Below are 57,671 nucleotides of genomic sequence, written 5' to 3'. Positions count from 1 at the left end.
GACGATGCTGTCAAAGCAACTGCACATCGCCGAACGAGAGTGAGTTTCTACCCCGTTTGGCTGCTTCTCAGCAGGCAAACGACGGCTCACCTTGGGAAATCACCAAGAAAACTCGCGACACTGACAGCGGAGTCATTATAGCATAGTCGCTCGAAAACGCCAGCCATACTCGGCTTCAGGGGCTTCGGTACATTGGTTTGACAGGGCCCTCGTGGCAGATGTCGATCCCACGCTCGAACAGCAGGTCCTCCACGTTGCGCAGTGACAGCGGATAGCGAACGTACATCCGCACCACAAGCCGGATCACCTCTGGCGACGAGTTGAAGTAGCGGAACGGCGAGGCGGGCTTGCGCGGGCGGGGCATGCCTCGCCCTACCCCACCATCACGCGATAACCAGCCGGTGCACTAGGTTTAACGGAGCCAGCCGAAAGGATCGCTGCAGGTTGGGCGGCCTGGCACATCAAGACGTCCGGATACGCGCCGCAGGAAACCAAGAGCAGTGGTCGACGAGATTGTAACGTCATACCATCCAAAGCTATCACGCAGCGGCCATAGATGCCGTGAACCGATCAAACGCGCTTGATGGACTGGCCCGGCGATCCGCTCGGTTCGTGCGATTAGGCCGTACGCCTGATGGCCGTTCGGCAATCGCAGGACAAGCTCGTCCGCTTTCAAGGTCCAGGCTAGGCGAGATAGCGTAGCGGCATTGTCCCGATGACCAGCAAAATGGCGGTGGAACCCATTCGGTCCTAGCACCCAGAGATCGTAACGCCCTACATTATCGAATTGCCATTCGTCATCAAGAACGCGACCCGGCTCGACAGTGAAGCGGCGGGGAGGCAGGGCGAGATTAATCCGGTCGTAGACGTGGAACACCGCTGCAGCGCCCTCGCCGGCAAAAAAGCGCAGGCCGACAGTTTTGTCGGAGATCAGCTCACTTACCGTCAACGCATAAGGTATTGGCCGGGAGCGGCGGATACCGGGTTCTTGCCATGGCAGGGTGGAAAGCTCCGGTGCCTGCGGCTGGATCTGTTTCGGTATCGCGGCCGCGCGCGCGGCGTCGCTGCGGGGATCGGGAATATCGACGAAAGGCGCAGGATCGACGGCGCTGAAGTCGAACGCCGACATCAGATCGCCGCAGACTGCTCGACGCCATGGCGAGATGTTAGGCTCATGAAAACCGAACCGCTTCTCGAGGAAACGGATCACAGACGTGTGATCGAAAACCTGTGAATTCACCCAACCGCCGCGGCTCCACGGCGACACGACGTACATGGGCACGCGAGGGCCCAGACCGTAGGCGCGGCCCCGATAGCCGGGAAGGTCAATGGTTCTGTCGCCTTTGCTTGCCTGTAGATGATACGCGCCGGCAAGGTCGACGGTCGATCCGCCCAGCAAACTGCCATCCGCCGCCCGCGACGGGGGGGCCGGCGGCGGTACGTGATCGAAGAAGCCGTCGTTCTCGTCGAACATCAAGAGCAATACAGTCTTCGCCCAGACGCGAGGATCCGCGGTCAAGGCATCAAGTACGTCGGCGGTATACCCTGCCCCCTGCGCGGGACTGGATGGTCCCGGATGCTCGGAGCCCGCTGCTGTGGCGATGATGTAAGACACCTGCGGAAGCGTTCCGGCGCGAACATCGGCGCGCAACCTGTCAAGGCCGTGCGTCGACAGCGCTCGATCCCGCAACGCCGCGCCCGCGTCCTGCACTGCCCCGGATCCGCGGTGCGCGGCGCGGAAGGCCGCGAAGCCGACCAGCGGATTGTCGGTGAAATTGTCTTCCATGTCCTGATAAATGCGCCAGTCGACCCCTGTCGCTTGCAAACGCTCGACCACCGTCGTCCAGCGATACGGGTCCGGATCGCCGCCGTGTTCAGGGAAGCTGTCATGCGAGTTGCCGATCGCCGGGCCGCCATGCGTGCCGGCAGGATCGTTGGTGCCGCTCCACAGGAACAGGCGATTGGTGTTAGTGCCGGTCTGCACCGAACAATGATAGGCGTCGCAGATGGTGAAGGCCTCCGCCAGCGCGAACTGGAACGGGATATCCTCGCGTCGATAATGCCCCATGGCGCGCTGGCTTTTCGCCTCCGGCCAGTGCGCCATCCGGCCGTCGTCCCAGCCGCGTTGCGCGTCGGGCCAGCTGTGCGGGGTGCCCTCCATCCGCATCAGGTCGAAGTTCGCGCGGGTTGAGAGGTGGAACGGCAGCACCGTGCGCGCCCCGCCTGGCGCGGTGCGATCCTGCTGATACCAGACTGGAGCGGTTCCCGTCTCCTCGGGCGCCGTCGCCCGCACCGGTATGGGAAGCCGGTCGGCGAAACCTCGTACGCCGCGTAGCGACCCGAAATAGTGATCGAAGCCGCGATTTTCCTGCATCAGGATAACGACGTGCTCGACATCCATGATCGACCCGGTCCTCACATCGGGTGCGATCGATGCCGCCCGGGCAATCGATGCGGGGAGCGCGGACAATGCCGCGGCAGTCAGGCCGGAAGCGAGCAGCGCGCGACGGGAGACGTCAGTCATCTGGATGATCCCAAGTCCAATCGGGCACGATCCGCGGCCACGCATGGATCGTGCCCCCGTGGCAGCCGGTTTATACCGTCAGAAGTCGAACGATAGCGAGGCAGTGACCGTGCGCGGCGTCCCAAGGAAGGCCGATCCGCCATCCGCCCCGGCAAGATAGCGCTCGTCGGTCAGGTTGGTCGCCTGCACCGTAAGCGATACACCGCGTAGCTGCTCGCTGACTGCGTCGAGATCGACACCGACATAACCGCTGACGAGCGTGAAGCTGCCGGCCTTTGCCGCCCCCTTCGTATCGACGTTGCGATCGCCCACGAACTTGGTGGCCACACCGGCCTTGAAGATCGACTTCTTGTAGTCTGCGGACGCTACCCACATCGTGCGCGGCGAGTTGATCACCTGCTGGCCCGGCGTCACGCCGACATCGTCATCCTGCGCGGCGTTGCCCGTTCCGATGTACGTCGAATGATTGTAGGTGTAGCTGCCCGACAGCGTCAGCGGCGGCAGGATGCGATACGCCAAGGCCGCCTCGATCCCGCGGCTCTTGACGCCGCCGACGTTCAGATAAACGCTGTCTTGTTGCTCCAGATAATCGATTCCGGTGACGAGGTTCGACGAGATGGACACGATCTGGTTCTTGAACTTGATGTCGTAGCCGGTCAGCGATGCCTGGATACGGCCGGTGCTGTAGCGTGCGCCGATCTCGATATTGTTGGCGGTTTCCGGGCGCAGGTTGCGGATCGTCTCGGCGGGCTGGCCGAGCGGGCCGTTACCGATCGCTGCGAAATTCTGCGAATAGCCAGCAAACAGTTCCATGTCCTGGATCGGCGCCTGATAGGTCAAGCCGACATTGATCAACGGATCGGAGTGCGACTGGATCGACGTCGCGCTGCGATCGCCGAGCAATTCGGTGCGGCTCTGGTCAAGGAAGAACTGCTTGATGCCGAACCGCGCGGTTAGTGGTCCGTAGGTCAACGCATCTTCGACGTAATACATGACCTCGTCCAGCCCGTAGTCGGTGCTGAACTGCACGTAATAGGGCGTGCCGTCGAAGGCCGGGCCAACCCGCGCGTTGCTGACCTTGTGCCAGTCGCGCAGCTGATTGGCACGGCTGTGCTCGAACCAGAAGCCGACGCGGAACTGGTTCTGCACGACACCGAAATCGTGCCGCCAATCCAGGTCGCTCGTGAAACCGAACCGATCGTTCTCGTAATGCGTGTGGCGGTAGGACATGACCGGCGTGGCGTTCGACGCGTAGCAGGCGGGCGACGATCCCGGGGGCACGCCGCCCGCCCCGGCACAGCCAGCGACCAGCGCCGCCGCCGCACCATTAGGCGTGACAAAATAGATCTTGCCGAGGGCATCGCTCCCCCGCACCGTCGCGCCGCCGAGATACTCGCTCTCGGGGCTGCCGGCACCGTCGTTGCGCACGTCGACCAGATACGGCGGCGCGAAGTCGCCGCGGCCGCGCATCCGGTGATAATATCCCGCCGCTTGAAGCTTGATCTCGCCAAGCTCAGTCCGCGCCTTTAGATAGCCAAACAGGTTCTTGCGCAGCGCACGCGAGGTCGACCGATAGGCCTGATCCACATAGGGCAGGCCGGTCCATGTGTCGGTATAGGCGTCATGGTTCGGATCATTGGCAAACTGCGCGGGGGAGACCGAGCCAAATTCGGCTTCGTCGGCGTCGTCGTAGGAGGCGAAGGCGGTCAAATCGACGGTCCCGGCACGGCCGAGCAGTTTGGCATCGACGTGATCGCGCCGCGTCTCGCCCGATCCTCCGATCCAGTCGCGTACGCGCGACGTGGAGGCGCTGACATAGGCGCGCGTGTCCGGTGCGAAATCGCCGGTATCGCCCCGCACGTAGAATTTGCGTGCACTGAAGTCGCCGGCCGCCCCTGTGAAGCGCAGCCGACTTTCGGCGGCTGGATCGGAAGTCACATAGTCCAGCGTGGCGCCGAGCGCTTCGTTGGACCGTGACGAGATGTCGGCGGTTCCCTGAGACACGTTCACCGTTTTAAGATCGAGCACGTCCAGGTAGCGATTGGCGCGCGATCCCCCGCCGTAACCCGACCCGCCGTTCGGCAGGCCATCGATCGTGGAGCCGATCTGCTGCCCGCCGCCTCCGCCGCTGTTGAACCCGCGGATACTGATCGATGTCGCCCAGTCGGACGAGCCGAAGGCGTCGCCTTCCGCGACGAAGACGCCCGGTAGTTCGTTGATGACGTCATTGACGCTCGCGAGAGCGGACTGGCGTTCGATCATCGGCGCGGTGACGCGCGTGTTCGCGAACGCGGTTGACTGGCCCGTCACGACGATATCATCGGCGCGATTGTCGTCCGCCTCCGAAGTTGACGCTCCCTTTGCCACCGGCGAGGCCGCGCTCGTCGTTCCGGTTTGCGCGTGCGCGTGCGTTGCTGCCACGATCGCCAGGATCGCAGCCCCCATCATTCCCGTCTTCATGTCTTCTCCCGGTGCCGCAATCCCTTCCGGGCAGGCCTCTTCGTTGAAGCGCCTTTGGAGATACCGTATGACATGGATGTGACGGTTGCTTTCAAAGAAACTCCACACGTCCGATCGAAGGCAAGTGTCTACCCCGTTTGCCTGCTGTTCGGCGGGGAAGCTCCTTAAGGCGCGATTTGCTAGCCGTGGTGCGTAGTTCCGGCGAGAAGATCTTCTGATCCACCCCTTCGCTACCGCTCTCACCGTAATGATCTTGACGCCGTAAAGTCACCAACCTGACATGCCGTGCCCCTAACGCGCACCCAGCGCGGGCCTCCTGGAGCCGCGACGGGAGAAATCATGAAATTCGCGACGAGCTGCGCGGTGATCGCGCTGCACTGCCTTGGTGCGTCCAACGCGTTGGCACAGACGGCCGATAACCGGTCTTTTGCCGGCGCGAGCACAACTAGTCCGCCGCAGGACGAGGTGGTGGTGACCGGCACACGGGAGCGCGGCCGCACGCGCTACGACGCGCTCGCTCCGGTCGACGTACTGTCCGAGGCGCTGGTGCGCTCCAGCGTGTCGAGCGACGTGAACGACAATCTTGCGCAACTGCTGCCCTCCTTCAACGTTCAGCGCTTGCCCGCTGCGGACGGCCAGGCGTTCGTTCGTCCCGCGTCGCTGCGGGGGCTGTCGGCGGACCAGACGCTCGTGCTGGTGAACGGCAAACGTTACCATCGCTCGGCGCTGCTAGGGACGCGCGGCGCGCAATCACCCGACCTTGCCAGCATACCGTCGCTCGCGATCAACCGCATCGAGGTACTGCGCGATGGCGCCTCAGCGCAATATGGTTCCGATGCGATCGCGGGCGTGATCAACATCATCCTCGACGACGCGCCGGGGATGGAAGCGTTCGGGCAGTTCTCGCAATATTACGAGGGCGACGGCAACGAATATCAGACCGGCGCGCGCGGGGGCATTGCGCTCGGCGAGAACGGCGCGATCGTCCTCACCGGCCAGTTCGACCGATCGGACCCGACCTCACGCACGCGCCAGCGCCCGGACGCGCTCGCCTTTCAGGCGGCACACCCTTCGATCGCGCTGACCAACCCGGTGCAGCGCTGGGGCCAGCCGGACGAGGAGCGCGTCCGCGGCGCGGTCGATCTCCACTATGAGCTGGCACCCGCCGCGACGCTTTACGCCTTCGGCACGGTGCAGCAGGGCGAGGGAGTGACCGATTTTAATTGGCGCAACCCCGATGGCACCGCCAGCGTCTACGGCGCGAGCCGCGCCTTCCCCGGCTTCAGCTTTACCACCCTCTACCCCGCCGGCTTCACGCCGCGTTTTGGCACCGAGTTCGCCGACCTCCAGCTCGCCAGCGGACTACGCGGCGAGCTTAGCGATCGCTTCAGCTACGATCTCAGTGCCTCAGCCGGTCGCAGCCGAATCGATTACAGGCTTGGCGAGAGCATCAACGCTTCGCTCGGGCCGCTGAGCCCCACGAGCTTCTACCTCGGTCGCTTGACGCAGCGCGAATTCAACCTGAACGCCGATCTAGTATACCGGCTGCCGGTCGGCACGGCCGAGCCGGTCAACATCGCGTTTGGCGGCGAGCGTCGGATCGAGCGCTATATCGTCGGCACGGGCGACCCCGCGTCCTACGCGATCGGCCCAGGCGCGACGACGGGCCTGGCGCCGAACTCGAACGGGTTCCCGGGCTTCGGCCCCGCCCAAGAGGGCGCTTTCCGCCAGCGTAGCTACGCCGGCTATGTGGATCTCGCCTGGCGGCCGGTCGAGCAGCTCTCCCTTGGCGCGGCAGGGCGCTATGAGGACTTTTCAAGCTTCGGCGACAAATTCACCTACAAGCTCTCTGCACGCGTCGATCCCGCGCACTGGGTCGGCGTACGTGGAACTTATTCCACCGGTTTCCGCGCGCCGACGCCGGCGCAGCTTAACACGCGAGTGGTGAGCCAAGGGCTCGATACGCGCACGCTGCAGGTCTTCAATCAGGGGCGGCTCGCTCCGACTGATCCGCTGGCGGTCGCGCTCGGCGCCGCGCCGCTGCGGCCCGAAACGTCGAAGAATGTCAGCGCCGGGCTCGTGTTCCAGACCAAGGTCGGACTCGGTGCGACGGTCGACCTCTATCAGATCGACGTCGACGACCGGTTCAGCCAGTCCGCCACGATCGCAATCCCGGCGGCGCTGCCCAACCCGGATCGTTTCACCTCGATCAGTTACTTCACCAACGACTTCGACACACGCACGCGTGGCATCGATGCGGTCCTGACCTACGCACGCGAGGTCGGCTCCGGCCGCGCCAACCTGAATCTTGCTTACAATTACAACCAGACGCGGGTGCGCAGCGGGACCAGCGCCGCGATCGCCAGCACGACGCAGCGGCGCGTGTTCGAGGAGCGGCTGCCGCAGCACAATGCCACCGGCACATTGGGCTACGATCTGGGTCCGATCGGCCTGCTGATCCGCGGGCGCTACTACGGCGCCTGGACCGACGTGACCGGCAACGCGACGGGCGAGCTGTTCCAGCGTTTCGGCGGCATCGCGTTGTTCGATGCGTCGATGACGTATCGCCTCTCGCCCAATCTGTCGCTGCGCGCTGGTGCGGAGAACGTGTTCGACACCTACCCGGCCGAGGCGACCAACCAGGCCAATCGCGGCCTGATCTACTCGCGCAACGCGCCCTATGACACCGATGGGGGTCAATATTATATCCGCGTCGGCGTGAGCTTCTGATGATCGACCGGCGCGCCTTGCTCGCTGGCGGCATGGCGGCCGCGGCGCTGCCGACGGCAGGCACAAGCGCCGCGGCGACCGGTGAGGAGGCTTTTTGGCGCAGCGTCGCCGCCACCTATGACCGCCCCGCCGACGTGATCCAGCTGGAGAACGGCAATTGGGGTGCCATGCCGCGCCCGGTGCTGCACGCCTATCAGGAGACGGTCGCACGGGTGAACCGTGACACGAGCTTCTACGCGCGCCGCGGGATGACAAGCGACATTGTCGCCTCGCGCGCGGACGTCGCCGTCGAACTCGGCGTGCCGCCCGAAGAGATCGCGTTCACGCGCAACGCCACCGAGGCGCTGAAGGCGCTTATCCTCGGCTATAATCGGCTCGAGCGCGGCGATGCCGTACTGTACGCCGACCTCGATTACGACAGCATGCAGGCCTGCATGGAAAGCCTGGGGCCACGAAGGGGCGTGCGCGTGCTGAAAATCGCGCTTCCGGAGCCGGCCACTCGCGAGGGTCTGCTCGACGCTTATGAGCGTGCGATCCGAGCCGAGCCGCGACTCCGGCTGATCTTGCTGACGCATCTCAGCCATCGTACCGGTCTGGTCCTCCCGGTGCGCGAGATCGCCGCCATGGCGCGGGAGCGCGGTATCGACGTGATCGTCGATGCGGCGCACAGCTGGCAGCAGCTCGACTTTACACTGCCCGACCTAGATTGCGATTTCGTCGGCCTGAATGGTCACAAATGGCTGGGTGCTCCGCTGGGCGTCGGGATGATCCACATACGCCGCGCCGCGCTCGCCAGGATTGATGGCGATCCCGCCGAGGAGAGCGCCGGAGCGAATTCGATCCGGTCGCGCGTCCACACCGGCACGCTCGACTATGCCGCGCAGCTGACGGTGCCGGCGGCGCTGGCGTTCCAGCGCTCAATCGGTCGCGCGCGCCGCGCTGCGCGACTCCGCTGGCTGCGTGACCGTTGGGTAGCCAAGGCACGGCAGATTGACGGCGTTGAGATCCTCACGCCCGACAATCCCTCTCTTCACGGTGGCATTACGTCGTTTCGCCTGCGCGGCGTGACGGACATAGCCGGCAATAAGGCGATCGCAGCACGCTTGCTTGATCGCCACCGCATTTTCGCCGTTCATCGCGATGGCCCCGCTAAAGGTGCTTGCATAAGGGTCACGCCAGCCCTGTTCACGCAAATTAGCGACATCGATGCTCTCGTTTATGCGCTCGCCGAGCTCGCCTCCAAGGCGTAAACATTGAGGTCGTGACGCAGAAGCAGGCGCTCACTTCGCTTTCGCGGGACTCTCCCACCAGACGTTCGATCAGCTGCGGCTTTTTGGCTCGTGTACTTCACCCGGGTAGCCTAAAGCGCGAGTGCACATCGCTCCCTTGCAAGTAGAAGCCAAGAAATGCAGATCATCGTCCGTGACAACAACGTCGACCAAGCGCTGCGTGCGTTGAAAAAGAAGCTTCAGCGCGAAGGCGTTTACCGCGAGATGAAGCTCCGTCGGCATTACGAAAAGCCCTCCGAGAAGCGTGCGCGCGAGCACGCAGCGGCTGTAAGCCGGGCCCGGAAGGCTGATCGCAAGCGAGCTGAGCGGGATCGCTAACGCTTGGCAGTTAGACCCAAAGTCGGTCGTTCACAGCGCGGGAGATGCGTTCCGGAAGAGGATATCTGTTCAGGACCGAGTGTGAGTAGGAAGCGTCAGCCTCCGGGCGGAAGCATTATTCTCGTCAATGAGTACAGGTTGCTCCACCCGCCTCGCCGCCGTCCAAATCATTCTACCGTTCGGTCACACGGGGCTAGATAGATGGGATTGCCAATCAATAATGGTTCGCCGCCTCGCTCGACAACTGCCGCCAGCCACTTCGTCGCCGCGCCCTTGCCCAGCTTGGTCGTGACCGTTGCGTCCGCATCGCTGATTTGCATCGCGCTCATCTCGCCACGGTCGCCGAGCAGTCTGACAATGGCTCCGACACCACCGATCACGTGCGTACTGACTTGGACAGAGCCGCACAGCGGCAGGCTACCTCCCATCGACGCACTCACCCCGCCCGCGGTAGCTGAAAGGTCGAGCAGGCGCTGCCTTGTCCCGGCGACGTCGACGAACACGCGGCCGGCGCGAATGCCGTCGAGGAGAGCCGCCATCGACAGCTCGCTCGCCTCGATCACCGTGGTCGGACGCCCAACACGCGACTGACCGGTCACACCGTCAGGATCGTGATTGTCGCTCCCCGCGACCGCCGTGACACGATCCCCGGCATTGAGCCGCTCACGCCACCGGGTCAGCCCCGTCATGGGGCCGGTGGTCACCGCGCCGTTGATCACTTCGATCGCGTCGACTTGGCGCCAGTCGGTGTCGGGCCATGTCCAGCCGCACCCCATGCAGCGCTCGCCCGAGGGCAGACCGGGGTGGTTGAGCGAGAACAGCGCACCGGCGGCATGCGCGTCGCGCTGCAATGCCGCCACGCCCTCGCGTCCCGCGAGCCGGAAGTCGACGAAGCGCGACGGCGCGAAGATGTTGGCGTGGCCGTGGAAGGTGGTGAGCTCAACGCCGGGGATCAGCAGCAGCGGTGCGACCCAGGGCTGGAGTTCGCGCAGCGCGGAGAAATGCGCGACGGTGTTGTGGTCGGTCACCGCGATGAAATCGAGTCCCGCCGCCGCGGCTGCGAGAACGGTGCGGAACAGCGGGCACGGGACGCGCGCACGGATCGCTGCGGCAGCGGTGGCGCGGGTGGCGCAGGAGCCGTCACTGTTCGCGTCGTGGAGGTGGAGGTCGCCGCGGTACCAGGCGCGGCCGGTACGCAGCGGCGCGCCCTCGGCCTGGGCCGCGGCGGCGCGCCCGCCAGCGCGGTCGAACCAGACAAGCACTCGGTAGCGGCTGCGCGTGCCGGCACGAATGTTGGGCACGCCGAGCATTACCTGCCACGTGCCGGCGGGGAGCGGCCCGGCGAGATAGCCCGGCGTCGCGTCGGTGGTGGCCACCGTCACGCGGTCTCGCGCGCCACCGCTCCAGCCGCGGAAGCGCGCCGGATCCCACAGGCCGAGGTCGACCACCGTGTGCTCCGCCTTGTCGTAGCTGAGCCCGAGCGTGATCCGCTCGACCCCCTCGGGGACGGCGACCGGGATGGCGCGATAGGTCTCGTTGTCGGAGCGGGTAAGCTCGCCTGTAAGGATGATGTCCTGAGCCCGCGTGACCTGCGGGGTGAGAAGAAAGAGAGCGAGGAAGGTCAGGAGCAGACGGCGCGCGCCTTGCCCCTCACTGCGACGCCGCGCGCCGCCCGTACCCTTCCAGAGCGAGTGCCATGACACCAGGCGATGCGAGCGACGAAAACGCATTACGCCTCCGCTCAGAACCGCACGTCCACCGCGACGCGCACGTTGCGCCCGAGGATCGGACGGCCGATGAACAGCGAGTCGGTCGCCTGGCCGCTGGTAAGCTCGCCCGCGCGCGGGTTGCCCTCGGTCAGCCCGAGCGCGTTGGTGAGATTGTCGCCATAGGCCCACAGCGAGACGCGATCGGTCAGCGCGAGGCGCGCGCTCGCGTTGAGCACGGTATAGGCCGGCAGATCGGAGGTGTTGGCCGCGTCGGCGTAGCGCTTGGTGTAATGCTCGACATCGCCCTGCACGCGCAGCCGATCGCCAAGCAGCGTCACCGCCGGGGTGGCGCGCAGCGCCAGCTTGGGCACGCGGAGCAGCTGGTTGCCCGAGTAATCGCGCGGCGTCAGCGTCGTACCCGACAGCTCGTTGTAGCGCAGGTCGCGAAAGGTCGGGTCCTGCGCAGTGGCGTTAAGCGTGAAGTCGAACCAGCTCACCGGCCGCACCGTCGCCTCGAACTCCAGGCCATAGGCACGCGTGTTGGTGTAGATTGTCTGCTGCGCGTAGCCGCCGGTCGCGGCGTCGAACTGGAAGTTGCCGATCGAGTAAGCGTCAAAGTCGGTCAGGAAGGCGGTGGCGTAGGCGCTCAGCAGGGGGTCAGAATATTTCAGCCCGGCCTCGTACATGCGGATGCCCTGGGTACGCGGCTGCGCGGTGGCGCTGGTGATGAAGCTGCCGACGCTCGGCAAGCGGAAGGCCGAGGTGTAGCGCGCGAAGACACCCGCCACGTCGGCGAACTGCCAATCGACGCCGATGGTCGCGCCGACGCGGTCGAAGGTGCGATCGAAACCGACGAACTGGCCGTTGCCGGTGAGAACGTTATTGTCCGCCAGCGTCGCGGGGTCCCCGAGGTTGACACTGGTCGATCCCTCCTGCGCGCCGTCGGTCTGGACATGCTCGTAGCGCAGCCCGCCATCTACCCGCACGCTCGGTAGCAGCTGCCACTCGTCTGAGGCATAGACCGCCAAGGTCGTCTGCTGCCCGCTGCCGTTGGCAAACTCGGAGCCGTAGCGCGACACGCCGTTCTGCGTCCCTGCGCCGACCACCTGACCGGCTGCGTTCACCGCGACGAAGTCGAGCAGGCGCGAGTTGTCCGACACGTCCTGCAGCGTGGTCGCCGAATAGCGTCGGAAGGTCTCTTTCACGCGCGCGAGATAGCCGCCAATCGCGACGTCGTGGCTCTGGCCGAACAGTTCGAACCGGCGGCTCAGCCGCAGGTCGTCGAGGAACTCGCTCTCGATCACCGTCACCGGACGCGCGCTGTTCTCAAAGACCAGCCCGTTGCCGTTCTGCGCCGCCAGGTCGAACGCCTCGCCTGTATCAGTGTAACGAAGCCGCACGTCGCTCGCGCCTGGATAAGCGGCGAGCAGCGCGGCGCGGCGCGACCCGACATAGCTCGCCGCAGTCGCTATCGAGGCGGGATAAACGCCGTTGCGGACCGTGTTCGACGAACGGTAGCGCGCGTTGTTGGTCAGCTTGACGCCATCGCCCATGTCCCACGCGGCGAGTACGGAAAATTGGTCGAGCCGGATGCTGGTGCCGTCGGTGTTGTTGAAGTTCACCAGGCCGTTCGCGCTCCGCAGCGTGAGAAAGGCCGAGGCGCGGCTGGCAGTGGTGCCATAATGCGGGTCGAACCCCGGTATGCCGGCGACCTTGCCATCGCGGCCCTTGGTCAACGGGATGCCGGTGTAGAAGATCGCGTTGTCGTCGAGGTGCTTGTAGCTGAGCGTCAGCTGCGCGTCGCCGAAATCCTTGGCGAGATCGGCGCGCACCTGCCCGCCCTTGTTGCCGGTGTAGCCAGGATCGCGTACGCCCTGTTCGTTGCGGTAGAAGCCGCCCACGCCGAGCGTCCAGCCGTCCGCCAGCGGCGTGCCGACCCAGCCGTCGAAGCGGAACAGCTCCGCGGTGGGGCCATAGAGCACGCGCGCGTTGGCGCTGAGCGCGTCGGCGGGCTTGCGCGTGATGTAATTGACCACGCCGCCGGGCGCGTTGGAGTAGAAGATCGAGGACGGTCCGCCGCGCACCACCTCAATACGCTGCACCGACTCGTCGATGCGAAAGGCCTGGTCGGCGTTGAGGTAACCGAGCGCGGGATCGTGCTGCACTGGCAGGCCGTCCTCGAGCAGGTTGATCGAGCCGAAGCCGTCTACCGGGATGCCGCGGGCGCGCACGTTGCCGCTGCCCTCGCCGCCCGACGCCTCGACCCAGAAGCCGGGGACCGACTTGAGCGTCTCGGTCACGCTCGACGGCGCGCGCGAGCGGATCGCAGCGTCGTCAAGCGTGGTGACCGAGTAGCTGGTCCCCAGCTTGGTACGCTCGCCGCTGCCGGCGCGGCCCGTGACCACGATCTCGTCGCCCTCGGAAGAGGCCGGCTCGCCGCCCACGGGCGCCGGTGCGGTTTGTGCCCACCCTGAGGTTGCCGCGAGACAAGCAGCACCGGCACACAGCGACGCGAAGACTCTAGCTCTCATCATTCTCACCCGTGGCGTATTTCAATCGCTTGCAGTCGGTTAGGGCACAGGCATGTCACTTCCGAGACAAGCACATCGAACAGCACGAACGGTTCGAGCGCTTCGGAGCGGTCGTAGACCGCACCCGAAGCGCCTACTCAGCGATGTCTCTTGGGCAGCAGGACCCATTAGCCGCCATTCAGCTCGTCTGGTCGACTTCCCGATTTCTGCCGTCCGTTCAGCTAGCTTTCCCGCATCAAGGGCACGCGCGCCAGCGCACCCACCGGGTCGCCGGCGCGTTCTCCTGAGCAGGGGATCTCAGATCATTTAATGTAAACCTTCGGTCCGTCGCCAACACGCGGGGATGATCTTACGCAGACGGGCGATTTCCGACGCGAGCACCCGGTCGACAAGGTCATGCCCCGTTTGCAAGCGCTCAATCGCTGCGCCGATCGTCACCTTTCGGCTTCGAGCAGCGTCTTCAACGCTCCCAGAGCCCCCTTCACCATACGCGCGTCGCGCTTGAAGTCGGCGTCGGTCATGCCCGGCTGGCGAAACAGGACGAGCTGCACCTCGGTGCCGTCGCCGTTCGGAACCATGCGCATCGGCACCACCACGTCGGGTTTGCCGTTCAGCACGATGCCGTGATCCAGCACCCCGAATACGTTGGACTCACTAAAGTGGATCAGCGCCTCGCCCTCAAGTGTGTCGGCAACCCAGCCGCGCTCCGTAGGGCGAAGGCTGTCAGCCAGTCCGGCCGCCCAACGCGGAAAGTTCTCCGATGCACAAAAGCATCGGCCCTCTTTATCGGCACGCGAATGGTGACGTGTAGAATGCGCACTTCGCTGGTCGTAATGATCGCTTCATCCGCAGCATCGCTTGCTTTTCTCGCCCGAACCGCAGGGACACGGGTCGTTGCGACCGACCTTGGCAGCGCGTCCGCCAGTCGGCGGGCTTACCGAAGAGCCGGTGTTCTGCATACGCGCAGCGTGAAGCTGCAGAACTCCATCGATGATCTTCGATGGCGCCTGATCCTCCAGCGCGTTGATTTGCATGCTGTCGAGATCGCTCTCGTTCCGAGCGATCGCGATCAGGGTCGACATGCTTGAGATGGCCGTCTTAACATCGGCATCTTTGCTCGCATTTAGCGCCGCCCACGCCTCTGGCCGCAGCTCCATCGCTTCGGCGAAGCCGTCGATCCACATTTCCCAGAGCACGTCGCCGTTGCGCTCGTCGACGTCGAAGATTGGCTGGAACTTGCCGCGACCGAGATCGCGAACGATCTCGTTGTATCGGGCCAGGACGGCATCGGCGAACCACTGCACGTCGACGGGGTCGTCGAAGGGTGCGGTTCCGCTCTCGTCCGAGCCCCAGACGCTCTGGAGCCATTCGGCAGGCATAATGAGCTCGGGAGAGACGAGGACGCCGGTGAGGAAGCCATCCAGCTCAGTCAGCAGCATCGGTTCGTCAAGCGGGAGATCGGCCAGCGCATCGTCCAGGCGGCGGAGTCGGGAGGGGAGCTGTCTCATGTCGATCGGCAATGGCTACCTGCGATGGCTACTGGAGCGGCGTCCTATCTTATCAGGCCGGAGAAGCTACCTCGACAGTCGGTCCCACAGGAGCGACCAGCGCCGAGACTGAGCGAATTGGCTGCGGACCGGTCGCTTGGCTACCGGAAAGACCCACAAACGGCCATTCGCGCCGGCTACTCTGTATCCCAGGTTCAGACATTCATTCATGTCGAAGACGGACGTGCTGGGAATCGCATCAAAATCAGCTTGGCGACGCGTCAACGGCACAAAAACTCATGGTTCAGAGGGCTTGGATGTATCTCGCGTCCCGGTTCGTTCAACATTTGTCTCAGACGCGGTAACGCAGCGCTTCCAGCATCAAGCTGAATGCGGGCGATGGCTGTCGCCGACTAGGGTAATAAAGATAGTAGCCATCGAACGGTTCGCACCAATCCTCCAGCACCCTCACAAGGGCGCCCGAGGCAAAGTGCCGGGCGACATGGCCCTCGACCGTGAAAGCGATACCCCGTCCAGCCAGCGCTGCGGCGACGATCATGTCGGCGTCGTTGAATACCAGCTGGCCCTCCGTTTTGACCTTCAACTCCTTGGCGTCGCGTTCGAACTCCCATGCGTACAAACCACCTGAAGTCGCCATCCGAAGGCTGATGCAATTGTGCTTCGCAAGATCATAGGGGGTTTGGGGTGTCCCATGCCGTTCCAGGTAGCTTGGTGCGGCAAACGCAGCCATGCGCAGCCTCGGGCCGATCGGCACCGCGATCATATCCTGTTCCAGTCGCTCACCGAGCCGAACACCGGCGTCGAAACGGCCGCTGACGATATCGACTAGGCCACTTTCGATACTGACCTCGACGTTGATGTCTGGATTGCCAGCCGTCAGTCGGTCGATGACCGGCCATAGCACCGCACGTGCCGCGTGTGCGCTCGAGGTAATACGAACCGTTCCAGCAGGGCGTTCACGCAGCTCGGTCAGCGAGGCGAGCCTATCATCGATGTCGTTAAGAGCGGGGCGCAGTGTTTCGATCAAACGCTCACCGGCTTCGGTGGGAGCAACGCTTCGGGTCGTTCGGGTCAGCAGTCGCAAGCCGAGTTTGGCTTCCAGTCGTCGCATCGTATGGCTTAGCGCCGACTGCGAGATGCCGAGTTTCGCCGCTGCTTTCGTAAAGCTGCGCTCCTCGGCGACGGCCAGAAACATGGCCAGGTTACCCAGATCCTCACGCTGCATTTCAAGTCGCCACCGAGCGTTTCATGACGTCATGTCATAGGCCCAAGCGATTTGCCCTGTCTAATCCCCAAGATAGCTGGGCGTAAATAGGGATTGCCGTGGTTCTGGCGCTTGATCGTCATTCCAGGCCGCTGCTTCGGCAACGGTCTGCACCCTTTTGAACCTCATGCGGGAGCAGTTGTGATGGACACTCGATCAACCCAGGGAATGAAGCGGCTTGGCCTGCTAGGTGCCGTCGCCTTGTCATTGCTGCCGATGCAGCCCTTGCTCGCGCAGCAAACGCCGCCCCCCCCGACGGAGACGATCAAGACGGCTGCCACGCATACCCCGACCGAGCAGCAGCTCATCGACCTGTCCAGGACCAAATGGGATTGGATGGCAGACAAGAAGGTCGACTCCCTCGCGACGCTCTTCGACGATCGGGCCATGTTCACCCACATGGGCGGAACGTGGGGCAAGACCCAAGAACTCGCTACCATCAAAAGCGGCGGAATCTGGTACAAGAAGGCGTCGATCTACGCGGTTGATGTGCGGGTATTCGGCAACACCGCGATCGTTCTGGAAGACATGGACCTGGAGGCCGTCGTTGGCCCTCGCACCGTCACGAACGCCTTCATGGTCACGGAAGTCTACACGAAGCAGGCCGGCAATTGGCGCTTGGCCCAGCTCACCTTCTCGCACCTTGTCCGTCCGGTGAAGGCAAGCGCCAGCAGCAATTGACCCAACCGGAGGCTAGGATGGGAGACGAAACGATGAAGGTTGCATCTGCAACTGCTGCCGCGCTGGCGATGGCCGTGCCGGTCGAGGCGCAGGAGCGTCCGTCGCTTGCGCCCAAAAACATGCAGGCAATCGCGCCGGCATTGGCTGGCTATACGGACCGGGTGCTGTTCGGCGACGTGTGGGTGCGGCCGGAGCTGACTCCGCGTGACCGCAGTATCGTCACCCTGTCCGTGCTGATCGCGACCGGCAAAACCGCGCAGATGCCGAGCCATCTTGGTCGTGGCCTCGATAACGGCATCAAGCCGTCCGAGGTTGCCGGCATGGTGACGCAGCTCGCCTTCTACACCGGATGGCCGAACGCCGTGTCGGCCCTGAATGAGGTCGAGAAGGTATTTGCCGCGCGCCATGTCGATCTAACGCCGCTTGCAGCGGTGCCTCCGGCCACCGCACCGCTCCCTGCCTCCGATCCCGCGCGTGCCGCGACCGTCAACAGCACGCTTGCCCCAATCGCACCCAAGCTCGCGCAGCTTACCAACGACGTCGTGTTCGCCGACTTGTGGCGGCGCACCGACCTGTCGCCCCGCGACCGCAGCCTCGTCACCATCGCCGCGCTTTCCGCAGGCGGTAACGCCGACCAGCTCGCCTTCCATGTTCAGCGTGGCCTCGAAAACGGGCTGACGCAGCCGCAGATCGTCGAGGCGCTGACCCATCTCGCTTTCTACGCCGGGTGGCCGAAGGCGAACGCCGCCATCGGCGTCGCGGGCAAGGTGTTTGCCAAGAGGGAGGTTTCCGCCATGTCACAGGTTCAGGTTATCCGTCCCGGTCAGGAACCAAAGGCTGGTTCCGCCGACTATTTCACCGGCAGCGTGTCGGTCGCATCGCCCTTCAAAGGCACCGGCGATGCGCGCCTTGGCGGTGCGACGGTCACGTTCCAACCGGGCGCGCATACGAACTGGCACACGCATCCGCTGGGGCAGTTGCTGATCGTCACCGCTGGACATGGATGGGTCCAGGTCGATGGTGAGGCCGCGAAGCCGATCACGACGGGTGACACGGTGTTTATCTCGCCCGGCGTCAAGCACTGGCATGGTGCGGCTCGCGATTGTGCGTTGACCCACGTCGCGGTGTCGGAAGCGCAGGACGGTACGTCCGTGACGTGGCTCGAACCAGTCGCCGACGATTTATACAACAAGCTGTAACGGGAGAGACGGCTATGATGTCGGAAATCGAAATGTCGAGGCGCGGTGTTCTCGCCGGCAGCGCCGCAGCGGCTGCACTGGCAGCGGCCCCGCAAGTGGAAGCACAGCCCACAAAAGCGCCTGCGCCTGCGACCATGCCGGTATCACTCACCGTCAACGGTAAGCGTCGTGACCTCAATCTCGACACGCGCACGACGCTGCTCGATGCACTGCGCGAGCATCTGAAGCTCACCGGCACGAAGAAGGGCTGCGATCACGGGCAATGCGGGGCCTGCACCGTCATCGTCAACGGCGAACGGATCAACTCCTGCCTCAGCCTTGCCGTCCAGCATCAGGGCGACGAGGTGAAGACGATCGAGGGGCTGGGGACACCCGACAAGCTCCATCCCATGCAGGCCGCGTTCGTACGTCATGATGGCTACCAGTGCGGCTATTGCACGCCAGGCCAGATTTGTTCGGCCGTCGCGGTGCTGGACGAGATCAAGCGCGGCGTGCCGAGCCATGTCCAGGCCGATCTTTCTGCGCGACCGCAGCCGACCAACATCGAAATGCGCGAGCGGATGAGCGGCAATATCTGCCGTTGCGGTGCCTATTCCAACATCGCCGAGGCGATGGCGGAAGTCGCGGGAACCGCTAGCAAGGAGATGGGGGCATGAAGCCCTTCACCTATGAGCGCGCGAAGACGCCGGCGGAAGCCGCTGCCGCTGTTGGCCGTCAGCCCGGAGCCAAGTTCCTTGCCGGGGGCACGAACCTGCTCGACCTGATGAAGCTGGAGATCGAGACGCCCCGGCATCTGGTCGACGTCCAGGACCTGAAGCTCGACCGGATCGAGCCGACGACGGATGGCGGCTTGCGGATCGGCGCGCTGGTCACGAACACCGCGCTTGCTGCCGACACCCGCATCCGCCGCGATTATGGCGTATTGACCCGCGCGATCGTGGCAGGAGCCTCCGGCCAACTTCGCAACAAGGCGACCACGGCGGGCAACCTGCTTCAGCGGACCCGCTGTCCCTATTTCTATGACCCCAACATGCCCTGCAACAAGCGCAAGCCGGGATCGGGCTGCGCTGCGATCGGCGGCTATTCGCGTCAGCTCGCGGTGATCGGTTCGAGCGACCAATGCATCGCTACCTATCCCGGCGATATGGCGGTCGCGATGCGCGTGCTGGATGCGACCGTGGAGACGGTCAAGGCGGATGGTACGACCCGCGCCATCCCGGTCGCCGACTTCCACCGTCTGCCCGGCGACAAGCCCCACCTCGACAACAATTTGGAGGCTGGTGAACTGATTACGGCGGTGACGCTGCCCCGGCCGCTTGGCGGCACGCACCATTATGAGAAGGTTCGCGACCGGGCATCCTATGCCTTCGCGCTCGTCTCGGTAGCGGCAGTCATTCAGAAGGACGGGAGCGGACGTGCGGCATTCGGCGGGGTCGCGCACAAGCCGTGGCGCGTCGAAGCGGCCGACGCCGAGATGACCCGGGGGGCCGCAGCCGTGACGGCCAGGGCGTTCGCGAACGCCCGACCGACAGAGGACAATGTGTTCAAGATACCGCTCGCGACGCGGGCGCTTGCAGCCACCATCGCGGAGGGCAAGACAGCATGAAGTTCGACACGCCAGCAGGCACCAACCCGATCGATCAGGAAAAGGTCGTCGGCAAGCCGCACCCGCGCATTGAGGGGCCGCTGAAGACGACCGGACGCGCCGTTTATTCCTACGAGAACCATGAAGCCGCGCCGAACGCCGCCTATGGCTATGTCGTCGGTTCGGGCATCGCCAAGGGCCGCATCTCGTCGATGGACGCGCGCGAGGCTAAGGCAGCGCCAGGGGTCCTCGCGATCGTGACGGCCGATAATGCCGGGTCGATCAAGAAGCAGGGGTTCTACGTCGCCAAGCCGCTCGCGGGGCCGGAGATCGAGCATTACCATCAGGCGATCGCACTGGTCGTCGCCGAGACGTTCGAGCAGGCGCGCCATGCCGCCTCGCTGATACGCGTCGATTATGCGCGTGGGCAGGGCGCGTTCGACCTCGCCGCTGCCCGAGGGGGTGCCAAACCGCATCAGCGCCAACCGGATGTCCGCATCGGTGACTTCGACAAGGCGTTCGCGTCGGCACCCGTGAAGGTCGATGCGACCTACACCACCCCCGACCACAGCCATATGATGCTGGAACCGCACGCCACGATCGCCCGCTGGGACGGCGATCACCTGACGATATGGTCGGCTCAGCAGATCGTCGGTTGGGCGCGACGCGACCTTGGCAACAAGCTCAGTATTCCGCAGGACAAGATCCGTGTCGTCGCGACCTACGTTGGTGGCGGGTTCGGCGGAAAGGGCAGTGTCTGTTCGGACGCGATCCTCGCAGCGCTCGGCGCTCGCGCGATCGGCCGCGCGGTGAAGGTGACGTTGCCGCGCCCGCTGATGCCGAACAACACGACCCATCGCCCGGCCACCATCCAGCGCGTCCGTCTGGCGGCGGGTCGCGATGGTAAGCTGGTCGCGGTCGGTCACGAAACGCTGTCGGGTAATCTGCCAGGAGGGGGGCCGGAGATTGCGGCGGCGCAGACGCAGTTGCTCTATGCCGGTGCCAACCGTCTCAACCTGACTCGGCTCGCGACCCTCGACTTGCCCGAAGGCAATGCGATGCGCGCACCGGGCGAGGCATCGGGCCTGATGGCGCTCGAAGTAGCCATGGATGAACTGGCCGAGAAACTGGGGATGGACCCGGTGGAGCTGCGCGTCATCAACGATACCCAGGTCGTACCCGGCGACCCGGGGCGGGGCTCACCCACCGATCCGCAAGCGGCAAGCGGCAATCAGGGCAAGTCGAAGGAAGGTCCGCGACCGTTCTCCATTCGGCAATTCGTGCCATGCCTGCGCACCGGTGCCGAGCGCTTCGGGTGGAAGGAGCGCAGTCCCAAGCCCGGCAGTCGCCGGGAAGGCCGCTGGCTGATCGGCATGGGAATGGCCTCCGCGATCCGCGGCGCACCAATCATTCCGGCCGGTGGACGTGTCACGCTCGATGGCAAGGGGATCGTCACCGTCGAGAGCAACATGACCGACATGGGGACGGGCAGCTATACCATCATCGGCCAGACGGTTGCGGAGATGATGGGCCTGCCGCTCGATCGCGTCGTGGTGAAGCTCGCGGACTCGAATTATCCCGAAGCGTTCGGGGGTGGAGGACAAGGCGGTGCCGCATCTGCCACGGCCGGTGCCTATGCCGCGTGCGTCAAGCTACGCGAGGCCGTGGCGACGAAGCTCGGGTTCAACTCCGCCGATGCCGAGTTCATCGACGGCGAGGTTCGCGCAGGCAATCGGCGGACGCCGCTCGCCCAGGCCGCGAGGGACGGTGCGATCACCGCCGAAGACAAAATGGAATATGGCGACTTGTCGCAGCGGTTCTCGCAGCAGACGTTCGGGGCACATTTCTGCGAAGTCGCGGTCGATGCCTATACCGGCGAAATCCGCATCCGGCGGATGCTCGCCGTTTGCGCGGCGGGACGCATCCTCAACCCGATGACCGCGCGCAGCCAGGTGATCGGCGGCATGGTCGGCGGTGCGGGCGCGGCGCTGATGGAAGAGCTGGCGGTCGACAAGCGGTTCGGCTTCTTCATCAATCACGACCTCGCCGGATACGAAGTGCCGGTCCATGCCGACATTCCGCATCAGGAAGTGATTTTCCTGGAGGAAACCGATCCGACTATGTCGCCGGTGAAGGCGAAAGGTGTGGGTGAGCTTGGCATTTCCGGCGTTGCACCGGCGATTGCCAATGCGGTCTATAACGCGACCGGGGTCCGGGTCCGGGAATATCCGATCACGCTCGACAAGCATCTGGCGAAGCTGCCGGAGATTTGATGAAAGGGGATGCTGGATCGCCAACTCGCGAAATACTTGAGCAAACGACCCAGACCCGGACATTCAATCGGGCCAGCGCGCATCTCATTTTCGGCCATCCATTCAGCTGACACGCGCAGCATTGCGCATCATCAACCGCCCTCAATCTTGTCAGAGCTCGCTTGCGATCACACCCGCATTGTCGTCACGAAGGCCTGGAAGGCAGCAGTCGGTTGGCGTCGGCTAGGATAGTAGAGATGGTTCGGGGGCAGTGTGGGCGCCCAGCCGGCCAGTACTTCGACCAGCGTACCGTCGGCCAGTTGCAGCGCGGCATGTGGTAGCGGCAGGCAAGTCACCCCCAACCCTGCCACTGCGGCGTCGCGCATCACGTCGATATCGTTGGTTATGAAGTCGCCGCGGACCGACCGTTCGAGCGTCCGGCCATCCCGCTCGAATTCCCAGCGGTGTACGACACCAGAAGACGTGTATCGGTAACACAGACAACGATGCGCGACGAGATCGTCGGGCCCAATGGGAGCGGGATGATCGGCGAGGTAGGCGGGGGCGGCGACGAAGACGAGCGGCACCGGCGCGCTGATACGGACCGAGATCATGTCGGCCTGCAGCGTCTGGGCATGCCGAATCCCGCAATCAAAGCGGTCGGCGACAATGTCGACAAACCCGTCGTCGACCACCAGTTCGACAGCGATGTCGGGATAGGCGCGGGCAAAGTCGGCCAGCCGAGGCAGAATCGCATAGATGGCTGCAACCCGGTGCGCACTGACCCGGATACGCCCCGCCGGCCGTTCGCGAGCGTTGTCCAAGTCGGTCAGCGCGCTTGCGACTGATGCGATTGCTGGCCTTAACCGCGCTAGCAGTTCCTCGCCGGCGGGCGTCGGCGCCAGCGAGCGGGTAGTACGATCGAGCAACCGAACACCCAGTTTCGTCTCCAACGACCGCATGGCATGGCTCAAGGCAGAGGCGGACAACCCAAGCCGCGTCGCCGCCCGCGCGAAGCTGCCAGCCTCGACGATCGTTGCGAACACCGCGAGACCGGACCAGAGATCACGATCCATTCCTGAACATCCTTCAGCAACCCATGCGCCGCAAATGATCTAATCCTCGCGTCGTCCGGCGTCCATCTGGAGGCGACACAACGCAGGATGCCATCATGAACCTCGACACCTATCGCCCGCTCGGCCGCTCTGGCCTTCTCGTCAGCCCGCTGGCGCTGGGCACGATGACCTTCTGCACACCGCGATGGGGGCTGGACGAGAGCGGCAGCCGCGCGGTGTTCGATCGATACACTGATCTCGGCGGCAATTTCATCGACACCGCTGACGTCTATGCCGGTGGACGTTCGGAAGAGATGGTCGGCATGTTCGTAGCTGCGCAGTCATCGCGTGACCGGATCGTCATCGCGACGAAATCAGGATTTGCGACCGGCCGTGGATATCACGCAGGCGGCAACGGCGCGCGCCACATATTGGCGTCCGTCGAAGGATCGCTCCGCCGACTCCAGACGGATTTCATAGACCTGTACTGGGTGCATGTTTGGGATGGCGTTACCCCGGCCGAGGAACTGTTGCGGACGATGACCGCTCTCGTCGCAGCGGGCAAGATACGCTATTGGGGCATGTCAAACACCCCTGCATGGTACGTCGCCGAACTCACGACGCTGGCACGGGTACAGGGCGATCCGGCACCGATCGGCTTGCAGTATTTCTACTCACTGGTCGAACGCGGCGTCGAAGCCGAGCACCTGCCGCTCGCCCGATCGGCCGGCATGGGTCTCGTGCCCTGGAGCCCCCTCGCCTATGGCTTGCTCACCGGCAAATACGACCGCGCGGCCGTCGAGGCGGGTCCGGAGCGGGCGGGCGGCGTCCCCAATCAGGCCGCGCAGGACGACACGGCGCGGCCAGCGGACGACAAGCGGCTCGATGGCGACAATCCGTTCGGAGACACGCTGTTCACAGAGCGCAACTGGCGGATCCTCGACGTACTGAAGCGCGTCGCCGCAGCGATCGACGAAACGCCGGCGCGTGTCGCTTTGTCCTGGGTGGTCGATCAGCACGGCGTCGCATCGACCCTGATGGGCGTGAGCCGGGCAGAGCAGGTGACCGACAATGTCTCCGCGCTCAGCCTTAATCTGCCCCCGGAGCACCATGCCGCACTCGATGCGGTAAGCGGTGACAATCTGCCGTTTCTCTATGGCCTGTTCGCCCCTGCCGTGCGCAACCAGGTCGTCTTTGGCGGCGGAGATGTTCAAAGCTAAGACAGCATTCTGGAGCCGGCGGTTCGGAACGAAATCGGCACCTGATCGGCTTCAATCGACAGGCGTCGCGTTTGAAGCTGTTCGGTCGGCTCCAAGTTCGTTTGCCGCAAGTCGGCACAGGGGGATGCATGCGGATTGGAATCATCGGGGTGGGCATGGCGGGTCTTTCCTGTGCGCAGACGCTCCGCCACCAAGGTCACAACGTCATCGTGTTTGATAAGGGTCGCGGTCCCGGTGGTCGTATGTCTACCCGCCGCGTTGGCACCCCACTGGGCGAGGCTGCGTTCGATCACGGCGCGCAATATCTGACGGTGCGCGACCCTGCTTTCCTGGCGCAGGTCGACCGTTGGGTGCGAGACGGCCGCGTCGCGCGCTGGTCACGAGCTGGCGCCGATGACTGGGTTGGGACGCCGGCGATGAACGAGCCCATTCGCGCGATAGCCCTCGACTGCGACGTCCATTGGAATTCGGCCATCGACAACCTGTAGTACGACAGCGAATAGCGGTTTGGTGACCAACGGTTCGACACGGCGATCGTCACTGTACCGGCGGAATAGGTCGCACCGTTATACGACGGCGGTTGCGACCTTTCCCGCAACTCGATCTTTAGGCACCAGCGTGTCGAACACGCCTAGCGGCGAACAGCCAGCGGCGAAGAGGCTAGCCAAGACCGTGAGGCGAGCGCGAAGGGTCGTGGTCATGCTGTGCAACGTCCTTTTTCCGTCTCTGCAATGATGCGATCGATCATCAACGTGGGTGGACGCATGTTCGACCTTGTGGATCGCTCTCGTCTTCACTCCGTGGCGCCGACGCGGACGGTACATCGCCATGGTCCACGGCATGACCAGCGAACCCGCAGACTTTGCATCGAAACCGCTGCACCCGCCGTATCTCGATCATGAACCCTGAGCCCGACCTCTCCTCAGATACTGCAGCTTCGGTCGAAGCGGGCTCGGAAGGTCGCTACCGGCGCATCCTTGATATGACGGCTGCACTCAGGGCAATGTTCGGTGATGCAGCTTTAGCTATTGCCGATGGTCAACCCGGCGCCTTCGACGTCGGCGGGAGGAGTGGTATCCGGTGGCAGGACCTGGCGAACGAATTACGCGCCGCCAAGCTGCCTCAGACAATAGCCATCCCGCCGACGCCGTGACGCGTCACCGGGCGAGCGGTTACATGGGCGGCGTGATCCCGTCCTTGCCAATCGCGACGAACTTGGCTCCCGGCGCGCTCGCGTCAGTGACGACGAAAACCTTCTGACCTTTCGCCAGCACTGACCGCTGCGTCGGCTCGAATCGGACCACCGGCGTGCCGGCCGGCACGAGAACCTTGGTCTTTCCGCCCTTGTAGGAGACGGTCAGCGTCGTCTCGCCGGACTTGCCGGCACCCTCTGTCACCGTGCCGTTAGTCATGGCACTCTGTTGCTCCACGGTGCCGTTGGTCATGGCGCTTTGCTGCTCAACCGTGCCATTGGTCATGGCGCTTGATCCGCTCGCATCGCCACCAGCCGCGGCGACGACGCCGGGAACGTCCCAGGCATAATGACCCTCGCCTGTCCCGCGCATCGATTCCGGGAAGATGACCAGTTCGACTGCGCGCACTGTGTCTCCGGCCCCTGTCGTTGCCGTGCCGATGAAATCGCCGTCCTTCAGCGTGGCCAGACTGGAACCGACCACCCATGCGAAGCCGGTCTTGGTGTCGAGCGGCACGGACACAGCACGACCATCATAGGTCTGCACCGCAAGCGCATTTGCACCAACGGATTGCACGACGCCGCGGACGCGGGTCGCGGTCGTTGCCGGACCCGACGCCGCTGTCCCATTTGCCTCGTTCGAGCTTGGGCCACTGCATCCGCCCAAGGCGACGATTGCGCTACCGAGCAGCGCGAAACTCTTCATGGTCATTGTGTCGCATCCCTGGATTGCGCGAAGCAGGATATCCGCGCCAAGATGTCCTGCACCGTCGTGCGTCATTTGTCTCCAGGCAACGCCGAAGCTTGGTTGCTATTGCTTCGCCCGCAAGATCGCATACCTTTGCCGCCTCCGGCGATGTCGATGACGAACGAGGCGTGACTGCACGTCTGTCTCGGCTATGGGACACCTACAGGCGCCTTGCATCAGAGCCCTATGTCAGGAGAGAGACCATGCTGTTTCATACGATGGTAGGTTCAAACAATATCGAGCGCTCCAAGCGCTTCTACGACAAAGTGCTGAGCGTCCTCGGCGTGAGTGAGGCCACGCTCAATATCGCAGGCAGCGGTCATACCCGCCTGTTCTACCGCAACGAGAACGGCACCAACTTCATCGTCACCGAGCCTATCAACGATGAGCCCGCGACCGTGGCGAACGGCAGCACCGTCGCATTTACGTGCAATTCGCCCGAGCAGGTGAAGGAGTTCCACGACGTCGCGATTGCAAACGGCGGCACGTCCGTTGAGGCGCCACCGGGACCGCGAATGAGCCCCTCCATGGGCCCAATTGAACTAGCCTATTTCCGCGATCCCGATGGCAACAAGCTCTGTGGGATTCATTTCCCCACATGACCGACAATGGGTCGAGCTCGCTATTGAGGTTGCCGGCAAGCTCGGCCCAGACATCCGGGGTCCGTTCCAACTTCTCAGCTTAGGCCAGACTTTGCTCTCGCTTGGCAAGTGCTCGGAGCCGCCGCGGAGCGATGTTACGCTCCGAAGTATCGTTCGATCTCATTCAACCGGAGCGTGATTGCTTTGCTGGGCAAATGAATACTGAGTCTCTGACGTTCCTCGTTCGTAAAACGAGCGGCTTTGATCAACAGGTCACGGACGGCTGCCCGACCGACGACCCTGTCGCCTCCCAGCCAGCCACTGCCAAGCGCGACCTCAGGTGCCAGGATGAGGAGGCCATAAGCGTCGGATGCCAAATGCTCGCTAATGACGAATCTGCCCTTCTGCCGTGATTGCGGCTTGGCTTTAAACCGAGGATCTCGGCTTGGCGATTGGCAGGCGTTCGGACCCACAAGCGGAAATTCAGAGCTCCTCAGCCGCTGCCCGAAACAGGACATTCGTTCATCCTCGCACAGCTGCCGTGGGAGGGTACGCGCGGCCGGGTCGAGGAGCAAATCGACGAGGGCAAGGTCACCGCGCGTCAGCGCCGCAGGGCGAGCTGAGCTCGCGCGGCGAGACGTGATGATCGGCATGATCTTCGCCAATATCATCCTCTACTTCATCATCCTGTCCACAGCGACCACGCTCAATCCGCAGGGCACGACACAGATCGACAGCGCCGCTCAAGCGGCACAGGCACTGGAGCCGCTGGCAGGCGCTGGTGCAGGGCTTGGGGAAGAAGGGAAGCCTGCACCACAGGGTCAGCGAGGCGAAGCTATTCTACGGCGTCAGCCTGATCGTCACCATCGTTGCCGCCGGCGCGAACTTCCTGGGGTTCAACCCCATGCGTGCGCTGATCGTTTCGGGGCTCTTCCAAGGCTTCTCCGTGCCGCCTCTCCTCCTCATGATGATGCTCATGACCAACGACCGCCAGATGATGGGCGAGCGGCGCAACGGCATGATCATCAACATACTCGGCTGGATCACGACGGCCGCGACGTTCGCGGCAACCACGTGCCTGATTGTAAGCTGGTCCTGGTGAATGATCCGCCTGCCCCTCCGCTCTTGCCAAATCGAAAACTCTGCATGCAAGGAAGGGCTGATAGTTCGACCAAAAGCTGCCACATTTTTGTTTCGACGTGCATCTGGCATGGGAGAAGTAGCTTTGCATACCGATCGCCGTTCGTTCCTGGCAGGCGCACTTGCGGTGCCGCTGAGCGTTGCGCCAGCAAGGCAGCGTAGCGTCCCGTGGATCGACGGTTTGAGCTTTCTGCCTGACGACATGGCGCGAATTCCCGCTGCCGGGCTGGACGCGATGATCGTGGATATCTCGAAGATCCAGACCGTCGCGGGTCCTTCAGGTGAGCCTACCTACCTTCGCGGTTTCGAGGCGAATGATCCCGCGATCGACGCCGCTGTCGCGCGACTGGCCTCAAGCAAGGTCGCCTATTTGGCGCTACGTGGAAGCGACATCGGGCGACGGCCAGGCTGCGCAACCTTCCTACAGTTTCAATCCACCGAGATGGTCGGTGACGATTTGACCAGGCTGGCACGCTTTCATGCCAAGGGCCTGCGGGTGATCCAATTCACTCACCATAACAACACGCCGTTTGCGGGCGGCGCCATTGAACCGACTCAGCGTGGCCTTAGCCGGCTTGGCATCGAAGGTTTGGGCGAGATGAACCGCCTCAAGCTCCTGCCTGATGTATCGCACGGCTCTGTCGCCACGATGCTCGACGCGGCCCGGCTCAGCCGCACGCCCATCGTTCTGTCGCACGGCGCAGCGCGCGCGCTTGTCGATCACCCGCGAGCTGCGCCCGACGAGGTGATCCGCGCCATCGCCAACAGGGGTGGAATGATGGGCGTCTTCATGATGAGCTTCTGGCTCACGCGCGACCCTGTTCCCACGCCACAGCATTACGTGGCGCAACTGCGCCACGTCATCAACGTAGGCGGGATTGATGCGGTGGGGATCGCCAACGACTTCCCGATGGACGGCGAAGCCAAGCTCGTGAAGCTCGGCAACGACAATGCGGCGGGCGTGAAGAATTACCTGGACTGGTGGAGGGCGATGGACCGCCGCGGCGTACCCGGCTTTGCCTGGACACCTCAGCATGTGGTCATACCGGAGTTCAACAACATTCACCGTATGGAACGCATTGCGGCCACGCTCGAGCGGTCCGGCTTTCGTAGCGGCGAGATTGAGCGCATCATGGGCGGAAATTGGCGCCGGGTGCTGACTGACGTGCTCGGTTGAAGCATGGCGGGGCCGCCGGTCGCGACCCCGCCTCAGTTTTAGAAACGCACGTCAAAACCGGCGTAGAGCAGCCGGCCGTAGAGGTCATAGGTGTTCGCCGAGGTCTGCGTGCCCGGGAAGGTCACGAGGTTCGTGTCGCCGAACACCGGCGGCTTTTTATCGAAGACATTGTCGACACCGAGATAGAAGGCGGAGCGCTGCTGATCGTCCAGTCCGAAGCGCAGCTGCGCGTCATGGTACCAGAAGGCCTTGGTGCGGATCGGCACATCCTTTGTCAGGTCGTCGACTACCGGGGAGAGATAGGTGACGCGCCAGTTCAGCGAGATGCGATCTCTCGCCGCCGTGACCGAGGCATTGACCTTATCGCGGAAGCCTGTGCCAAGGCGACCGCAGCTGTAGCAATCGAGCTGGCCAACTTCCTTCTGCGTTGGGCCGCCGGGGAACGATGTCTGCTCCTGGTCGAGCAGATGCGTCCAGCGGGCATCGACGTCGACCCGCCCACCGAGCAGGTCGCGACCGTAGCGGAGTGCGGTGTCGATGCCGGAAACGAGGAAGGAACCGGTGTTCAGGTTGAGCGCGTCGACGCTGGTGACGAAACCGTTGGCGTCACGGGTTACGTTGCCGCAGAAGATCGCGTCCCCGGAGCCGGTGAAGCATTCGTCCAGCGAGGTCTGTTGCCCGATGATCCCGATCGCATTTTCCACGCGGATGCGGTAATAATCCACCGTGAGACTGAAGCCGGGCAAGAAGCGCGGCGAGGCAACCGCGCCCAAGGTAAGGGTCTTTGCCACCTCCTCGCGCAAAGCGGGATTACCGCCCAGAAAGCCATCGATGTTCTGGAGCTGCGCCGTCGAGTAAGCGAAGCCGCCGGATGCTGCGGCGCGTGCGACCGCGGGGATAGCGGCACAAGCGGCAGACAACGTGCCGAGGCTCAGAGGGGCGCCGTCACCCTCTCCCTGCCGCTGATCGCAAGGATCGATTACCGAGGGGAAAGTCTGGCTCTGCGCAGAGAAGAGCTCGCCGATGTTGGGTGCGCGCGTCGCTTCGGAGTAGACGCCGCGGAAGCGCAGGTCTCGGATCGGTGCCCAGTCGCCACCCGCCTTCCAGCTCCAGACGCTGCCAACGGTCGAGTAGTTCGCGTAGCGAACGGCCCCCTCAAAGGTGAGCGCATGGAAGAACGGTCGATCCGCCAGGATCGGTGCGACGACCTCGGCGTAAACCTCTCCAACGTCGAACTTGCCCCGGGTGTCGCTCAGCTGGTTACCTAGCGTCTGGCCGAGATTAGTCGCCTCGTCAAAATCCTCGTTGCTGCTCTCGCGCCGATACTCACCACCAATGGCGACCCCAAGCGGTCCGCCGGGCAGCCGGAAGAGGTCACCGGAAAGCGTCGCCGCGGCGACGTCCTGCTTTACCCGCGCTTGGTATGTCGACAGCTGGCCGTTGCGAGTGACGTAGGCCGCAGCTGCCGCCGACACGGTGTTAAAGCCGAATATGTTGATCGGGGCGCAGCTCGGATCGTCGTTGCTTCCGATCGCGTCGGCGTTGATCGCGCAGACTGGCCCATTTGGTCCGGCTACGGCGTTGAGCGCGTTCGCATAGTTGGGTCCAAAGACCGTGCCGGAGGCGGTGCGGTCGGAGGTTTCTCCGTGCGTATAGTAGGCGTCGTAGCGCACTCCCCCACCAAGCTCGCCGCGCGCGCCGGCGACGACCCGCCAGGTCTCGCGCTCGTTCCGGTTGCTTCGATTGAAGATGTCGTTCGAGCGGCGGCGGAAGGCGAGCGCGGTAGCTCCCGTTGCGATCATCCGGTCGCGAATGGCCTGGGGGATAAACGGGTTGGTGATCGGGATCCCGCCGAACGGCGAGCCGTCGAGAAAGGCGAGATCGGGATCTGCAACCGCCTGCGCCTCGAGCCCGTTGCTCGACTTGGTGCGGGCATACTGACCCTCCACGTACGGCACAAAAGCCTGCGACACCTCGAAGTGCGCCATCGCCGATCCAAGATATCGCCGTACGGGCACGCTGAGGTAGCGATCCGCGTTCCGGTTATAGCCGTCTACGTTTGCGCTCTGATAGTTCTTGAGCTGATTGGCGGGATCGAAAGTGAAGCTGTTGGCGCCGGGTGCGAAGCGCCCGTCGACGCTGAAGAGGCCTTGCGCTCCGTAAGAGCTGCGGTTGGGAATGTCCGTGGCCGAGAACGAACGATTGCGGGAGCGCAGTCCGCGATCGTCGTCGAAGCTTCCGCTGACCACCAAGTGGCCGCGGCCGCCGGCAAACGATGTGCCTGCAACGCCCGACAGCAGGTAGCGCGGCGTGTCGCCCTTATCGGAAACCGTGTTCTGGCCGTGCAGTCGCAGCCCTTCAAACGTATCGTCCAGGATGAAGTTTACCACGCCGGCGATGGCCTCCGAGCCATACACGGCAGACGCGCCGCCGGTCACGACCTCGACCTGGCGGATGAGATCCGTCGGAATGGTATTCAGGTCGACGACCGAGGTGCCGGGTATCCCGGCAACGAAGCGACGACCGTTTACGAGAACCAGGGTGCGCGACGAGCCGAGATTGCGCAGGTTGACGCTCGCCACACCGTTCCCAGTGGTGGAGAAGTTGGTGCTGGTGCGGCTGATGTTCTGTCCTACCGCGGGTAGCTCGGCCAGCACGTCCTGGATGTTGGCGGCGCCAGTGCGCTGGATCGCTTCGGTCGAGATGACCTGCACCGGCGTGCTGGCGCTCAGGTCCGGTCGCGCGATCCGCGAACCAGTGACCACCACTTCCCCGTCTCCCGCTGCTTCGTCTCCGCTAGCCTGCCGCACGTCTTGCGCGGCGGCGGTAAGCGGAGCCGTGGTTGCGATCAGCAGCGAAGTCGCGAGCAAGCGCGCTCGCAGGCGCAATGGTGACTTCATCATCTTCCCTATCCCCGTTTGCAGGCACGATCCCTGTTGCCTGGTGGGGCTGATGATGCCGTCAAGGCGATCCTGCCACAAGGAATCTCTACTATCGCAGGGGGATATGGAAACCTCGTCCATGGCGGTTGGCGCAGGGATCGCTGATTATGATTGTGGAGGACTAACGGAACCGCTGTCGTTCGGGGAGCACCGATCCGAGCAATCCACTTGCGACGGCCTGGATCCAACGGCATCCCTCGTTCGATCCGGCTCTTCTCCTGAACGATCAGCTTCTTTTATCAGCAAGGATGGCTGTCAGCGGGTCGATCGGAAAGGAACTAATGGTCCGCAAAAAACTACTTGTCAGCATGCCTTATGGGTTGGACATCGCCGAACGAGGCCCGTGGCTTAAAGCCGTTAGGACCCACAACCGGTCGCTTGCGATCCGTTAGTTGCCTCCGAACTTTGGACGCTCGTTCATCTCGGTAGCACCGCTGAAGAGGACTCGGGAAAAGCGCTCAGTTAGGATAGCAAGGGGGGGACGCCACCCGAGGTCCGCCATGGAGCTAACACGTCAGATCGCCTGCCGACGGTTGCGCTCGCTAGTAGTAGGCTTTGGCCAACGCCGTGCGAACCTGCGCAGCACAGTGCGGATCGTCACGCCCCCTGCGCGACCCAGCCAGATGATGGAATTCTATCTGGCGGAGCGCTACGGGATCGGCTGGCTCAACGACCCTGTGGGGCTTTCGCCCGAGACTGCCGTCGTCGGACCTCAAAGCCGACCCGGGCTAAGTATCCACCTGTCCGGCGTGGTGGACGTATTTACGATTCACTTCCAGCCGACTGGTCTCTACCGGCTGTTCGGCTGGCCGATACCCTCCCTTGTCAATGAAGGTGTTGAGCTAGCCGACCTGCAGCCGAGCGCACGCTCCCTCCGCGATGCAATTGCCGCGGGCAACAGCTTTGCGGAGCGAGTGGTCGCCGCGGAGTGGTGGCTGATGAAGGCTAGCGAAGCCGCGGCGCCGGGGTCCACGATGGATCACGCCGCCCGGCTGCTGCTACGCTCGGGGGGCATCCCCATCGCCGACCTCGCCGCGCGCGCTGAATTGAGCGTACGCCAGTTCGAGCGTCGTTTCACCGCCGCGGTCGGTCTCTCGCCCAAGCTCTATGGGCGCACCGCCCGGCTTGCCCGAGCGCTCGCCTTCAAGGAGCGTCGGCCGGAACTAGGCTGGGCGGAGGTCGCGCTTGCCACCGGCTATTCAGATCAGGCGCACCTTGTACGCGAATGCACTGCGCTGGCCGGTACGCCTCCGAGGCGCTTCATGTCGCAAACCTTCAATAATGGCCCGACACCTCCGAGATAGAAAACTGCCGGACAACGGAGGTCCATGATGACACGACGCGATTTCGGCGGGCTAGCAATGGGAGCGGTGGCGATGGTGGGGGCAGTTAAGGTGAACGCCGCGTCGACTTTGGAGGCGAAAGTCGACGCACTGCTCCGCCTGCATGTCGACGCTTGGAACCGTGAGGACTTGGACGCGATGTTCGCCGCGTTTACGCCAGACGCGCATTGGATCAACATCGTCGGCATGCACTGGCGCGGCCGCGACGAGGTGGCGCGAGCGCACCGGGCGTTCTTCGACATCATGTTCCGCGGCGTGAAGCAACGGTTGGTCGAAACAGAGAGCGTGATGCCGCTTCCGGATGGTGGGGCAGTCGTGGTGGCGCGCCTGGCGGTGGACGCTTTCCGCCAGCCAAACGGCGTCGTGAAGCCGCCCAGCGAGGACCGGTTGACCCTGGTGCTGGTCCCACGCGGCAAGGAGCTGGCAATTGCGCACGGCGCGAACGTTGGCATCGTCGCGGATGCACAGGCTCACGACCCGGCCCGTCGCAAGAGCTGAACCAATCTGTCCCCACAACTTGGTAGGCTGTGGAAGAACGACCCACAAGCGGACGCTCAATAGATTCGCAGCGCTTCCTGACATCCGACGTTTGTTCATCAATATCACGACGGCTATCTGCCGGCGCGTTTTCGATCCTGAACAGCCCGGGCACATGGTGTGCCGACGTTCGCCTAAATTCTTGCGGTCGTGATGCGGGACCCCGTCCGCAAGAACCAGAGGAGAAGCTCGCGCGATCGGCCTACTGGGATGCCTTCCTCACCCAGGAGGCAGCTGAGGCGTATCTGACATGATCGTCACGCCGGAGGACGGTCTGGCACCGCCCGGCGATTTTTAGAGCCGGGCACTAACGCCCACGCGTATGCGACGATCAGCTGGGATGGGCGAGGCATAAACACCTCGTGCCGCGCTCAGGTTCTCACCGGCCACATAGATTTCGGCCCGTGTTCCCATCGCACGTGTCAGCTTGGCGTCGACGCTGATCGACGCTGGAATCTCGACTGAAATGAGGTTTGTATCCGGCAGGAAGCTACTCTGGCGGCTGGACGTCGCCAGATGTGTCATTACAGCGGCGGACCATGTGTCATTCGCGTAATCCGCGGTTACGTTAGCGCGGTGGCGCGGCGTCGCCGCCTTGGGGAACAGCGCGTAATAAGCAGCATCACGGTTTGCGGGGATGTTCTCGTCAACCCGGGTAAGACTGTAATTGGCCGACCAGCCGATTTTGGACTGGACGCGCCCGCTTGCCGCCAGCTCGATACCCTGGCTGGTATAGGCACCGACATTGGCGAAGCGGGCGACAGCCACTGGCTCGGGCGTAAACGCCAGCGTCACGTCGACCGCGCCCCCGGGCGAGGCGATCAACCGGTCAACCCGGGTGTAGAACAAGGTCACGTCCATGCGCAGCCCTGAGCCGAAGCCCTGCGAATAGCCTGCTTCCAGGCTGTCCACCTGCACGGGCAACAAGCGAGGATCGCCGACGAGGTAGACCGGTACCGGGACGTCAGGCGCCGGAATAGCGACGTGAAGGCCAAGGTCGATCAGCGACGGGAGCTGCAACCCGCGCCCGCCATTGACGCGCAAGCGACCGGTCTCACCGATCTGCACCGAACCTGCGACGTTGAAGCTGACCGGCGTGATGGTACGGTCATAGGCCGCGGTCGGGTCGATCTGCGGCGCAAGGATTGCCCCGCCCTGCTTCAGCCACAGGCTGTCGACCCGTGCCGCGCCGGTCAGCGCCACCCGATCAGTCGGATGCAAATCGAGCATTCCGCTGAGCGCTGCGACCTTGTAGCCAATCCGCATCGAGTACAGCCGCTCGGATGACAGCTGACTGTCGCGATATTCTACGCCGACGCGGGCGCTGCCGATTGCGCCCAGTCGTACCAGAGCGGAGCCCGCGCTGACCGATATACGGTTGCGCGCGCGCAGGTCCGCGACGGCGCTATACGGATCGGTGACCGGAGTGGTGACGCCATAATCGGCCTGCAGCCAGTTCGTGTAGCTGCGCGCGCTTAGGCTGCCCCAAGACGTGTCGTGATTGACCAGCACGCCCAACGTCTGGTTGCGAAACCGCTGTTCGGTGAGAATCTGACTGGGAAGGAACTCGAGCTGGCGGTTACCGCTAAGTCCGCCATTCAGCTCTATGGACGTCCGGGCCCCGGCTTGAACGAACAACGTCCCGCTGAGTTGGTCGGCTCCGACGCCGCGCGTAAAGGGCGGCTGGTAGAGGCGCGACGGGATGCGGCGTTCGTCTTCCTCCTGATGCCCGGCCGACAAGCGTAAACCGATATCGGGAGTCAGCGGCAGCGCGGCCGTTGCGCTCAGCCGCGCATAGCCGTGCGTTCCGCCCTCAGCGCGCGCAGCGAAGCGCGTGTCGGTGCCCGAACGCTTCGTGACGATATTGACGACGCCGCTCGCTGCGTTGAACCCGAATAAGGCGCTTGCCGGCCCGCGCACGAGCTCGATCTGCTGAATCTCATCGAGCTGGACACCCAGAAGATTCCAGTTCGTCATGCCGTAATGGTCAAGGTACACCTGCCTGCCATCAACGAGCACCAGCAGGCGCGCATTATAGGTTTGCACACCACCGCGGATCGCCACGTCACTTTGACCGGCTGTCCAGCGGTTCACGTCGACGCCCACCTGCGCCTTCAACAGATCGGGGACGTTTCTTGCGGGCGAGCGGGCGATCTCTTCACTGGTGATGATTGTGACCGAGGCAGGCGCTTCTGTAGCGCGCTGTGGCTTACCTGTTACGCTGGTGGTGATGGGCTCGCCGAATGCTTCATTTAAGGCAGCATAGTCTACAATCTGCGCATCGACCCCGACGGCGGGCGCGACGACGGCCAGCGTGGAGGCTAGCAGGATTCGGAACGAGCGCACGGATCAGATTTCCTTCACGAGCATGAGGAACGCCGAGCCAAAGCGGATCCTGCTTCGCCGCGCGGCCTCCCTACTCACGACGATCTGCGTCTTAGCACCTTCGGAAATGCCCACGACGCATCGGCCCGCCACGACGCAGCCAGTGTCCGACGTTATCGTCAGGATCGCCTGAGCGCTGGCGGTCTCGGCAAGTTCGCTTTGATAATTGCGCAATCCGGAGGTGACGAAGGCGGCGCGAGATCCCGACAGTTGCGACAGGTTCGACACCGGCACACGCCGCGTGCGGATCGACGCTTGACCGCTGACCGAACTGCGCGCCAGTGCGTGCTCCATCTCAGAAGCTTCGAACTCTGAACCGGCATTTCCGACTTGATAGACGATGGCAACCGGGATGATTCCCGAGGGAGCTGGCTGTACGAACGACATGACGCGCGCCGCGACCGGCACGTTGAGCGTCGCCGAAGCGGCCGGCGCGAACAGTGATAAAACGCAAAAGGCGGTGATCAGTAACCGTTGCTTCACGGACGTTCCCATCAGTTCCAAGCCCGTGGCACCGTGCTCGTCTTCAAAACCGATTAATCGACACTCATAAACAAAACCCTGTGATCGCTGACCTTTCGTAGCGCGGTGCGGCAGCTTGACCGGTGCAGGCGCTTACAGTGGCGTCTTCGGTTACTGAAGGCGGGTCGACCATATCGAGCGCTGACCTGACGACCGGTTGGTTTGCACCTCCCAAGCGTGCGAGAGCCGCGGGTCAACATACTTCCCTGTTAACCAAATGGTGAGGCCCCCCCCGTACGCCGTGAGCGCAACGACGGGAATTTACAGGTGCGCGCCTCTTTCATCGCGACTGCCAGCATCGTGATTGTCAGCCTATCCGCCCCGACGGCGGCAGAGCTCAACGTACCCGTTGCGGCGCGGGTCATCTCCTTCCTCCAACTGCCGCCATCGGGATCGATCCAGAGCGCCGCGCAGCAGCTCGCGCAATTCTCGGTGAGCGATGCACTGGGGATCGATGCGCGGCTGGGCTACCGCTCTCTCAGCACATCGCCGCCTATGTCGCGGCCGACAACCTCACGCTTGCAGGCGGGGTTGCTGGCTTGCCGATCCCGGCGTAACGCCGCATCCGCGCCGGCCTGCGGCTGAGCATCTGACATGATCACAACGATGGCAGACTGGATCGAACGCCGCACTCGGCTTGCGGATCGCTCGCTAGCCACCAAGGTGGCGGCAACGCCGCTGCTGATGCTGGGGCTGTTCGTTGCGGTAGCGGCGCTCAGTGCCGCCGCATTGCTGGTCGCTGATCGCAACGTCAGCGGGATCGTCCGCGGCGACATGCACGACGTCGGGCGATTGAACGCGATCGAACGCCGCTTCGGCGCGAACGACTCGCGCGTCTATCGTCTGCTCGTGGCGAAGGCCGCGAACCCTACCTTCAACGTCTCCCGCGATGCCGCGGCGATCCAAGACGGCTTGGCGCAGGTCCGCGCCGATCTGCTTAGCTATCGCGCCGGGCACCCGACCGATCGGGACACGATCGCGCGCGCCGTTACTGTGCTGGATCGCTATCGCGAAACCGTCGGGGTCATAACGTCGATGCTCGAACTCGATTTCGGGAGCAGCGCGGCAATGATCGCACCGTTTCGCGCCCATGCTGCAATGGTGGAGCAACGTATCAGGCAGGTGTCCGAGGCGGGGGTCGCACATGCCGATACCAGCGCCGCCGATGCGGTGTTCACCACGCGGATCACGATCCTGCTTATCCTACTCCTGTCGGCCGTAGCGATCTTATCCGGGTTGAGCTTCGCCTATGTTATCAGCCGGTCGACGGTGAGGTCGATCACCGACATCGCCGGCGCGACGCGCGCGTTGATGAATGGGGAGGACCGTCTGGACCTGTCCTCCTACCAGCGACGGGACGAGTTCGGCCTGATGGTCACCGCATTGCAGACCTTCCAGATGCAGCGAGACACGGCGCGGCAGCTCGAGCGTGAGGCGGCGGTGTTGCGCGACGAGGCGCGGGAGCGCGAGCAGCGCAACGCGGCGGCGATCCGGCACACCGAGGAACAGGCGGAGCGGCAACGCCGCGAGATCATGGCGCAGCTCGCCAGTTCCTTCGAGGACCGGGTGGCAGGCGCGATCCGCGAGGCGCAGCGCGCGATGGTGCATCTCGATCATCATGCCGAGGGCCTGTTGTCGTCTGCCGGTGCGGAACAAAGGCTCGCGCAGGACCTCGACGTCATCGCGCACCAGCTGACCAATGAGATGCGGGAGGCGAACGAAGCGACGCAGCGGATGGCATGCGCGTTCACCAGCATCGATACGGAAGTGGCGGGAACCAGTCGGGCGGCGCGCTCCATCAATGAACATGCGGTCAACGCGCGGAGCGCGGTCGCGCGGACCCAGGCACAGGCGGAATCGATCGAGCAGATCGTCGACGTGATCGAGGCGATCGCGCAGCAGACGAACCTGCTCGCGCTCAACGCCACGATCGAGGCGGCACGCGCGGGGCCGACCGGCGCGGGCTTCGCGGTGGTCGCGACCGAGATCAAGTCGCTTTCCAGTCGCACGAGCATTTCGACCAACGACGCACGCGCGAAGATCGACGCGGTTCAGGAGCAGATCGAGGCGGTCGTTGATGGCACAGACAGTCTTAACAACCTGATCGCCGACCTAGATACGGTCGCGCAGAACGTCGTCGGGATGACGCGCGGTCAAACCTCCTCGGTTCGCCACCTGGACGCACTATTGGAAAGCGTGCGCGAGCGCAGCCGCCGGCTGGCAGAGGCGAGCAAGCAGATTTCGTCCGCCGCGGAGGAAAATGTCGCATCGGTCCATCGCTTTCGAGAGAACAGCCACCTGCTCGGCAGCGCGCTGAGCCTGCTTGGCAAGGATGCACAATCGTTCACACGTGAATTGCGAGGCGGTTGATTAAAGAGCGCTCTTACGACGATGATGACCCAAAATCGGCCATTCAGTGCAGTCGTAGCGCTTACTCGCAAGCGGTCGCTCGTTCATGTTCAATGACCCTTTTCTGAACAGGCAGACTTTCCCGGCCCCACCGCCTGCCGGCGCGGGCCTATGGGCCGATCTCCAGCGCCCGTCGGCCGATAAAAGCCGGGCCCGCGAAGCGACCGGGCTCGTTGAGCTTCTCACAACGACGAGGCGGAGACGGCATGAACACGATTGAGCGCGGCACTGGCCGCACGCTGCTTTTGATCCACGGCCTGGGCGGGAGTTGGCAATCGTGGAGTACCGTCTTGGACCCACTCAGCGCCTCGCGAAAGGTCATCGCGGTCGACCTTCCCGGCCATGGGGCTACCCTTGCCGAATCCGACAGCGGGACGTTCGATGGTCTGGTCGGCAGCGTCGAGCGTTACATCGCGGAGGCTGGCTTGTCCGGCGTCGATGTCGTCGGCAGTTCCATGGGTGCGCGGATCGTGCTTGAGCTCGCACGGCGCGGACTCGTCGGGAACGTCGTCGCGCTCGATCCGGGCGGCTTCTGGCGGGGCTGGGAGCGCACCTTCTTCAAAACCACCATCGGCGCCTCCGGTCGCTTACTGCGGGCCATCCGGCCAGGCCTGCCGGCGTTGAGCCGGAATGCAGCGTCGCGCACGGCGCTGCTCGCGCAGCTCTCCGCGCGTCCTTGGGCGCTTGACGGGGAGACCGTCGCGACCGAGCTGGAAGGTCTCAGTACAACGCCGACGTTCGATGCGCTGGTCCGGAGCCTTGCCACGGGACCTGAGCAGTCCGGTCCCGCCGCTGCCGGCACCGGCCGGGTCGTCATCGGGTGGGGCAGGCACGACCGGCTCTGCCTCCCCAGACAGGCTGCGCGCGCGCAGGCAGCCTTTCCCGGCGCCGAGCTCCACTGGTTTGATGGCAGCGGCCACTTTCCTATGTGGGACACGCCGGAGGAGACAGTCGCCGTCATTCTCGACGCGACGAGGTGATGCTCCACCCGCTTCACGGCTCGATTGCGCGATGATGGTAGCATCGACCCACATCCGGACGTTCCGAGCCAAAGCTTGCTCACCCACAAGCTGCCGCTCGTTCATAATGATGGAGGCACGGGAGGTTGGAGCATTTGCTCTTGGGCCGGGAGTTTGCACTTACCGTTTTTATGCCAGAGCCAACGATTTTACCCGGTGTTGTCAGAGCAACGCGGCAGGACCAGTTTCTTACCAGCTTCGCCTCGCCGGGCCTCCCATTTGGCGGCCGAGCGCGAGTGCGTCCAGAAATCACCCGGACCGGTTCACGAGCACCGACAGCCCGCCGACCCTACCGTGCCGCGTTGGTCTGACAGGACCCACCCGCCCCCCTCCCATGTCGATCCTCCACGCCAATTACGGCGGCAAGGCGGGCGCGAAATTATTTTGGTTTCCGAACCAATCGTCTGCGTCACGACGTGCCTGGAAGAAGGGGTCGTCCGAACCGGGGGCTCCGCCGCCTGCCGGACGATCGTCGGGAGGGTGCGATGGCCATGAGCGATGGTGCAATCCCGATGGTCTCGCAGCTTGCCGTACGGGGGCTCGAGGGGGTACTCCGGCAGACGCTTGCCGGCGGGACCCACCGGCCTGCTTTGATAAGGCCCGAGGGAAGTGCGAACGGCGATGGACGAGGCTAAGACGCTACGCTGGCTGCACTTCAGCGACATCCACGTCGGCATGGGGGAGCAGGTGCGCCTCTGGCCGCGCTCGAGCACCGTCCTCCTCGACGACCTCGAAACCGCGCACCGGAAGACGGACGGCTTCGACCTCCTCGTGTTCTCCGGCGACCTCGCGTTCAAGGGATCGGCCGACGAATTCGACAGGTTCGACCAGATCCTCGAGCGCATCCTCGGCCGCCTCGGCGATCTCGGACCGCGTCCCCCCGTCGTCACCGTGCCCGGCAACCACGACCTCGTCCGACCCGACGGTGCACTGCCCACCCCGGTGGCGCTGTCGCAGTTCTGGAACCTGCCGACTGTGCGGGAACGCATGTGGGACGCCAGCCAGCCCTACCTCGAGTTCCTGTCGGGTGTCTTCGAGAACTATTCGGCGTGGCGCGACACGGCGGTGGCGCGCGGAATCCATCTCGTTCCCGCGATGGAGGGGCTGCTGCCTGGCGACGCGTCCTACATCCTGGAGGGTGCCAACGCGCGCACCGGCATCGTCGCGCTGAACTCGACCTGGCTGCAGCTCGGCGCGGGGGACTACGACAAGGGCCTGCACGTCGACGCCCGCCAGCTACTGGCCGTGACGGGCGGCGACGCGGACCGGTGGGTCAGGGACAACGCGGTCAACCTTATCGTCACGCACCAGCCCGCGACGTGGCTCCACGCCACGAGCCCGGAGAGTTGGGACAACGACCTAAACCCCGCCGGCCGCTTCGACGCCCACCTCTTCGGACACATGCACGAGCCCGAGGTGACGAGCACCTCGCGGGGCGGCGGGCCGGCCCGCCGCAACCTCCAGGCGGCATCGCTCTTCGGCCTTGAGACCTACGGCGAGGGGCACAAGCGCATTCAAGGGTACTCGGCGAACCGTATCGTGGCGACGGGGGCCGACCGCGTCCTGACGACGTGGCCGAGGCGGCTGGTCGAGGTCACCGACGGGCGCCAGAAGCTGGCGCCTGACACCGGGCAGGACATCGACGAGGACACCGGAGCCCTCACCATGCCGCCCTACCGGGTGGAGCGGCACGCGATCGTCGCCGGCGCCGAACGCCCCGCGGGCGCTGCGCCGACGCCGCCCCCCCGCCTCGCCTCCAGCAGCTTTGACCTGGCCGCGATCCGGCTCCCCCTTGGCGACGCGAAGGCGCACGCAAAGGTCCGCCGCGTCGAGCAGGAGGCGTGCGCGGCCGCGCTGAAGGACGCGCGCGCGGCTTGGCTCGCGGCAGACTGGGGGATGGGCGAGGCGGGGTTCGTTGCGACTGTCTGCGGCCTCATGGGCATCCCGAGGGAAAAGGTGTTTGGCGTCGACTTCGAGGGCTACGCCGGGACCGAAGACTTCTTCGACGAGCTGAGGACGAGGCTCGGCGCGACGTTTCAAGAGGTGTGCGAGGCGATCGCCGAGGCCGGCCCCTGCGTCCTCGTGCTTGACGACATCGACGTCGAACCTGCGGACGAGGCGGCGGTCGAGGCCCTCGTAAAGCCCGTGCGCGACTTCGCGGCGGATGCGCTCATCCTGATCAGATCGCGCCGGCGGCCGAGAGCGGCGACGCTGAAGGTCGTCGAATTGAAGGCTCTCGACGAGGCGGACCTGGCCACCTACGCGCGCGACAGCGAGGCCGGCGGCGAGCACTACGCCAAGCCAGACATCGTCTCCAGCCTGTACCGGCACACGGACGGCGTGCCCTCGCGCCTTGACGAGGCGCTGAGAGACCTCGAGATCGTCTCGATCGGTGACCTGCTGGCGGCAAACCCGGACTACGGTGACGACGCCGCCGCCGCCGTAACCTCCGCGCCGCCCGCGCTCGTCGCCACGGTCGGCGAACTCGCGCGGTCCGAGGACAGAGCAGAGGAGCGCGCCTACAACCTCCTCCTCGCGCTCTCCGCGCTGCCTAAGGGCGAGCAGCTGTCGCGCATAACGCGCTTCCTCGGACCCCACCCCTTCTACCCGGCCCACGCGCGCGCCCTGCTCGACCGTACGCTCATCGACACGGTGACGATCACGACCCTCGAGGGCATGCCGGGCGACGTCACGCAGAAAGCGCTCGTCGTCCCCCGGCCGGTCCGCGAATACGTGCGAAGCATCATGGACGAGCAGACGGCGCGATCGCTCGACCGGAAGGCGCTGGACCTCTATTTCGGCGACGACTGGGCATCCGGCGACATCGCGAGGTCGCCGACCGGCCGCCGCGCGAGCAACGCGCTATGCGACGGCTACGAATTACAGAACGCGGCCGCGCTGATCCTCCGCGGAACGCGGCGGGCGCTGATTGACGACGCGGGCGTCGAACTCGGCGCCCACGTCCGGCTCGCCTCCTCCTTCGTCGAGACTCTCATCACGGGCGACCACTTCCGCAGCGCCGCCGCTCTCTGCAACGACATGATCCGCCTCCTCGAGGAAACGGGGCGGCACGCTGGCGAGATCAACGTCTTGCGCTACGAGTCCGCCCGCAGCCTCCGGATGGCGGAGCGCCTTGACGATGCGAGGTCCGCGTTCGAGCAGCTGGATCTCGCCAGGCTCTCGAAGGAGCAGCGGCAGAGCGCTGAACTGGGCCTCGCGCTTCTTCTGCGGCGCCAGGGCGAGGGCGCCGACGCGGTCGCCGCCGCCAACCGCGCTATCGCGATCGACAGGAGGTCCAACCTCGCACTACAGGCGAAGACAATCATCGCGTCCGAGATTGAGGACCCGATCCGGCGTGCGGCGGAGCTGCGCAGGCTGCTAACGGCGGCAAGGAAGGCCGACTCGACCACCATCGCTAACAATATCCTGCTTACGCTAGCCGCCCTAGAGCGGGACCAGCACGCCGCCGCGACCATGTTGAAGGAGGTGATGTCCGCGCCCCTTGCGAAGCGCGACTTCTACAACGGGGTGCGGGCCATCCTGGATCTCGCCGCGCGCAAACCGGCCGGCTCGCGGCTCGCCGACGCGGATCGCGCCCGCCTCATCGACGCCTACCACTTTCTCTACAACGAGCGCCTCGATAAGCTGTTCGACCGCTGCCACGAGGCGCTGTGGAACGAGTTCGAGATCGCCGGCGAGATCGAGAACCTGCTCAACCTCTTCCGTCACAGCTCCTTCATCTGGCGGCTCGGCGGCCGGGAGGAGATGGAGGCGCGCTATCTGGGCAGGTTGGCCCGGATCGTCCGCGAGGTCCTCGCGCTCGATGCCGTCCAGACTTCGCGGGACGGTGCCTACTTCATTGTCCGGGTGTCCGTCGTGATGACCGAGCTAGACTTCCGGCCGGGCGCGGCGTGACGCCGCAACTGCGATCGCGGCAACGACGATCTCGGTCGGCCAGCCCCACACCTGCCTGGCGAGCGCCACGGTAGTGTCCTCGGGCAAGTCCAGCACCTTTCCAACCTCTCGCACCGCACCGCACGCGCCGAACCGGCTGATGACGGCAGTCAGCGCCGCATGCTCATGCAGACCCAGATGGCGACGTTCAACACAAGTTCGTCGCTGCCCGAAATCGGTCGTTCGTTCACATCCACCCCGCGGCGTGTGAATCGGCCTGCAATGTTGACCCCGTTCGGGGCTGATCGGCGTTTAACTTTGATCCACTGAACCGGTGCGGTTCACGCCTTGCGCTTTGCGCGGGGCGGTTAGGGAGATGCTGGTCGTGGAGACGGTCGGGCGGTTCCGGCGCGAGTTCTTTGGGCGAGCCGGACCTCGACGAACTCGGCCTGGATGCCGTCGCGCTGCCAACCCGCAATGACTTTGCGCGCGCGCAGGCGCAGGTCGTGCGGGACTTCGCCAAGCGCGGACAGGGGGTCGCGGCAGGCGTCCAGTCCTTCGGCCACATCCGTGGCGATGACGTCGACGTCTTCCAACTTGTGCTCCCAGCCCTCCAGCACGGATTCGTGCGAACCGCGATATGTCGGCAGGGTGACACCGGGCGCGAGTTCGATGTTCACCACGAAGCGGTTGAAGCCGTTGTCGACGTCGGAACGACCGATCCGGACGATTTCCGCTCCCGGCCAGCCGTTTTCGTCCAGCACGTCGACAACCGCGTCCTGGATCCGTGCGATCTTGCACGGGACCCGCCCGCCGCCGGCGATGTCTGACGCGTTCCAATACTTCATCTCTTTTCCTCCTGTCCTGATCGACGCTGACCGTTAGGTTGGGGAGGGCTAGAAAACTATTCTCCTACGGAGGGTTAAGTCGGCACATCCGTGGATCGTCTTAGCGACGAACGACGCCAGCCTGCGGCGGCCGGTTCCCCGCAGTCCACACAGCCGGGTCTGCGTCTGCGCCCGCTTGGCGGCGGCCCGGGAGGTGGGACTAGCCGGCTTGAGCGCCGCCGTGGCTTTTTCACCCGTTTCAAGCGGTTCGCCGTTCCACATCGGCGCCGGCCGGCTACAATGAATGCCGGCCGGCGCACCATGCGCCGGTCGCCGGGGGATCAGAGCCGTAGCGACGTCGATGCCAGACAATTCCAACATCCCCAGGGTCACGCGAGGCGCGGCCGACGAGCACGGCTTCCACACGCTCGGTTCGCGGCCGTTCGAGCATCTCGTCCGTGCGCTGCACGAGGCGCAGCCCGACATCTACGGGTCGCAGCTCTACGGACCGGACGGGCAGCCGCAGTTCGGCGCCGACCACATCGCCTTCCATCGCGGGGAGCCCGCGCCGTGGCTCGAGGTCGGTCAGAGCAAGGCCTATCGGACGTTCGGCAAGGCTCAGCTCAGCAAGGCGGCCAAGGACTTCACCGACCATTGGGACACGCACTGGCGCGATCTCGATGTCCGGCGCTTCATCCTGTTCGTCGGATGCCCGATCAAGTCACGGGCGGCGGCGGACGAGATCATCCGGCTGACCGCAGAGTTCGCTGCTCTCGGGGTGGAGCTGCAAGTCTGGGATTCTAACGCGATCTACGACCGCCTTCCCGCAGCGCCCGCGGTGGTGCGCGCCCATCTCGGACAGGACTGGTACTCGAAGCTAATCGGCGAGCCGGTCGGCCCGCTCACCGGTCTCGTGCGCGACCTGCAGCGCGGCGACCAGGGCGCGCTCGTCGTCGGCGGCTACGTCGCGCGGCTCAACCAGGCGGAGAGCGCTGAGCTCGCCGAGCTGCGCCGGCGCTCCCGGCGCGGCGAGGTCGCCGCCGTCATAGGCGAGCTCGAGGCGATGCTGAGGGGTCCGGTCGCCGGCGCGACGGCGCCCGAGGTGCTGGCGGGTCAGAAGCGGATGCTCGCCGGGCTGCTGATCCGCCGAAACGCCGATCGCGCCCGGACGCTGCTCGACGAGGCCGACGCGCTGGACGGGACATCGGAGCGGCAGCGGCACATCTTGCTCCTCGAGGCCGTCGGGGCGGAGGCCGCGCTCGCCGCGATCGACGCGGCCGGCAAGGCCGAGTTCGCGGAGATCCGGGCGATCGCGCACCTTCGGCTCGGCGCGCCGGCCGACGCCTCGGGCGAGATCGCGCCGTTCGCCGACGCCGAGGACGCCAGCGCAGAGACCCTCCGGATAGCGGCGATCGCCGCCCTGGCCGCGGGCGGGCGCACGGCCGCGACGGCCTATGCGGAGCGCGCGGTCCAGCGCGATTCGGACTCCCGCGCCTGCCGGCAGGCGCTGGCGGTCTGCCGGTTCCACGCGGCGATGTCGGACGCGGTCGAGGTGTCGCTCGGCGAGTGGCCGCAGCCCGTCGACGTGCCGCTGATCAAGGTCTCCGACGAGGCCCGCCGCGACCTCGAGGCAGCAGAGCGGATGTTCGGCGAGCTCGCCGCCAACCCCTCGCTCGAGGATCACGCCTCGGCGCTCATGTGGCAGCTCGGCACGCTCGCGTGCATGCCGTGGCGGCGCGAGGAGTTCGTCGGCCGGATCGCCGGACTCGAGACGACCGGCGAGCTGCCGATCCCGATGATCGGGTGGTGCGTTTCGCGCGGTCTCCCCTTCGACGAGGTCGAGGCCGAGCGGCGCTGCGACGCCGTCATCGCGGACGATCCCGACGACTTCGAGACCCTGCTGGTCCGCGTCGCCCTGGCCAACCACCGGCGCGAGCATTCCCTCGCGCGCCGGCTCCTCGACGGCGCGCGCGAGGCGCTGACAGCGGCTGGCCACGCCTCGCTCTACGACTACTGGGCGTCCGTCCTCGACATGGAGATGCGGCGGGAGGCTGGCGGCGACGCCCCCCCCGGACATCCCTGGCTGCGGCTGCGCCGCGCGCTGGATATCCGCGGCAGGAAGGCGCGCCTCAGGGCGATCGCCGCGCTGCTCGAGTCCGAGCTCGACGCAGGTGGGGATCCGCGCGTGATCCTCGCCTCGGCCCAGCTGCTCCTCGACGGCGGCTGGCACAGGACGGCGGTCAAGGCCGCCCCGTTCCTGCTGGGTCGGATCGCGACCGGCGAGGCGATCGGGGTCGCCGCCCATGCGCTCTACCGCAACGCCCGGTGGGGCGAAGTGCTGGAGGCGGTAGGGATGGTCGACGCATTCCCGGGCGGCCGACTTCCCGCGGATCTCGAGCGGCTCCGTGCCGAGTGCCAGGCTGGCACCGGCGAGCTCGTCGCCGCGCGCTCGACGAGCCTGCTGCTGGCGCAGGCGACGCGCCAGCCGCGCGACATCTGGCGCTCGATCGAGCTGCACATCGCGACGGGCGCCGAGCCCGCCGCGCTGGCGATGTATGAGCGGAACGCCGACCGGCTGGGCACCCCGACCGCCAGCCACCTCCTTCTCGCGAACGCAGTGGCCTCGACTAACCCCGAGGCCGCGGCCCGCATCGCGCGACAGATCGCAGCGGCGGCGCCCGACGAGCTCGTGGCGGCGACCTTCGCCCTCGCGAGCAGGCTCCGGCTCGACGCCGAGCAGCGCACGCTGGTCAGCAGGATGAGCCGGCTGGGCGCCGACGGCAACGCGGGCGTCCGGACCCTCAGCATCGACGAGGTGATCGAGTGGGCCAACGAGCGCAACGCGCAGATCGAGGAGGTCTTCGAGAAGTACGCCAACGGCCACCTGCCCGTGCACCTGCTGGCCGGCGTGCGGCACGCGGCCATGCCCTTCGCCTACCTCCGGCCGCTGCTCGATCCGCCGGCGCCGGAAGTTCGGACCTCGATCCTCTCGACGCGCTACGGCCGGCGCTACGACGACGACGCCTGGCCAGTGGCGCGCGAGGACGTGACGCTGCTGGCCGACGTGACGGCGCTGCTCACCGCGCACGGCCTCGACATCCTGGACGTAGTGGAGCGCGCGTTCGGCCCGATCTTCATCGCACCCGACACGCTGAACGCGCTGCTGGCGATGAGGAGCGACCTCGAGCTGCCCCAGCCGGGCCGGGTGGCGGCGGCGCGCGCCGCCCTCGCGCTCGTCGAGGCGGGCGACGTCGTGATCGCCGAGGAGCCGCAGCTCGACGGCTTCACCGTCCTCTGGGAGGGCCTCGGCGAGCCGGCGGCGACGCTGAACCTATCCAGGCTGATCGAACAGGCGCTGGCCCCGTGTGCGCCGGAACGGCGCCGGTTGATCCGCGAGGCGCTCGGCACCACGGTCGATCCGGAGCCCGCGGGCGCCGTCCCGCCAGCCGGCAGCCTGGTCAACCTCGACTCGGTGATGCTGGTAACGCTCGGCGACGCCGGCGCGCTCGATCCGATCCGCCGGCGCTACCGCGTCGCGACGTCCGCCGACGACAGGGCGCGGCTGCAGGGCGAGGTGGCCGACGCGGACGTGCACGAGGAGCTGGCGGCGTCGCTCGTGCAGCTGTCGCGGCGGCTCGCGGAGGGACTGGACGATGGCACATACCGGTCCGTACCCGTGGTGTCCTCGCCCGGTCGCGATCCAGTCCAGCGCAGCTTCATGCAGCTGCTCGACGCGATGCGCGGCGGCAAGTCCATCCTCTGGATCGACGACCGCTTCGCCAGCACGATCGAGAACGCCGACTTCCGTGTCGCGACGACGGTCGAGACGCTGGCGGCGCTCGGCCGCTACGGCCGCCTCCCCGCGGACCGGGAGAGGGCGCTCCGGCAGCGCCTGCGGGCGGCGCGCTGGATGTTCATGCCGCTCGACGGCGACGAGATCGCCGCCTTGATGCGACCGGCGGTGCGGGCCGGAGAGGTGGTCGAGACCGGCGACCTCGCGGTCCTGCGCCGCTCGGCGGGCGAGTTTCTGCGGTCGCGGCGCCGGCTGCAGTGGCCCGATCCCGTCGCGGCCGAGCGGGAGGTCCGCGGCGAGGTCCCGTTCCTGCTCGATCGCGGCCACGCCGTCGCCCAGGCTCTGGGTTCGATCTGGAACGACGCGCGCTGGAGCGTCGCCGACGCGCAGGCGGCGTCGCGCTGGATCGTCGACCATCTCGAGGCGGGGCTGTTCCCGCTCCCGGTGCTCGCGGCCGGCGACCCCCGCTCGGACCACGTGGTCGGCACGCATCTCGGCGGACTGGTGCTGGTCGCGCTGCAGGTCCGGCCGGGCAAGGTCGATGATCCCCGGCAGGGCCAGTTCCTCAGCTGGCTGGTCGACGAGGTCGTGCGTCCCTGCCTCAGGGTGCGGCCCGAGTTCCGCGCCTCGATGGACGACATGATCGAGGGCTTCCTCGTCGACGACGGGGAGGAGGCGGACGACAGGAACGTGCGGCTCTGGCGGACGCTGGCCGGGAAGGCGATCAACGCCATGCCCGACGACATCCGCGTGCCGCTGATGTCCCGCGAGCGCATCCGCCGCGAGTTCGACCTTCCCGAGCACGGCATGATGGGCGTGGCGCCCTACGACTTCGATGAGATGTCGTTTTGGCGCGCTATGGCGACCGCCACGACCACCGGTGGCCGCGCGGTCGAGACGATGACCGGCGAGACGGGCCAGGCTACGCTCGTGGAGGACGGTGGCGGACGCGCGCTGACCATTGCGATCGGGGACACCGTGCTCAGGCTCGACGCGTGGCCGTGGGAGGTGGCGAGCGGGGACGCCGCGATCCGGACTGCAGCCGTCGTCAAGCGCGCCGACGCGCTGGACCTGTCGGAGGCCGACGCGGCGGCGCTCGCCGGCAGCCTCGCCGACCTGCCCCCGGAGCAGCGCGGCCGGCACGTCCTCGCCCGCGAGCACGCCGGCATGGCCCGTTGGTATCTCGACCTCGAGGAGAAGCTCCGCAAGCGCACGCCGTTCCAGGTGACGGATCTGGCGCCGGACGAGATGATCCAGGTCCCGCGGCTGTTCCGCTTCGACGGCGGCCTCGACGCGTCCGCCGGTCGGCTGGTCGCCGATCGCGGGCTGGCGGTCGCGCTGCGCAGGTTCGGCGGACTCCCAATCGTTCCGCCGGCTCTCATCGCCGACGCGGTCGCTTCGCTCGACGCCGAGGCGCTGTCGGCGTTGCTCGACGAGGCCCAGCTCGACACGGCTCCACCCTGGACGCAGCTCTGGGTTGCGTCGCTGATCCTCGCGCGTCCGGACCGTGGCGTCGCCTTGGGTGGGCGCGTCGCCGCCTGGACGGTCCGCGCGCTGGCACCGGAGGCCGAGGTCCATTGGCGGCTCTACACCGGCCTCGCGCGCTTCATGGCGCGCGAGGGGAGCAGGATATCTGGGTGGCGGACGCTCGGCGGCGACGAGCAGCTGCTGACGGTCTGGGGACACGCCAACGCGATCACGGAGATCGTCGTCGCGGGCGACGTTCGACTCGAGCCGCTGGTCGGGCTCTTGCAGCAGAACCGCTTCGTCTCGCCGCGGCTGCTGGTCGAGCCGCAGACGGCCTTCGCGCACGACCGCGCGGATCCAGCGCACGTCGGCACGACGAGGCTGAGGGCCCACGCCGCGTTGCCCGCCCTGCTCGCCCTCGCCGATGGCGACGACACGCGGGAGGCGGCGCTGACGGCGATAAGGGGCCTCGTGCACGACGCGGCGTCCGATGCCGCGCGGCTGCGCATCGGGGTCGCCGAGGGAGGCCTGTGTCGGGAGGACGCATTGGGGAGCCTGTTCGCTGCGGACTGGTCGGGGCGGCTGGAGGAGATCGAGACCGGTCTGGGCGGACTGTTCGGCGCGGGCCTCACCGCGCTGGCCGCCTCGTTGCTCGAGCTCGAGAAGGTCGCGGAGCGGGACGGCTCGGCGTGGCCCTTCCTCCGCATAATCGGCGGCGAGTCCCCGTTCCCCGCCGATCTCGCGGGCGCGGCCCGCGACGCCGCGTCCGTCGCGTTTGCCGACGGGGCGGAGCACGGTCCGCACCGCGACCCCCACGTGCTGCTCGCCTTCGCCCGCGTCGCCGGGGCGAACGGATGGAGCGAGCACACCGCGGCAGTCGAGGAGGCCTTCGTCGCCCTGGACGTCGACTCGCTGGCGCAGGACGAGGACGGTCGCACGCTGCTGCTGGAACTCGCCATGGCGCGCTCGATGATCGAGCCCGACCCGCTCGAGCGGACCCGCGTCCTCGCCCGCCATCTGACACGGCTCGGGCGCAACGAACTGCTCCGCCCGCAGGTGGTAAACGCCGCGCTGCAGTTCGCGCGCGGCCTGTCGGGACAGCAAACCGCGGCGTTCGTGGACACGCTCGGTGAACTGATGGCCGGCGTGTAGCCGGATCCTGCGGTCCCGTTTGCCTGCGGGTCGTCTGCGGCTTCTCAGCGCCGGCCGGAAAGGCTCGCGGCGAGGTGGTAGAGCAGCGCGAGCGCGGGGCGCGCGGCGTCGGCCGAGACGGACGCCGCGATGCGGGCCGGCGGCGGGGCGTCGCCGGGTAGCAGCTCGCGTAGTTATCCCGCGGCGAGGGCCTCGGCGACCGCAAAGTCGGGAAGCTGGGCGATGCCCGCGCCGCTGGCCGCGAGCGCCAGGGCGACATTGGCGTCGTCAGCGACCAGCATGGTCCGCAGTGCCCGCGAACCACCGCCGGCGAGCGACCACCTGCCGCGCTGCTCGGCCAGCATGACGCCGGAATGATCGGAGAGATCCGCGGCGAAGGGACCGGCAGCTCTCCACCCATCAACGGGCGTTCGTGCCACCCTGCGCCGCTTCCTGAACGAGCGGCAGCTTAGTGCGGTCGACCGCTCGAGAGCGGCCGTTCCGCTCCCCACCAGCTTTGCCAAAAAGCGGAACGGCTGCTTCAGAGAAATGCCCATCATGCCGCCTCGTCACGAAGTGCCTTGAACGCTTCGATAATCCGCCGCGCCTCCGCGGAAGGCTGACGGCAAAAGCTCGAGACGTGTCAATCTGGCTCACCTGATCGTAAGCTGCGCTTTAGCAATCGATCTTGCTTTTCTGTTCTGAGCCGGCAATGTTGAGGATGGCAGGCAGACCCAGTTCTTTGGGATAGCTCTTATGAGCGATTATTTTTTGCGCCTGCCGTTGGTCATCCAACGCACCGGCCTCCCCCGATCAACGCTGTATCGGTTGATCGGAGAAGGCAGGTTCCCGAAACAGGTGCCGCTTACGCAGCGGACCGTCGGATGGAAGGCTTCGTCCGTGCAGAGGTGGCTGGACGACCCAATCGGCTTCCGGGAAGAGCAGGGCTGACCGCATCGATGATTGCCATCGACCCGGCAGCCCGCATCCCCTTTACCTCGGTCGTATCGAGATAATCCGCCCACCATTGCATCATCGGTCGACGATGAGCGAGATAGCGAGCCGCGTTGTACGCGGCTCGCACCCCCTGCGGCTGGTGCGCAAGCTGGTGCTCGATCCAGTCTGGTTCGAATAATCCACTCTCGTTGAGGACAGTGCTGGCCAGCCCGCGAAAGCCATGCACCGTCGCCTTCCCCCGCAAGCCGATGCGATACATGATGTCGAGCATCCGGTTTTCACTGATCGTCAGCGTCTTCGAATGGGCAACGGGAGAGAGAAAACGGCCGAGGCGGAACGGGCCCGCCTTGTGCCAGACGTTCAATTCGCGAAGCTCGTCGAGGATATCGAGCGCTTGCCGCGGCAGCGGGATGAGGTGCTCGGCGCGCATTTTCATCCGCTCCGGCGACAGCCGCCAGAGCGGCTCCGGCCCATCCAGACCTTCGAACTCCGACCACTCGGCGAACCGGGTCTCCTGCGTGCGGACCATGGTCAGCATCGTCCACCGCAATGCGAGGTGGCTCAGGCGTTCCCCTTTGTCGGCATTCAGCTTCGCGAAGAAATCGGGAAGGTCCCGCGCCTGCACCTTCGCCCTGTGCGCGACGGGCCGCGGCTTCGACATGGCCGGATTGAGATCGCGGCACGGGTCGGTTTCGCAGCGTCCGTCCGGGATCGCGTAGCGGAAGATTTCGCTGCAATGGTTCTTCACCCGCCGGGCCATCTCGATCGCGCCCCGCGTCTCGATCTTACGGATCGCGTCGAGGATCTGCCGAGGCGTGATGCGCGCGATGTCGAGCGGCCCGATGACCGGAAAGATATCAGCCTCGAGTCGGCCCGTGACCAGCGCCGCGTAGCGCGGGGTCCAGGATAGCAGACGGATCTCGAGCCACTCGCGCGCGACATGTTCGAAAGTGTTGCGCACCCGCCCACTCTGCTGCGCGTCCGCGACGGCCCGCTCCTGCCGCCGCTCCTCCGATGGATCGAGCCCTAGCGCGAGCTGCTGCTTCATCTCGTCGCGCCATGCTCGTGCCGCCAGCAGCGACAGCTGAGGGTAAGGTCCGCCAGAAAGCAGCTTTTGCTTGCCGTCGAAGCGATAGGCGAATCGCCACAGCTTCGCGCCGTTCGGCTGGATGTGGATGAACAGGCCGCCGCCGTCGGACCGCTTGTACGGCCGCCCTTCCGGCGAGAAGGATTTGATCGCGATGTTGGTAAGCATGTTGGTACGTCGAGCCTCCGAAACAGGTTCGAATCCCGCGACGCCAAAATCTGTTGGTATGGGTGATGAAGCTACCAACAATTGTACCAACAACCGGGTCGGGCTGCAACGGTCGGTCGTGAGACGTCCCGGGACGCAAACCCGCGGCAAGTCGTTGATCAGCCAGAGGTTATCGGGACGTTCCGGGATGCCTTGGGACGACCCGGGAAAACGGACTGGCTGGGGCGGCAGGATTCGAACCTGCGAATGCCGGTACCAAAAACCGGTGCCTTACCGCTTGGCGACGCCCCAACGAGCCGTGCGCCCTAGCGGGGTGCGCCGGAAAGCTCAACCTATACGATGCAGCCAGCCATGCGAATCTTCCTCGCGCCCGCGCTGGATAGCGCTGAGCCGCTCAAGGAAATGCGCCGTCAGCTGCCCCGTGCCGCCGCTGCCGATCGTAAACTCGTAATCCGGGCCGGCGACGCGGCCGATCGGGGTCACCACCGCCGCGGTGCCGCAGGCGAAGCTCTCGACCAGCCGCCCGCTCGCGGCATCGGCTCGCCATTCCTCAAGCGCGTAGGGAGCCTCGTCAACCGTCAGCCCCTGCGCTCGCGCGATCGCAAGAATCGAGTCGCGGGTGATGCCGGGCAGGATCGTGCCGGTCAGTGGCGGCGTGCGGAGCGAGCCGTCATCGAAAACGAAGAAGATGTTCATCCCGCCGAGTTCCTCGATCCAGCGCCGCTCCGTCGCATCGAGGAACACGACCTGGTCATAGCCGCGGCGGATCGCCTCCTGCTGCGCGATCAGGCTGGTGGCGTAGTTACCGCCGCATTTGGCCGCCCCCGTCCCGCCGGGCGCCGCGCGGCTGTATTCATGGCTGACCCACAGCGAGACCGCGCGCGCGCCGCCCTTCCAGTAAGCGCCGACCGACGAAGCGAGCACCATGTACAGATATTCGGCCGAGGGCTTCACCCCAAGGAACGCCTCCGACGCGATCATGAACGGCCGCAAGTAAAGCGATCCACCCTCGACCGACGGCATCCACTCGCGTTCGGCGAGAACCAGTTGCTCGACCGATTCGACAAACAGTTCCTCCGGCAGTTCCGGCATCGCCATACGCCGCGCCGATGCATTGAAGCGGCGTGCGTTGGCATCCGGCCGGAACAGCGCCAGGCCGCCATCATTCATCCGATAAGCCTTCAGGCCCTCGAAGATCTCCTGCGCATAATGAAGCACGGCGGATGCAGGATCCATGGTCAACGGCGTGCGCTGCCCGATCCGGCCGTCATGCCAGCCGCGGCCCTCCGAATAGTGGAGCACCACCATATGATCGGTGAAGACGCGCCCGAAGCCGGGATCGACCAGCCGCGCCGCGCGATCGTTGGCGGGAACGGGGGAAGGATGCGGTTCGAACACGAAGTTCACGGGACGTGGCCTCCAAGGATCGCGGATGGCGCATGACGGCAAGTCGATGCGTCGGGGTTGCGGTGGCCTAGGGCCGATGGCAAAGCCGGTCAACATGGCTGCCCCAACCCATTCCGCCTCGCCGCAATTCCTCCGCGAAACCGAGATTCGCCGCGGGTTGGAACTGCTGTACTTCGGCAACGCGCATATCACCCGTTCGATCGATCGCGGGCTTTCGACGCAGGGCCTGGGTCGCGCCCATCACCGCGCCCTTTATTTCATCGCCCGCAAGCCCGATATGCCGGTGAGCGATTTGCTCGCGTTGCTGGCGATCACGAAGCAGTCACTGGGTCGGGTTCTGAACGAATTGATGGAGCGCGGGCTGGTAGAAACGCGCGCCGGCGATCGCGACCGGCGGCAGCGCCTGTTACGGCTGACGCCATCCGGGCTGGAGCTGGAGACAAGCCTGTACGACGCGCTGCGTGAGAAGCTGTCGGCCGCCTACTCGCGTGCCGGACAAGGCGCTGTGACGGGTTTCTGGGCGGTGCTGGAAGGCCTGATCCCCGATGACGAGATCGCCAGGGTCGAGGCGCTGCGGGGCTGATCGATCGGAGCGGACGTCCCCGGTGTCAGCCGCCCGCCATCTGAGCGCCGCGCGCAGCGACCGCCCGCAACGTATGTTCGAGCAGCGGGCGCAAGCCGTCCGGCTCGTCGAGGATGTTCAAGCCGGCGCGGGTCATCCCGCCGGGGCTGGCGACCGCATCGGCCAACGCCGCAGGCGAACGATCGTCGGCCACGACCATCGCTGCTGCGCCCTCGACGGTCGCCAGCGCGATCGCAGCAGCACGGTCCGGGTCCAGGCCGGTCGCAACACCGCCCGCTGCCAGCGCATCGATGAAACGGAAGAGAAACGCCGGCCCACAACCGGACAGCGCCCCCGCCGCCGCGAAACGCACCGAGTCTTCGAACCACTCCACCAACCCGAGCGGTGCCATCAAACGATCCACCGCTGCGCGCGCATCGTCCGGGATCGCGGGCGCGTGGATCGCGACGACCCCGCGCCCGAGTTCGACCGGCAGGTTGGGCATCGTCTGCACCGCCACCGGGCCGGGGAATGCCGCCGACAGGCGCGCCGGATCCGGGCCAGCCAGCATCGACACCAGCAGCGGTGCGTGGCGCACCCGATCCCTGTGCAGCAGGGCGACTTCGTCCAATTGCTGCGGCTTGATACCAAGTACGACGGCATCGGGCGGCGGTCCGTCCGGCAAAACGCGTGCCTGCCGGACGTTCCCCGGCAGCATGCGATCGCCGCGATTTACGACATCGACATCACCGGCGGCCACCGTGCCGCTCTCGATCCAGCGGCGCAGCATGGCCGATCCCATGTTACCGCACCCGATCATCCACAGCCGCATGACCGGCTCAGGCCTCGCCCTGCGTTTCGACCATGGCCGCGGCGATCGCCTCGGCAGGCGACTTCCCGCCCCACAGCACGAACTGAAATACCGGGTAGAAGCGCTCGCACTCGTCAATGGCCGAGTCGACCAGCAATTCGGCGGTCGGCAGGGTCATCGTCGTCTCACCCTCACGCGTCTCGATCGCAGTGGCGCAGCGATAGAGCAGGATCCCGCTCGACGACCACATCTCGAAATGGCCGAGCCACAACTGCTCGTTGATCAGGCCCAGTGTCTCGTAAATCTTGCCGCGCCGGCCCTCGGCGACCTTGACATCGGGGAAGGCGAGCAACTGCACGACGCCGTCCTCCTCGCGCCACAGCGCGCGGAGCTCGTATTCGGTCCAGCTACCCTTCACGGTGGCGGTGATTTCGTCCTCGTTCCGCTCACACGGCCAGCCGTGCGCCAGGAAATAGGATTCCAGCATATCCAGCGGAGCGTCGGGTTCGGAATATTGGTCGGCTTCGTCGAGCATCACGATCTTATTGCATGGGCCGCGCCGCGCGTCATCCCCGAGGAGTGCACGCGGCAGCGGCGGATTAACGCGGCGAGATCAGGCAGAAGGGCGGTCGACCAGCGCGGCTTCAAGTTTCTCGATACGGGCCCGAAGCGCATCATTCTCATCGCGGGCAGCGATCGCCATGGCTTTCACAACCTCGAACTCGTCGCGGGCGATGAAATCGAGACCGCCGATCCACTCGCGTGCGCGCGATCGGGCATTCGCCTCCGCCTCGCGCCCCATTCCGGCGATCGTGCCGGCGGCGCCATTGAACAGCTTGGCAACGTCGCCAAACAGATGATTTTCGGATTGCATGGCGATTCTTCCTGCAGGAGCAAAGGTCAGCGGATCACTTGGGATGCAGCAGCCGGTTGCACAACCCGTTCCGCATCCGGATTGAGGCGTCCGATCTCCCAATTCAACGCGCCGGCAAGGCAAAGCCACGCCATGTACGGCACCATCAGCCAGGCCGCGCGGCGCCTGACCTGCGCGAAGACGACCGTCGTGAGGATCGACAGGCCGAGGATCGCAACGATCAGCAGAAACGCCGCGCCGACCATGTGCGCGCCGAAAAACAGCGGCGTCCAGGCGAGATTTCCGACCAACTGGGCCACGAACAACGCGATTCCCAACCCGCGCAACCGCGCTCCCCGCGCGCTGAGTACCAGCGCCAGCGCCACGCCGAGCA

44 protein-coding genes, 1 tRNA gene and 2 pseudogenes (1 of these 47 only partly in view) are annotated in these 57,671 nt (G+C 65.4%); 24 read left to right on the top strand and 23 right to left on the bottom strand.

Annotated features, from left to right (window positions below; translation table 11 throughout):
• Nucleotides 1-208: 208 nt before the first annotated feature.
• The 3 genes and pseudogenes from ASE95_RS15510 to ASE95_RS15500 form a co-directional block, all read right to left on the bottom strand.
• A pseudogene (locus tag ASE95_RS15510) lies at nt 209-364 on the bottom strand (IS6 family transposase); the annotation flags it as partial.
• A gap of 48 nt (nt 365-412) precedes the next feature.
• Nucleotides 413-2,524, bottom strand: coding sequence for a phosphocholine-specific phospholipase C (locus tag ASE95_RS15505; protein WP_056638258.1), 2,112 nt, complete (start codon nt 2,522-2,524; stop codon nt 413-415).
• Nucleotides 2,525-2,602: 78 nt separating this feature from the next.
• Nucleotides 2,603-4,984 carry a TonB-dependent receptor domain-containing protein gene (locus ASE95_RS15500; protein ID WP_156348081.1) on the bottom strand — a complete coding sequence of 794 codons (2,382 nt, stop codon included), beginning with the start codon at nt 4,982-4,984 and terminating at the stop codon, nt 2,603-2,605.
• 339 nt (nt 4,985-5,323) lie between these two features.
• Here ASE95_RS15500 and ASE95_RS15495 point away from each other — a divergent pair, with 339 nt between their 5' ends.
• The 3 genes from ASE95_RS15495 to rpsU all read left to right on the top strand — a co-directional run bounded on the left by ASE95_RS15495 (nt 5,324) and on the right by rpsU (nt 9,321).
• On the top strand, nt 5,324-7,714 hold the full coding sequence (locus ASE95_RS15495) for a TonB-dependent receptor plug domain-containing protein (RefSeq protein ID WP_056638255.1): 2,391 nt from the start codon (nt 5,324-5,326) through the stop codon (nt 7,712-7,714).
• The gene (locus ASE95_RS15490; RefSeq protein WP_056638252.1) at nt 7,714-8,964 is read left to right on the top strand and encodes an aminotransferase class V-fold PLP-dependent enzyme; all 1,251 of its coding nucleotides are present in this window, start codon (nt 7,714-7,716) and stop codon (nt 8,962-8,964) included. The genes ASE95_RS15495 and ASE95_RS15490 overlap by 1 nt, the downstream gene beginning before the upstream one ends.
• 156 nt (nt 8,965-9,120) lie before the next feature.
• Nucleotides 9,121-9,321: a 30S ribosomal protein S21 gene (gene rpsU, locus ASE95_RS15485; protein ID WP_037535892.1), complete on the top strand. Its 201-nt coding sequence runs from the start codon at nt 9,121-9,123 to the stop codon at nt 9,319-9,321.
• 167 nt (nt 9,322-9,488) lie between these two features.
• On the opposite strand, the gene ASE95_RS15480 is transcribed toward rpsU, so the two are convergent.
• From ASE95_RS15480 to ASE95_RS15460, 5 genes are all read right to left on the bottom strand, one after another.
• Nucleotides 9,489-11,051, bottom strand: coding sequence for a CehA/McbA family metallohydrolase (locus ASE95_RS15480; protein ID WP_162234706.1), 1,563 nt, complete (start codon nt 11,049-11,051; stop codon nt 9,489-9,491).
• 11 nt (nt 11,052-11,062) lie between these two features.
• Nucleotides 11,063-13,474, bottom strand: a complete 2,412-nt coding sequence (locus tag ASE95_RS15475; RefSeq protein ID WP_056638249.1) for a TonB-dependent receptor — start codon at nt 13,472-13,474, stop codon at nt 11,063-11,065.
• Between the two features lie 521 nt (nt 13,475-13,995).
• On the bottom strand, nt 13,996-14,196 hold the full coding sequence (locus ASE95_RS18365; RefSeq protein ID WP_235528350.1) for a hypothetical protein: 201 nt from the start codon (nt 14,194-14,196) through the stop codon (nt 13,996-13,998).
• A 207-nt stretch (nt 14,197-14,403) separates the two neighbouring features.
• Nucleotides 14,404-15,081 carry a UPF0149 family protein gene (locus ASE95_RS15465; protein ID WP_235528349.1) on the bottom strand — a complete coding sequence of 226 codons (678 nt, stop codon included), beginning with the start codon at nt 15,079-15,081 and terminating at the stop codon, nt 14,404-14,406.
• 319 nt (nt 15,082-15,400) lie between these two features.
• Nucleotides 15,401-16,294 (bottom strand): LysR family transcriptional regulator, encoded by an 894-nt coding sequence (locus tag ASE95_RS15460; RefSeq protein WP_056638242.1) that lies wholly within the window; start codon nt 16,292-16,294, stop codon nt 15,401-15,403.
• Nucleotides 16,295-16,405: 111 nt separating this feature from the next.
• Here ASE95_RS15460 and ASE95_RS15455 point away from each other — a divergent pair, with 111 nt between their 5' ends.
• The 5 genes from ASE95_RS15455 to paoC are packed head-to-tail and all read left to right on the top strand — an operon-like array spanning nt 16,406 to nt 22,071.
• Complete coding sequence (locus ASE95_RS15455; RefSeq protein ID WP_200918856.1) at nt 16,406-17,014, top strand: nuclear transport factor 2 family protein; 609 nt, start codon at nt 16,406-16,408, stop codon at nt 17,012-17,014.
• A gap of 32 nt (nt 17,015-17,046) precedes the next feature.
• Nucleotides 17,047-18,213 carry a (R)-mandelonitrile lyase gene (locus tag ASE95_RS18360; protein ID WP_056638737.1) on the top strand — a complete coding sequence of 389 codons (1,167 nt, stop codon included), beginning with the start codon at nt 17,047-17,049 and terminating at the stop codon, nt 18,211-18,213.
• Between the two features lie 14 nt (nt 18,214-18,227).
• Nucleotides 18,228-18,869 carry an aldehyde dehydrogenase iron-sulfur subunit PaoA gene (gene paoA, locus ASE95_RS15445; RefSeq protein WP_056638239.1) on the top strand — a complete coding sequence of 214 codons (642 nt, stop codon included), beginning with the start codon at nt 18,228-18,230 and terminating at the stop codon, nt 18,867-18,869.
• Nucleotides 18,866-19,819: an FAD binding domain-containing protein gene (locus ASE95_RS15440; protein WP_056638236.1), complete on the top strand. Its 954-nt coding sequence runs from the start codon at nt 18,866-18,868 to the stop codon at nt 19,817-19,819. Before paoA ends, ASE95_RS15440 begins: the two co-directional genes overlap by 4 nt.
• A complete protein-coding gene (paoC, locus tag ASE95_RS15435; RefSeq protein ID WP_056638233.1) occupies nt 19,816-22,071 on the top strand; it encodes an aldehyde oxidoreductase molybdenum-binding subunit PaoC in 2,256 nt (751 codons plus the stop codon). The genes ASE95_RS15440 and paoC overlap by 4 nt, the downstream gene beginning before the upstream one ends.
• A 167-nt stretch (nt 22,072-22,238) precedes the next feature.
• On the opposite strand, the gene ASE95_RS15430 is transcribed toward paoC, so the two are convergent.
• On the bottom strand, nt 22,239-23,126 hold the full coding sequence (locus ASE95_RS15430) for a LysR family transcriptional regulator (protein ID WP_056638230.1): 888 nt from the start codon (nt 23,124-23,126) through the stop codon (nt 22,239-22,241).
• A gap of 95 nt (nt 23,127-23,221) precedes the next feature.
• On the opposite strand from ASE95_RS15430, the gene ASE95_RS15425 reads away from it, so the two are divergent.
• The 3 genes from ASE95_RS15425 to ASE95_RS17790 all read left to right on the top strand — a co-directional run bounded on the left by ASE95_RS15425 (nt 23,222) and on the right by ASE95_RS17790 (nt 25,478).
• Complete coding sequence (locus ASE95_RS15425) at nt 23,222-24,325, top strand: aldo/keto reductase (RefSeq protein ID WP_056638228.1); 1,104 nt, start codon at nt 23,222-23,224, stop codon at nt 24,323-24,325.
• Nucleotides 24,326-24,453: 128 nt separating this feature from the next.
• On the top strand, nt 24,454-24,813 hold the full coding sequence (locus ASE95_RS15420) for an FAD-dependent oxidoreductase (RefSeq protein WP_056638225.1): 360 nt from the start codon (nt 24,454-24,456) through the stop codon (nt 24,811-24,813).
• Nucleotides 24,814-25,223: 410 nt separating this feature from the next.
• Nucleotides 25,224-25,478: a hypothetical protein gene (locus ASE95_RS17790; RefSeq protein WP_156348080.1), complete on the top strand. Its 255-nt coding sequence runs from the start codon at nt 25,224-25,226 to the stop codon at nt 25,476-25,478.
• A 19-nt stretch (nt 25,479-25,497) separates the two neighbouring features.
• On the opposite strand, the gene ASE95_RS15415 is transcribed toward ASE95_RS17790, so the two are convergent.
• A complete protein-coding gene (locus ASE95_RS15415) occupies nt 25,498-26,229 on the bottom strand; it encodes a hypothetical protein (RefSeq protein ID WP_056638734.1) in 732 nt (243 codons plus the stop codon).
• Between the two features lie 239 nt (nt 26,230-26,468).
• Between ASE95_RS15415 and ASE95_RS15410 the strand changes: the two genes are divergently transcribed.
• Nucleotides 26,469-26,867: a VOC family protein gene (locus ASE95_RS15410; protein ID WP_056638222.1), complete on the top strand. Its 399-nt coding sequence runs from the start codon at nt 26,469-26,471 to the stop codon at nt 26,865-26,867.
• A 134-nt stretch (nt 26,868-27,001) separates the two neighbouring features.
• On the opposite strand, the gene ASE95_RS18080 is transcribed toward ASE95_RS15410, so the two are convergent.
• A complete protein-coding gene (locus ASE95_RS18080; RefSeq protein WP_200918855.1) occupies nt 27,002-27,517 on the bottom strand; it encodes a hypothetical protein in 516 nt (171 codons plus the stop codon).
• Between ASE95_RS18080 and ASE95_RS18600 the strand changes: the two are divergent.
• From ASE95_RS18600 to ASE95_RS15395, 3 genes and pseudogenes are all read left to right on the top strand, one after another.
• A pseudogene (locus ASE95_RS18600) lies at nt 27,489-27,575 on the top strand (hypothetical protein); the annotation flags it as partial. The gene ASE95_RS18080 and the pseudogene ASE95_RS18600 overlap by 29 nt on opposite strands.
• 52 nt (nt 27,576-27,627) lie before the next feature.
• Nucleotides 27,628-27,948: a divalent metal cation transporter gene (locus ASE95_RS18075; RefSeq protein WP_056638216.1), complete on the top strand. Its 321-nt coding sequence runs from the start codon at nt 27,628-27,630 to the stop codon at nt 27,946-27,948.
• Nucleotides 27,949-29,163 carry a membrane dipeptidase gene (locus tag ASE95_RS15395; protein WP_082450189.1) on the top strand — a complete coding sequence of 405 codons (1,215 nt, stop codon included), beginning with the start codon at nt 27,949-27,951 and terminating at the stop codon, nt 29,161-29,163.
• A gap of 38 nt (nt 29,164-29,201) precedes the next feature.
• On the opposite strand, the gene ASE95_RS15390 is transcribed toward ASE95_RS15395, so the two are convergent.
• Nucleotides 29,202-32,063 carry a TonB-dependent receptor domain-containing protein gene (locus ASE95_RS15390; protein WP_082450221.1) on the bottom strand — a complete coding sequence of 954 codons (2,862 nt, stop codon included), beginning with the start codon at nt 32,061-32,063 and terminating at the stop codon, nt 29,202-29,204.
• Between the two features lie 668 nt (nt 32,064-32,731).
• Between ASE95_RS15390 and ASE95_RS15385 the strand changes: the two genes are divergently transcribed.
• Both ASE95_RS15385 and ASE95_RS15380 read left to right on the top strand, forming a co-directional pair.
• Nucleotides 32,732-33,409: a helix-turn-helix domain-containing protein gene (locus ASE95_RS15385; protein ID WP_162234705.1), complete on the top strand. Its 678-nt coding sequence runs from the start codon at nt 32,732-32,734 to the stop codon at nt 33,407-33,409.
• 27 nt (nt 33,410-33,436) lie between these two features.
• Nucleotides 33,437-33,946: an SgcJ/EcaC family oxidoreductase gene (locus ASE95_RS15380; protein ID WP_162234704.1), complete on the top strand. Its 510-nt coding sequence runs from the start codon at nt 33,437-33,439 to the stop codon at nt 33,944-33,946.
• A gap of 333 nt (nt 33,947-34,279) precedes the next feature.
• On the opposite strand, the gene ASE95_RS15375 is transcribed toward ASE95_RS15380, so the two are convergent.
• Nucleotides 34,280-36,331, bottom strand: a complete 2,052-nt coding sequence (locus tag ASE95_RS15375) for a TonB-dependent receptor plug domain-containing protein (protein WP_082450186.1) — start codon at nt 36,329-36,331, stop codon at nt 34,280-34,282.
• 3 nt (nt 36,332-36,334) lie between these two features.
• The gene (locus ASE95_RS15370) at nt 36,335-36,853 is read right to left on the bottom strand and encodes a YfiR family protein (protein WP_162234703.1); all 519 of its coding nucleotides are present in this window, start codon (nt 36,851-36,853) and stop codon (nt 36,335-36,337) included.
• A gap of 306 nt (nt 36,854-37,159) precedes the next feature.
• Here ASE95_RS15370 and ASE95_RS17785 point away from each other — a divergent pair, with 306 nt between their 5' ends.
• The 4 genes from ASE95_RS17785 to ASE95_RS15355 all read left to right on the top strand — a co-directional run bounded on the left by ASE95_RS17785 (nt 37,160) and on the right by ASE95_RS15355 (nt 44,235).
• Nucleotides 37,160-37,477, top strand: coding sequence for a hypothetical protein (locus tag ASE95_RS17785; RefSeq protein ID WP_156348079.1), 318 nt, complete (start codon nt 37,160-37,162; stop codon nt 37,475-37,477).
• Between the two features lie 21 nt (nt 37,478-37,498).
• On the top strand, nt 37,499-39,262 hold the full coding sequence (locus tag ASE95_RS15365) for a methyl-accepting chemotaxis protein (RefSeq protein ID WP_162234702.1): 1,764 nt from the start codon (nt 37,499-37,501) through the stop codon (nt 39,260-39,262).
• Between the two features lie 245 nt (nt 39,263-39,507).
• Nucleotides 39,508-40,281, top strand: a complete 774-nt coding sequence (locus ASE95_RS15360) for an alpha/beta fold hydrolase (protein WP_056638197.1) — start codon at nt 39,508-39,510, stop codon at nt 40,279-40,281.
• A gap of 660 nt (nt 40,282-40,941) precedes the next feature.
• Nucleotides 40,942-44,235 (top strand): metallophosphoesterase family protein, encoded by a 3,294-nt coding sequence (locus ASE95_RS15355; protein WP_056638194.1) that lies wholly within the window; start codon nt 40,942-40,944, stop codon nt 44,233-44,235.
• 347 nt (nt 44,236-44,582) lie between these two features.
• Here ASE95_RS15355 and ASE95_RS15350 read toward each other — a convergent pair whose 3' ends face one another.
• The gene (locus ASE95_RS15350; protein WP_056638191.1) at nt 44,583-45,062 is read right to left on the bottom strand and encodes a hypothetical protein; all 480 of its coding nucleotides are present in this window, start codon (nt 45,060-45,062) and stop codon (nt 44,583-44,585) included.
• A 340-nt stretch (nt 45,063-45,402) separates the two neighbouring features.
• Between ASE95_RS15350 and ASE95_RS15345 the strand changes: the two genes are divergently transcribed.
• Entirely contained in the window at nt 45,403-51,453 is a 6,051-nt protein-coding gene (locus tag ASE95_RS15345; protein WP_056638188.1) for an HTH domain-containing protein, read from the top strand.
• A gap of 173 nt (nt 51,454-51,626) precedes the next feature.
• Here the strand turns inward: ASE95_RS15345 and ASE95_RS15340 are convergent, their stop codons facing one another.
• Nucleotides 51,627-51,992 carry a LysR substrate-binding domain-containing protein gene (locus ASE95_RS15340; protein WP_056638184.1) on the bottom strand — a complete coding sequence of 122 codons (366 nt, stop codon included), beginning with the start codon at nt 51,990-51,992 and terminating at the stop codon, nt 51,627-51,629.
• Nucleotides 51,993-52,188: 196 nt separating this feature from the next.
• Here ASE95_RS15340 and ASE95_RS17370 point away from each other — a divergent pair, with 196 nt between their 5' ends.
• Entirely contained in the window at nt 52,189-52,383 is a 195-nt protein-coding gene (locus ASE95_RS17370; protein ID WP_082450185.1) for a helix-turn-helix transcriptional regulator, read from the top strand.
• On the opposite strand, the gene ASE95_RS15335 is transcribed toward ASE95_RS17370, so the two are convergent.
• The 3 genes from ASE95_RS15335 to ASE95_RS15325 all read right to left on the bottom strand — a co-directional run bounded on the left by ASE95_RS15335 (nt 52,298) and on the right by ASE95_RS15325 (nt 55,051).
• Complete coding sequence (locus ASE95_RS15335; RefSeq protein WP_082450184.1) at nt 52,298-53,644, bottom strand: tyrosine-type recombinase/integrase; 1,347 nt, start codon at nt 53,642-53,644, stop codon at nt 52,298-52,300. The two genes, ASE95_RS17370 and ASE95_RS15335, sit on opposite strands and share 86 nt — an antisense overlap.
• A gap of 216 nt (nt 53,645-53,860) precedes the next feature.
• Nucleotides 53,861-53,935, bottom strand: a tRNA-Gln gene (locus ASE95_RS15330).
• A gap of 36 nt (nt 53,936-53,971) precedes the next feature.
• Nucleotides 53,972-55,051: a branched-chain amino acid aminotransferase gene (locus ASE95_RS15325; RefSeq protein WP_056638181.1), complete on the bottom strand. Its 1,080-nt coding sequence runs from the start codon at nt 55,049-55,051 to the stop codon at nt 53,972-53,974.
• A gap of 94 nt (nt 55,052-55,145) precedes the next feature.
• On the opposite strand from ASE95_RS15325, the gene ASE95_RS15320 reads away from it, so the two are divergent.
• A complete protein-coding gene (locus ASE95_RS15320; protein ID WP_056638728.1) occupies nt 55,146-55,634 on the top strand; it encodes a MarR family transcriptional regulator in 489 nt (162 codons plus the stop codon).
• A 25-nt stretch (nt 55,635-55,659) separates the two neighbouring features.
• Here ASE95_RS15320 and ASE95_RS15315 read toward each other — a convergent pair whose 3' ends face one another.
• The 4 genes from ASE95_RS15315 to ASE95_RS15300 form a co-directional block, all read right to left on the bottom strand.
• Nucleotides 55,660-56,433, bottom strand: coding sequence for a pyrroline-5-carboxylate reductase family protein (locus ASE95_RS15315; RefSeq protein WP_327196730.1), 774 nt, complete (start codon nt 56,431-56,433; stop codon nt 55,660-55,662).
• A gap of 19 nt (nt 56,434-56,452) precedes the next feature.
• A complete protein-coding gene (locus ASE95_RS15310) occupies nt 56,453-56,965 on the bottom strand; it encodes a YbjN domain-containing protein (protein ID WP_443025469.1) in 513 nt (170 codons plus the stop codon).
• A gap of 72 nt (nt 56,966-57,037) precedes the next feature.
• Nucleotides 57,038-57,298, bottom strand: coding sequence for an accessory factor UbiK family protein (locus ASE95_RS15305; RefSeq protein ID WP_056638170.1), 261 nt, complete (start codon nt 57,296-57,298; stop codon nt 57,038-57,040).
• A 26-nt stretch (nt 57,299-57,324) separates the two neighbouring features.
• Nucleotides 57,325-57,671, bottom strand: partial view of a TspO/MBR family protein gene (locus ASE95_RS15300; RefSeq protein WP_056638725.1) — the 3' portion only. Its footprint extends 208 nt past the window's final position; 347 of the gene's 555 nt are visible here — the last part of the coding sequence; the start codon falls outside the window, past its right edge; its stop codon occupies nt 57,325-57,327.

This window comes from Sphingomonas sp. Leaf231 (assembly GCF_001421995.1).
GTDB lineage: Bacteria > Pseudomonadota > Alphaproteobacteria > Sphingomonadales > Sphingomonadaceae > Sphingomonas.
Note: the sequence above shows the minus strand (reverse complement) of the source record. Positions and strands in the feature narration are given on the sequence as shown.

Excerpts from the sequence above, each read along its gene's own strand:
- ASE95_RS15350 (WP_056638191.1), bottom strand. The coding sequence starts at position 45,062 with ATGAAGTATTGGAACGCGTCAGACATCGCCGGCGGCGGGCGGGTCCCG.
- ASE95_RS15390 (WP_082450221.1), bottom strand. The coding sequence starts at position 32,063 with ATGAAGTCACCATTGCGCCTGCGAGCGCGCTTGCTCGCGACTTCGCTG.
- rpsU (WP_037535892.1), top strand. The coding sequence starts at position 9,121 with ATGCAGATCATCGTCCGTGACAACAACGTCGACCAAGCGCTGCGTGCG.
- ASE95_RS18080 (WP_200918855.1), bottom strand. The coding sequence starts at position 27,517 with ATGATATTGGCGAAGATCATGCCGATCATCACGTCTCGCCGCGCGAGC.
- ASE95_RS15490 (WP_056638252.1), top strand. The coding sequence starts at position 7,714 with ATGATCGACCGGCGCGCCTTGCTCGCTGGCGGCATGGCGGCCGCGGCG.
- ASE95_RS15495 (WP_056638255.1), top strand. The coding sequence starts at position 5,324 with ATGAAATTCGCGACGAGCTGCGCGGTGATCGCGCTGCACTGCCTTGGT.
- ASE95_RS17370 (WP_082450185.1), top strand. The coding sequence starts at position 52,189 with ATGAGCGATTATTTTTTGCGCCTGCCGTTGGTCATCCAACGCACCGGC.
- ASE95_RS15335 (WP_082450184.1), bottom strand. The coding sequence starts at position 53,644 with ATGCTTACCAACATCGCGATCAAATCCTTCTCGCCGGAAGGGCGGCCG.
- ASE95_RS15480 (WP_162234706.1), bottom strand. The coding sequence starts at position 11,051 with ATGCGTTTTCGTCGCTCGCATCGCCTGGTGTCATGGCACTCGCTCTGG.
- ASE95_RS15305 (WP_056638170.1), bottom strand. The coding sequence starts at position 57,298 with ATGCAATCCGAAAATCATCTGTTTGGCGACGTTGCCAAGCTGTTCAAT.
- paoA (WP_056638239.1), top strand. The coding sequence starts at position 18,228 with ATGATGTCGGAAATCGAAATGTCGAGGCGCGGTGTTCTCGCCGGCAGC.
- ASE95_RS15430 (WP_056638230.1), bottom strand. The coding sequence starts at position 23,126 with ATGGATCGTGATCTCTGGTCCGGTCTCGCGGTGTTCGCAACGATCGTC.
- paoC (WP_056638233.1), top strand. The coding sequence starts at position 19,816 with ATGAAGTTCGACACGCCAGCAGGCACCAACCCGATCGATCAGGAAAAG.
- ASE95_RS15360 (WP_056638197.1), top strand. The coding sequence starts at position 39,508 with ATGAACACGATTGAGCGCGGCACTGGCCGCACGCTGCTTTTGATCCAC.
- ASE95_RS15355 (WP_056638194.1), top strand. The coding sequence starts at position 40,942 with ATGGACGAGGCTAAGACGCTACGCTGGCTGCACTTCAGCGACATCCAC.
- ASE95_RS15425 (WP_056638228.1), top strand. The coding sequence starts at position 23,222 with ATGAACCTCGACACCTATCGCCCGCTCGGCCGCTCTGGCCTTCTCGTC.
- ASE95_RS15415 (WP_056638734.1), bottom strand. The coding sequence starts at position 26,229 with ATGACCATGAAGAGTTTCGCGCTGCTCGGTAGCGCAATCGTCGCCTTG.
- ASE95_RS15500 (WP_156348081.1), bottom strand. The coding sequence starts at position 4,984 with ATGAAGACGGGAATGATGGGGGCTGCGATCCTGGCGATCGTGGCAGCA.
- ASE95_RS15385 (WP_162234705.1), top strand. The coding sequence starts at position 32,732 with ATGGAATTCTATCTGGCGGAGCGCTACGGGATCGGCTGGCTCAACGAC.
- ASE95_RS15395 (WP_082450189.1), top strand. The coding sequence starts at position 27,949 with ATGATCCGCCTGCCCCTCCGCTCTTGCCAAATCGAAAACTCTGCATGC.
- ASE95_RS15320 (WP_056638728.1), top strand. The coding sequence starts at position 55,146 with ATGGCTGCCCCAACCCATTCCGCCTCGCCGCAATTCCTCCGCGAAACC.
- ASE95_RS15315 (WP_327196730.1), bottom strand. The coding sequence starts at position 56,433 with ATGATCGGGTGCGGTAACATGGGATCGGCCATGCTGCGCCGCTGGATC.
- ASE95_RS15365 (WP_162234702.1), top strand. The coding sequence starts at position 37,499 with ATGGCAGACTGGATCGAACGCCGCACTCGGCTTGCGGATCGCTCGCTA.
- ASE95_RS15460 (WP_056638242.1), bottom strand. The coding sequence starts at position 16,294 with ATGCAGCGTGAGGATCTGGGTAACCTGGCCATGTTTCTGGCCGTCGCC.
- ASE95_RS15340 (WP_056638184.1), bottom strand. The coding sequence starts at position 51,992 with ATGATGGGCATTTCTCTGAAGCAGCCGTTCCGCTTTTTGGCAAAGCTG.
- ASE95_RS15410 (WP_056638222.1), top strand. The coding sequence starts at position 26,469 with ATGCTGTTTCATACGATGGTAGGTTCAAACAATATCGAGCGCTCCAAG.
- ASE95_RS15420 (WP_056638225.1), top strand. The coding sequence starts at position 24,454 with ATGCGGATTGGAATCATCGGGGTGGGCATGGCGGGTCTTTCCTGTGCG.
- ASE95_RS15345 (WP_056638188.1), top strand. The coding sequence starts at position 45,403 with ATGCCAGACAATTCCAACATCCCCAGGGTCACGCGAGGCGCGGCCGAC.
- ASE95_RS18360 (WP_056638737.1), top strand. The coding sequence starts at position 17,047 with ATGAAGGTTGCATCTGCAACTGCTGCCGCGCTGGCGATGGCCGTGCCG.
- ASE95_RS15505 (WP_056638258.1), bottom strand. The coding sequence starts at position 2,524 with ATGACTGACGTCTCCCGTCGCGCGCTGCTCGCTTCCGGCCTGACTGCC.
- ASE95_RS15440 (WP_056638236.1), top strand. The coding sequence starts at position 18,866 with ATGAAGCCCTTCACCTATGAGCGCGCGAAGACGCCGGCGGAAGCCGCT.
- ASE95_RS17790 (WP_156348080.1), top strand. The coding sequence starts at position 25,224 with ATGAACCCTGAGCCCGACCTCTCCTCAGATACTGCAGCTTCGGTCGAA.
- ASE95_RS15380 (WP_162234704.1), top strand. The coding sequence starts at position 33,437 with ATGACACGACGCGATTTCGGCGGGCTAGCAATGGGAGCGGTGGCGATG.